The sequence below is a fragment of the Acinetobacter sp. VT 511 genome (assembly GCF_001077515.1).
GTDB lineage: Bacteria > Pseudomonadota > Gammaproteobacteria > Pseudomonadales > Moraxellaceae > Acinetobacter > Acinetobacter schindleri.
This window is the reverse complement of the sequence record NZ_LFRE01000048.1, coordinates 57,672-115,342: the sequence shown is the minus strand read 5'-3', so window position 1 is coordinate 115,342 and position 57,671 is coordinate 57,672. Positions and strand designations below refer to the sequence as shown.

Here is a 57,671-nt window from a genome sequence, read left to right as displayed (position 1 = left end):
GGAGGAGCGCGGTTACTTCAAGCCGTCTGAAAAAGGCGAGTCTTTCTGTATCATGATTCCGCCACCAAACGTCACCGGTAGCTTGCACATGGGTCATGGTTTTAACAATGCCATCATGGATGCGTTGACGCGCTACAACCGTATGTCGGGTAAAAATACTTTATGGCAACCGGGTACTGACCACGCAGGTATTGCAACGCAAATGGTGGTAGAGCGTCAGTTGGGTGCGCAAGGCATCAGCCGTCATGACCTAGGGCGTGAAAAGTTCATCGAAAAAGTATGGGAATGGAAAGAACAATCTGGCGGTAACATTACCCGTCAAATCCGTCGCCTAGGTTCTTCAGTTGACTGGTCACGTGAACGCTTCACCATGGATGAAGGTCTATCTAACGCAGTGAAAGAAGTGTTCGTTAAACTGCATGAAGAAGGTCTGATTTACCGTGGTAAACGTCTGGTGAACTGGGATCCTAAACTTCAAACTGCGCTTTCTGATTTAGAAGTTGAGTCTGATAAAGAAGAAGCAGGTTCACTTTGGCACTTCAAATATTTCTTTGAAGACAAGTCACTTCGTACGCACGATGGTAAAGATCATATCGTTGTGGCAACGACTCGTCCTGAAACTTTGCTCGGTGATACGGCGGTTGCGGTTGCGCTTGATGATGAACGTTATGCACACTTGGTCGGACAAAACATCATTCTGCCAATCACAGGTCGTGCTGTTCCAATCGTTAAAGATGAATATGTCGACAAAGAATTCGGTACAGGCTGTGTAAAAATCACTCCTGCGCATGACTTTAACGACTATGAAGTAGGTAAACGTTGCGAATTGCCAATCATCAACATCTTCAACAAAAATGCTGAAGTGTTGGCTGAGTTTGAATACATCGCCAAAGCCGGGGAGCAAATCTCTAAAACTATTCCTGCGCCTAGCGAATACGTTGGCTTAGAACGTTTTGAAGCACGTAAAAAGTTAGTTGAACAAGCAGAAGCTGAAGGCTGGTTAGACCAGATCCAACCATATACGCTTAAACCACCTCGCGGTGACCGTTCTGGCGTAATCGTTGAGCCGTTATTGACAGACCAATGGTATGTGAAGATCGCGCCACTTGCGAAACCTGCCATTGAAGCGGTTCAAGACGGTCGTATCAAGTTTGTACCTGAGCAATACAGCAACATGTACATGGCTTGGATGAACAACATTCAAGACTGGTGTATCTCACGTCAATTGTGGTGGGGGCACCGTATCCCTGCTTGGTACGATGCGGACGGCAATGTATACGTTGGTCGTGACGAAACTGAAGTACGTGCGAAAAATAACATTCCTGCCGATGTTCAATTGAACCAAGACGAAGACGTGTTAGATACATGGTTCTCATCAGGTCTTTGGACATTCTCAACTTTAGGTTGGACAGGTGACGAAGCGAAAGATAAAGAAAACTATTTCTTAAATACCTTCCACCCGACTGATGTATTGGTGACAGGTTTTGACATCATCTTCTTCTGGGTTGCTCGTATGATCATGCTTACGATGCACTTCATGAAAAATGAAGATGGTACGCCACAAGTACCGTTCAAAACTGTGTATGTACATGGTTTGGTACGTGATGGTGAAGGTCAGAAGATGTCTAAATCGAAGGGTAACGTGCTTGACCCATTAGACCTGATTGACGGTGTGGATCTTGAAACACTGGTACAAAAACGTACCACAGGTTTGATGAATCCAAAACAAGCGGCGAAGATTGAAAAATCAACCCGTAAGGAATTCCCTGAAGGGATTCAATCTTACGGTACTGATGCGGTTCGTTTCACATTCTGTGCGCTTGCCAACACTGGTCGTGACATTAAGTTCGACATGAAACGTGTTGAAGGCTACCGTAACTTTGCCAACAAAATTTGGAACGCAACGCGTTTCGTGATGATGAATGTCGAAGGTCAAACGATTGGTTCAGAAGCACGTCAAGACCTTTGGGAATTGCCTGAACAATGGATCGTAAGCCGTCTGCAAAAAGCGGAACAAGCGGTGCAAACAGCATTTGCAACCTACCGTTTAGACTTGGCTGCGCAAGCGATTTACGAGTTCATTTGGAATGAATACTGTGACTGGTATGTTGAATTAACCAAACCGGTTCTGAACGATGAAAATGTGTCTGAAGAGCGTAAAGCTGAAGTACGTCGTGTTCTTCTTTCTGTGATGGAAGCATCGTTACGTTTGGCACATCCGTTAATGCCGTACCTTACAGAAGAAATCTGGCAAACACTTGCACCTAAACTCGGCATCACTGGCGAAACCATTATGTTGGCGCCATACCCTGTTGCTGAGCAAGCGTTGATTAATGACCAGGCTGAAGCAGATATGCAATGGCTACAAGGTTTGATTGGTGCGGTACGTAACATCCGTGGTGAGATGGGTCTAGGTAATGCGCGTTTGTTGCCTGTTCTTCTGCAAAATACAACTGATGCGGAAAAAGCGCAAATCGCACGTATTGAACCATTGTTTAAAGCATTGGCAAAAGTTGAAAGTATTACCTTCTTGGCTGATGCTGAACAACCGCCATTGTCTTCATCAAGTGTTGTTGGTCATGTTTCTGTATTCGTTCCAATGAAGGGTTTAATTGACCCTAAAGCGGAATTGGGTCGTCTACAAAAAGACTTAGACAAGGTTCAAAAACAGCATGACCAGATTGCAACTAAACTTTCTAATGAAGGTTTTGTGGCGAAAGCACCTGCTGCTGTGGTTGAAGGCGAGAAAGTAAAACTTGCTGAGTTTGCTGACCAATTAGCGAAGATTAAAGCGAATATGGAGCAGATTGCGGCGCTTTAATGCTGTAGTTTGATTTTAAAAATCCCCTCTTAGTGAGGGGATTTTGATATAATACAATTTATAAGATTTTACTATTCTATTGGTACGTAAATATAATCTCTAAATATTACACTACCACTAGTATCCTTTACTTCACACTTAATATAGTGTAAACCTTTGAAATTACAATCTCGTTGGAACTCTCCAACTTTAAAAAAAGTTGAAATACTTTGAGCTTGTCCAACATCAATATCATTATCGTCTATTTCTTCTTGAAGATACGTTTTTAAAATCTCTTCATCATTAAATCCTGAATGATTTTTCTTATAGAAAATAACTTTATATCTCTGAAGCAATCTAATATTTTCACCACTTAATATAGCTTTAATCTTTGAATCTTTTCTAATTACTCTAGAATTAGAATAATAATTTTCAATATTTCCGTTAGGACTTGTCACTTCTGCTTTTAATTTAAAATTATTATTAGGTATTACTTTTTCATCAGCATTAACATTTACTGATATCATTTGTTTTAAATCAAGTGGCAATGGCAATCCTAATATATATTTATGTGTTTTTAACGATCTCATAATATAATTCAAATCAGTACCGTCAGCCTTCTTATAATTAGGATAAATAAACTCTTTTTCAATAGTTTCTCCATTCCTAATTACTGTTTTAATCTTACAGAAATCGTTCGGAAAGTTAAAAAACTCTAATAATCCTTGTCCCATCATAATTTGATTTTTGCTAGCTAAACTCTGTAATTTAGCCGCAAGATCAACAGGTAATCCAGTAGGGGAAATCTCTCCAATTTGACCAAAGCCGTAGTTACCCCATAAAACTTCATCATCATTACCGAAATTACAACCAACTCGAAAACCGAAATCTAGAACATTAAAATCACTTTTTTGTTCTTGAAGCCATGGCTTAATTGTATGCTCTAATACTACTGTAAGCATTGCAGCAGCATTCAAGCAGTCCAAAATCGATTGAGGTCTATCAATCTCTGATGACCCAAAAAAACCTAATACTGCATCACCCATAATTCGATGTACGCACCCATCAAAGGCATGAATAACTTCAATACAACTCTTAATTACAGCATTCTTAAACTTATATATAAATTCTAGATCATCAGGGTATTTCAATGACAAACTTGTTGAACCTTTAATATCAACAAATATTGTTGTAATAAAGTGGTTCATCTGACCACCATGTATTAGCTCGCTAAAATCTTGATGGTCAGCAATCCCTCTTGTATTTATAGTGTTAGAACGGCCAAATGCCTCTCTAATTTGTGATTGTAACTGATATTGCTGAGGCTCGTTAATTGTCAAAACTAGCCCTTCATTACTTTCACTCAGCCTGCCTGTACTCTTATACTGTGAATCTAAGCCAATAGCTGATTCACCTTTGATAGAGTCCAGAATTAGGTCTTTCTTCTTAATCCCTTGATTTACATAGTTATCAAAATCATTTTTTGAAAATTTAAAACTCATCTTTTAGACTCTAATATTATTTAATTGATCTTAGATATACACGTTAACAACAGAATGAATATGCTTATTACAACTGCACTTATTAACCAAGGCTGAATTTTTTGATAATCATCAAATTTTTTTTCGGTAACACTCGCCATTATATAAACTTGATTAATTAGATCATCTAAATGACTCTGTTCGTCTTTTGCCTCAACTTTGTCTTTGATGCTTTGTAAATCTTTGAATTTTGCCACGTCACTATAGAAAATAGTTGAAAGTTCATCTTCGTCAATTTTCACATCACTATTACTATCACTTTTGCTTCTTTTCCTGTTTGGTTGTATTACATTCATACAATGCATATACCACTCACCGCAGCAGTATAAAAAAAACCCATATAAAACTATAGTCATACAGCCTAAAATATCCATGTTAGTAAAGGAAATTCCCCAACCAACCAGAGCAGTTATAGCAACTAAAATACTTGATAAGAATGTTATTTGGTTTGAAGCCTTCGTATTAGCAAGTTGTACATAAAGGTCATATCTCGCTAATACTTTAAAGTAAAATTCAATTTTATCCATCGCCCACCCCAACTTAGTTATCATATAAATTTGAACACATTTCAATTAAAAAAAGGTTTTAGTATTCAAAAACTTAAATAAATTTCTCACACCTTTTAATTTAGCATAATTATAAGTCAATCTCCTAAAATAATGGATATGAATTAATATTTAAAATCACATACTGACGTCGAAATTTAAAATTCATAAATCGCTTGGCACGGAGTATTTGCCACATGAGATTTTCAGCATCAGTGGCGGTGTGGTGCATGGATTTGGCAAAGATAAGTAGTTGGGGATCGAGTTTTTTGTTCATGGGATTTTGTTTTTATTATTTTGCGGGAGGATAACAGATTTTCATAACCTCTCCCTAACCCTCACTTGCGCTTCGTTTTAAAGCAGTGCTTTAAAACTTGCTCAGGAGAGGGAACTTTCATTTTGGATTGGATGAAATTATAAAATCACATACAGCTCCTTCTCCCCTTGGGATGAGAAGCACGGCTTCGCAAGGGGTGAGGGAAACTAAAGAACTTGATGCTCCATCAACATCTCCACCCCACTTACCTTCTTCATATACTTCAACCGTTCTTTCTCCCCTTTTAACTGCTTTTTCAGCGCTGAAGTATCTGCATCCACCTGCTTATATAAATCGGTAATTTTCACCTTGCCTATATGGCCTTTTTTATTCCAGCTCAACAATTGAATAATTTCTTCTATTTGCTCATCCAGTTTCTGGCTTTGCATATCCAAAGCCAGTTGATAAAACTTTAGCTGCTCGGAACTTAAACCCTTTTGTGAAACACCCCGATTTTGCTCAATCTGGATTTGCAATTTCAGTAAATAAAATAAATCCTGCGCCGCATAGGCCTCATTCGCGCATTGTAGTAACTCAGTCTTTTCTACTTTCTTGGCTTCATCCGGTTCACGATCCGGGTGAATGGTTGCCGCAATTTTTAAATACACTGTTTTTAAAGACTGCTCTGCCAACTTCGCCGCCTGTTCCAGTTTTTCCTGTTGACGTTTGAGCTTGGCCTGCTCTCGTGCCTGACTATACTTTTCGCTATCCCATTCTTCAAAATCTTCAGGTGCTGCCTGATCCGAAATATCGTCATCAGCAAAGAACAGCTCAACATCCTTTACGCTTTGCTTTTTATTTTTTCTGGCTTGGCTATGTTCAATATGCTGTTGATAGTAATTATAAATCTCATCAACAATTTCGGCCTGTTGTTTTGATAAAGATTGGGAGTCGGTTAAATAAGCCGCAAGATACTGGATTTTAACATCTAGCTGCGTCGCCTCGGCCTTGGAAAATTCTGCCTCATGCAAATTCTTCCATAACTGTTCCAGTTGCTGAAACAGCACTGTATGTAACTCATGATAGACCGGCATCAAGGTTTGACGGGTATATTGCTGAATCTGTTCCTGCGCCTGCTGCCACTGCTTCAGTTCAAGCTGCTGCTGTTCAATTTTATCAATCAGACGGTTCAGCTTTCTCTGCTGCGGAGTAAGATCGGCATCGGGCTGAACAGTGGTTTTCAAATCAAAAGACATGGCAAACAGGCAAAGCAAATAAATGCTATTTTATCCTTAAAACTTTTAAGTGACTGCTGATTTACTGCAAATAAAAAAAGCAGACCGCAGTCTGCTTAAGGAAGTTATCAATTAATTTTCAACAATAACTCGTCCATTTAAGGGCTGAATCGGACGATTATTCGGATGTCCCATAAGTTTGGAGAACGCTGCAATCTGTTGCGCCGAAGCCTGCTGAATATCTTTCAGAATTAGCCAGCGTACCCCTTCCGAACATGGTGGTGTCGTCAGTGACCCGCTAAAGCGATAATAATCAAGGTTTTTAGGCAGCATCTGATTCACCGGTTGCGGCTTGCTTAATACCACTTTTTCACCTTGTTTTTTCGGCAAACGATTCCACATACGTTTGAGCATCTGGCTTTCTGCACCCTGCTCGAACATCATGCCGACCACAGCAAGTTCACCTTTAGTATTGGCATGCACAAAGTGAATTTCTAGTGGATAGCTTTTGCCCTTGATCAAGTTTTCACTCGGGCTATGCAAATGAAACTGTTTCAGCACAAAGGTATCGCCGTCCAGCTGTAATTTGCCACCTTGAGCAAAATCTACCTGCACGGTATGACCTTTATTCTCGATCGCATGAATCATGGTGTTATAGCTGAACTTTAAAGGTTCCAGTTCTGCCTTTACGCTGCCTTCGATATTAATAGGTGACTGATTTACGCTATTACATGCAGCATATTTATCGCTCAGTGAACCCCACTGATGGGTATGCTTATAATCCCAGTCTGCATCCGCATATGCCGTATTCATTAGTCCAAAAGCAACTGCACATAACGTGGCCTTTTTCATCTATTCACCCACCCTTATTATCAATCATCTTGTCAAAATGCATGAATATTCATACATTATTTTCCATACGATATAATTAAGAAACTGATTTATTAATAAAATAATATCTACAATAATGATTATGATATTAAAAAATTCAGACGGGTATTATTAAAACAGAGCGGAAATTTGAAACAAGCACAAAAGATTCCATTCTCAAACTTGAATGTCGTTGGAGTTTTATAGTTTTGTTATTAATTGAAAAATATAATATTTTTAAATTGGTAATTCATGTTCATCATCGGCTAATCGATAACTGATGATACCGAGATCTTACCTGTATAAACATAATCACTAAACTTCACATCCAAGTTCATTGCTACACTCAGTTCACTTAAGGAAATATGAGCTAAGCCTATGGATTTTTTCACGATTTTTATCCATGACACTGACTGGACCTTTATTGGCGAAATTCTGCTGCGCTGCCTGGTCATGTATACCATGATCATTGTATTCTTGCGCCTGACCGGTAAACGTGGGGTACGTCAACTTTCTATTTTCGAAGTCGCAATTATCTTGGCTTTGGGTTCAATCGCAGGCGATCCTATGTTCGATGAAACACTGCCTTTGCTGCAGGCATTTATCGTCATGGCTACCATTATTATTTTATACCGTCTTACCACCTACCTGACCATGCAATATCAGTCCTTCGAAGATCTGCTCGAAGGCAAACCGCTTTATATTGTGGAAGATGGTGAAATGGTGCTTGAGCATATTTCCAAAGGCAAAATGTCGCATGATGAATTCTTTGCCGAAATGCGTCAGCAAGGTGCTGAACATTTGGGACAAATTCGTACTGGACTGCTGGAAAGCGATGGTAAATTCAGCATACTCTTTTACAGTCCCGAAGAAGTCCGTTATGGCTTGCCCTTATTTCCCAAAGCCCAAAAGGACCTCATTACGGAAGTTGAACCAGATACTTATTATGCCTGTCTGCATTGCGGCAACGTGGAGTTGCTGTCTAGTCCAGATGCAATCTGCCAGCGCTGTGAATATTGCAAATGGATCAAAGCCATCAATACCCAGCGTCAGACTTAATGTTTGAGATAATCCAGCACTTGAGCCAGATTCTGGATCTTGTGTTCTATCTGCTGTAAAGGCGTATGGAATCCTTCCATCCATAAAGTCTGCATGCCGGCATTCTGTGCACCCTGAATATCATTGACAGGATGGTCTCCAATATAAAGACAATGCTCTGGAGCTACAGCGAGCTTTTGTGCAGTATATTGAAAAATTTCAGGATTTGGCTTACTGATACCAACCAGACCTGAACTCATGATTTCATCAAAATAATGAGCAAAACCCAGCCCGTTAATAATATTCATGCGGGTGTCATGTCCACCATTAGAAATAATCGCCAGCTTATAATCTGCGGCTTTAAGTGATTGCAATAAGTTTTCTGCTTGCGGCATGGCGACGGCGAACTGGCCAAAATTCTGGAACCAGAAATCACTCAATTCTTCTAATGCTGGCTGAGATTGCCAGGACAATTCTTGCAGAAGCGCAAAAGCAACTGAGCCACCAATTGTGGAATGGGTCAGCAGTTCTTTTTTTGGATAGCCACCATTATCAATACGGCGTACGATCTCGATAATTTTTGCGATATCGGCTAGATTTAGCATCTGACTATATTGCTCTGCCAGATAGTGACTATAAGCCTGCACACTCAAATCACGATGTGTCAGTGTATTATCCAGGTCAAATAAAACAGCTCGTACAGTCATAATAGTTACATCAAACTTTTGTGTTTACTTTAACAGCTCAAACCCTGCTGCTAATGGGTTTAAACTCATAAGCTATACAAAATTCCATATAAAAAGGCGATGTAAAAACATCGCCTTTTTTCAGCATACAAAGTCTAAATTAGAATTTGTATTCGAAACCTGTACCTAACAGGAACTGATTATCTTCATCAGAACCTTGTTCAATCGTCAGGTAGCCTGCTGTACCGTACACTTTTACTTGTTTAGAGAAAGCATAGTCAACACCAGCAAGAATTTGCTTAGCTTCAAAGTCAGAAGTAGCATCATCAAACGTTACATCGCTATAGCTGTACTGCCCCTTCACTGTCCAATTTTTAGCATTTGGAAGGTTATATTCCGCACCAATTAACCATGCTTGCGCATCGTCAATATTTGCTGCTACCAAAGCGTTTGCTGGAGTTGGACTTGCATCAGCATTTTCAATATCAGAAGTTTGATATAATGCGCGTAGTGATAGCCCATTATCCAAATTAATACGACCAATTGCACGAATTGTATTTGCTTCTGCTAAAACATTACGACTTGCTGTAACATCTTGACCTCGTCGTGCATCCGTATTATCAGCATTTAAGAAACCACGACTTAAGAAACGAGATGGGATCGCTTTATCATAGCCCAGGCCAGCAACGAACATTTTGTCGCTATAAACAACTGAAGAAGACCAAGAATCACCTAGGCCACGACCAGCAACAGTTGAACCACCTTTAGTTGACTCAATAGTGTCATTACCTTCACCTGTAGCAAGCTGTAATTTACCTTCAAGTTTACCTTCACCTAACTGGAAAGCTGGTGTTTCATAAACAAGTACATTATCAATACGGTTTTCACCAGCCATGATACCTGCGACATCGGCATTGTTAGCTACATAGTTATTAAATGTATCTACTACAGATGAAAGTTGCTTTACTGGTGTATCAATTTTACCTAATTTTACTGTACCCAGCTTTTCATCTTTAAGACCAATTAAAAGATTACGTGGTACGAATGTGTCAGAGCTTCCACCATTGTCTACATAAAAAGTAAACTCGGCTTGGTAAAGTGCACTTAGGCGGTCAGTTAACTTCTCATCACCCTTTAAACCAAGGAATGAGTTATTTGAATTTAGGTCGGTAATATGACGATCTTCTACGCCATTTTTATTATCTGCCTGTACATGGTCAACAGAAAGGTCAATTTCACCATAGAAAGTTGGTGCTGCAAAAGTTGTCCCCGCCAATAGGCTCAATGCAATTGCTGTCGCTAACTTGGTTTTCATTTCAATAATCCTTTGGTTTATTTTGTAACAAATCATACACAACGTCTTTATATTACAAAATTATTAAAAATTTATTTATATATTCTTTTTAGTACTTTAGGCTAATATTCAATCAAACATTTGATTTAGATAATTTTTCAATCAATTTTACGGGATTTTATCCAACCGCTTATCGGGATTAAGCACAATATTGCAATAAAAACGATGCCATACAGATAATCCTGATAACCCAATCTATCTCCTAATATTCCACTTATGCTATAAAGCCCGCCACTTACCGTCGCCATGATCGCTACTTGAAACGTAAAGTCCGTTCCCGCCAGATGTTTACGGCTGTATTGCATAACTAAAGTCAGCATCACGACTAATAACATGGCAGAAATCATATCTTCAGCCGCATTAATCAAGTAAATCACCATGGGTGTAACTGACTGTTTGGCTTCGTATTGCATTGCCAGCCAGGCATACGCCATTAGGGTAATAATTTTGATAATTGAGAAAGCCATCAAAGTTCGGGCACGGGAAAATATTTTCAGGCACCAGCCCGCAAGTCCTGCACCAATCAGTGCCGCAAATGCACCGAGCATAGTCACGTAAATCCCGATCTGGCTAAAACTCAGTCCCATATCTATCATTAACGGTTTTAATAGAGGTCCAGACAGGCCATCCGCAATTTTAAAAGTCACCAGAATCGCCAGCCACCAGCGTAAAGTAGGCTGTTGGAGAAAATATTGAAAATAGGTTTTTAACTGGAATTTATTTTGCTGGGTTTTGGCAATCGCGTTTAGGTTTTCATGTTGCGGCTCTTTAAATAAAAGTATGGGTAAAGTATTCAGAAAGACCAGAGCTGCTAAAATCAGGAACGTCGTTTGCCATTGCAGGATATCCAAAAGCCATAGGATGGCACCCCCACCGACAATAAACCCCAGACGTGAACCCATCACCTGAAAGGTATTGCCCCAGTGTTGCTGGTCATTTCTCAGAATATTGACCGCGAGTCCATCCGTAGCAATATCCTGTGTCGCCCCAATGCCATTCATAAATAGCAGTGCCACAAAAAAAGCTAGCAGATAAACTGGCTGATTTAATGCCTCAATTGGTATAAAGGCCAGGATGATGAGTACGATGACAGACAATAACTGTGCGGGAATAATCCAGCTACGATAATGGCCTTTTGTAGAACCATAACGATCGACTAGAGGTGCCCAAAAGACTTTGATTGACCAAGGCAGCATCAGCAGGCCAAATCCACCAATATGCGTCAAAGATACACCTTGAGCACGCAAAATTACTGGAAGTGCATGCGTCATAAATCCTACCGGCAAGCCTTGCGCCCAGTATAAGGAAAATAGCAAAACATAGAGGTTGCGCATGGCCGGCATTAAAAGTCCTTGGCTGATCAAACATTCCAGAAAACATCATCTGGCATGGATATTTTGCCAGTGAAAAAATTACCATGAAGGAATAATATAATAAAAAACAAAGAATATTGTCGTAATTCAAGAGTCTTATAAGATGGCAAATACTTCCTTTCCTGACCTGCCTGCTTTAGTCCCTGGGCGTGGCAGTAAATTCAGCCGGACATTTTATAAAAAGCTTTTTCTTGCTCAAGGCTGGAAAATGGAAGGTGAATTTCCAAATCTGCCAAAAGCAGTTGCCATCATTTCTCCGCATACCTCTAATATTGATGCCTGGTTGGGCTTTAATGCTCTGCTCGGTCTCGGCATTCAGATCACGATTTTTGGCAAGGACAGTTTATTCCGTACACCACTGAAACCGATTCTGGAATGGATTGGTGTGGTTCCGGTGGTACGTGATACTCCTCAAGGACATACCCGACAGATTGTTGATATCATTAACAAGACTGATCGGATCTGGATAGGCATGGCACCTGAAGGTTCGCGTAAGGCACCGGAAAAAATCCGTAGCGGTTTTTATCATATTGCCAAAGCTGCCAATCTGCCGATTGTGATGTTTTCTTTTGACTATGACATTAAAACCATTCATATCCTGGGCGTATACCATTTAACCGGTGATTATGAATATGATCTGGAGCAGATCTATGCCCATTATGAAGGCAAGATCTCGGCAAAAAACCCGGACTGGATTGCCAAGCCTTTACAAAAACTGGTGAAAAAACGCTAGGCAAAATGTCTTTTTTTTGCTCTGATAACCATAATTTGCTTATTTAATCCTCTATTTTTAGAATGAAATTAATTCGTTATGCAATGATTGGCTGTTTGGGCCTGAGCCTTGCAGCCTGCGACAGAAGCCCATCGAAACCTGTTGTTACCCCGACGCTTAAAGCCCGTGAACCTGTCATTGCCCTTGCCTTGGGTGGTGGCGGAGCGAAAGGTTTTGCCCATATCGGCGTGATTAAAGTCCTTGAATCACATGGAATCAAACCCAAAATCGTGACTGGAACCAGTGCCGGCAGTTTTGTCGGCAGTCTGTATGCCAGCGGTAAAACTCCATATCAGCTGCAACAAATTGCGCTTAATTTTAAAGAGGCGGATATTCGTGATCTGACTTTAAACCGTCAGGGCATTATCGCCGGTCAAAAGCTACAGGATTATGTAAATAAGAACGTGGCCAATAAACCCATTGAACAGTTCCCGATCCGTTTTGCTGCGGTAGCTACCCGCCTGGATAATGGCCGTAAGGCTGACTTTATCAAAGGCAATGCTGGCCAGGCGGTACGTGCCTCTTGCAGTATTCCAAATGTCTTTGTGCCAGCGGTGATTGGGGGTAACAAATATGTCGATGGTGGATTAGTCAGTCCAATTCCAGTGAAAACAGCCAAAGATATGGGAGCGGATATTGTCATTGCAGTTGATATCTCAGCGCGTCCGGATGCCAACAAAGCCATGAACATGTTTGGCCTACTGGATCAGACCATTAATATCATGGGTCAGCAAAGTATTAATGAAGAACTGGCTCAGGCTAACGTGGTCATTCAGCCGAAGGTCGGACATATTGGTACACTGGATCTGAAATCGAGTAATGAAACGATTCTGGAAGGTGAAAAGGCGGCCCAGTTAAAAATCCGGGCCATTGAAAAGGCCATCAGCGATTTCAGCAAGTCCCCAGCTGCATTACAACCGCCACGCAAGGCCAGGTTCTAAATCGGGATTGCAGGTATTCATCCGCTGCTGCATCTGCTACATTGAAGTGAAGATAAAAATCATGATGAATATTTAATTTTGAATTACATAGGTTAATTTATGCAATTTGTTCTTGAACCGTGGCACTGGTTTGTACTTGGCATTATCCTGATTCTGTCAGAGTTAATTCTGCCAGCATTTGCTGCACTCTGGTTTGGTATTGGGGCCATTATGGTGGGTATTCTGTACTGGATGTTCCCGATGATGGGACTGACCACGCAGCTACTGACGTGGATCGTTCTCTCTGTGCTGTGTACCCTGGCCTGGTTCAAGTTTATTAAACCGCTGTCTACAGACAAGACCAAAGCCGGACTGTCACGTGAAGCAACTATTGGTCAGGTGGGGATGGTGATTCAAACCAATCTGGATCACGGTCAAGTCAAAGTCCGCTTTCCACTCCCTGTCCTCGGTTCAGATGAATGGGAATGTCGTACCCTTAGTCCGGTACAAGTTGGCGACCGGGTTCGTGTGGTCGATATTCTCGGTAATGACCTGGTGGTACAACCACATAGCAATAATTAAGAAAAGGAAAAGGTGAAAAAGACATGAGTATAAGTTCTATTATTGTATTGGCCCTGCTGGTCTTTGTGGCCGTCACCATCTTTAAAGGTGTACGAATTGTTCCTCAAGGCTATAAGTGGATTGTACAGCGTCTGGGTAAATACCATTCTACCCTGAATCCTGGCCTGAACTTCGTGATTCCTTATATCGATGAAGTTGCTTATAAGGTGACGACCAAAGATATTGTGCTGGATATTCCTTCTCAGGAAGTGATTACCCGAGATAATGCAGTCTTGCTGATGAATGCTGTAGCTTATATTAATCTGACTACACCTGAAAAAGCCGTATACGGGATTGAAAACTATTCTTGGGCGATTCAGAACCTGGTTCAGACTTCATTGCGTTCGATTGTCGGTGAAATGGATCTGGATGATGCCTTGTCATCTCGTGATCATATTAAGGCACGTTTGAAAGCCAGTATTTCGGATGATATTTCAGATTGGGGGATTACCCTGAAAACCGTAGAAATCCAGGACATCAAACCATCGCATACCATGCAGGCAGCGATGGAAGAACAGGCAGCGGCTGAACGTCAACGTCGTGCCACAGTAACTAAAGCCGATGGTGAAAAACAGGCAGCCATTCTGGAAGCAGATGGTCGTCTTGAAGCCTCACGTCGTGATGCGGAAGCACAAGTGGTATTGGCTGAATCTTCACAGCGTGCTATTGATATGGTGACTCAGGCGATTGGTGATAAAGAAATTCCTGTGGCTTACTTACTTGGCGAGCAATATGTAAAAGCCATGCAGGATATGGCGAAATCTCCAAATGCCAAGACTGTGGTCTTGCCAGCAGATATTATGAATACCATTCGTGGCGTTATGGGTCGCAACAATTAACTGTTAAGAAATATGAATCAAATAGGCAGTCGAATGACTGCCTATTTTCATTTAAATCAAGAAAATCTCAGCAAAGATTGTGAAATTATGGTTAAATTTCGCGTTTATTTTTGAAATCTTCTGGATTTAATGTTGCATGGCTTTCGGATTAAAGACCATAACATTTGCCATAATCCTTATTTCGATCTACTGTCCAACTTAAAAATGGATACCGTATGAGCTCCCTAAATCCAACCTTAATCACCTTTCTATTTTATATTGTTGCCATGATCGTGATTGGCCTGATGGCTTATCGCGCGACAACAAACTTTTCCGACTACATCTTAGGGGGCCGACGTTTAGGTAGTTTTGTCACTGCACTTTCTGCTGGTGCTTCCGATATGAGTGGCTGGCTGCTGATGGGTTTGCCCGGGGCAATTTATCTTTCAGGTCTGTCTGAAATGTGGATTGCAATTGGTCTGATCATCGGTGCCTGGCTAAACTGGCTCCTGGTCGCTGGACGTTTACGTGTACATACTGAAGTACAGCACAATGCCTTGACCTTGCCAGATTATTTCTCGAACCGCTTTAACGACCAGAAAAAAGTTCTGCGTGTGGTTTCTGCATTCGTGATCCTGATTTTCTTCGCAATTTACTGCGCTTCAGGCATGGTTGCAGGTGCACGTCTGTTTGAAAGCATGTTTGAACTGCCATACAGTACTGCCCTCTGGATTAGCGCGATTGCGACGATCAGTTATGTATTCATTGGTGGCTTCCTGGCTGTCAGCTGGACTGACACGATTCAGGCGGGTCTGATGATCTTTGCTTTGTTGCTGACACCAATTGTGGCTATTTTATCTTTCTCCGATATGTCACAAATCACTTTGGCACTTGAAGCGGCTCGTCCACAAGCCATGAATATCATGGGTGATCTGAGCTTTGTTGCAATTATTTCCTTACTGGCTTGGGGTCTGGGTTATTTTGGTCAACCGCATATTCTGGTGCGTTTCATGGCAGCAGATTCGGTGAAATCGATCCCGAATGCACGTCGTATTGGCATGACATGGATGACACTATGTCTGGGTGGTGCGGTCGCAGCCGGTTTCTTTGGTATTGCTTACTTCCAGGCACATCCAGAACTGGCAAGTGTGGTCAATGCCAATCCTGAAACCGTATTTATAGAGCTGACTAAAATTCTGTTCAATCCATGGATTGCCGGTGTGGTTCTGGCTGCAATTCTGGCTGCGGTAATGAGTACACTCAGCTGTCAGTTACTGGTCTGCTCAAGTACCCTGACTGAAGATTTCTATAAGTCTTTCCTGCGTAAAAATGCCTCGCAAAAAGAACTGGTTTGGGTCGGCCGTTTGATGGTACTGCTGATTGCCTTGCTGGCGATCTGGATGGCGGGTAATCCAGAATCTAAAGTGCTTGGTCTGGTGGCTTATGCTTGGGCTGGTTTTGGTGCTGCATTTGGTCCACTGATTATCCTGTCACTGTTCTGGAAACGCATGACCCTGAATGGTGCCTTGGCCGGTATGATTGTGGGTGCAACTGTTGTGATCCTATGGAAAAATCTGTTTGCTGCGACTGGACTGTATGAAATCATTCCAGGTTTTATCTGTTCAATGATCACTATTATTGTGGTGAGCTTGATCGGCAAAGCGCCGACAGAAGAAATTACTGACCGTTTTGAACAGGCAGAACGTCTGTACAATGAAAGCCAATAAAATGAGCTGAAATAAAAAAAGAGGACTGAATGTCCTCTTTTTTATGCACTACATCCCTATGAAAATTAACTTTTGCGATGTAACAAAAACTGTGTAATCTGAGTCAATTCTTCAGCCTGACCTTCGAAGTGAGCCAAAGCATTTAAGGCTTGATCATGCAACTGCTTAGCATACTGTTTTGCCTGCTCGAGTCCCATAAGCGCAGGATAAGTCGATTTCTCTACCTGTTCATCCTTGCCTGCCGTTTTTCCTAATACTTCAGTATCAGAAATGATATCCAGAATATCGTCCTGTACCTGGAAAGCCAGACCAATGGCCTGCCCAAATTCACGCAGTTTCGGAATCGCCAGATCCGTACCTTCAAAAATCGTCACCGCTGCCATCATAATCGCGGCGCTAATCAGTGCACCGGTCTTATTACGGTGAATGGTTTCTAATGCTTCCTGGTCAATTCGTTTTCCTTCAGACTGCAGATCTAAAACCTGACCATTGACCATCTTGGAAGATGCTGTAGCCAGAATCTGCATTTGCTTTAATACAATTGCTGGCTCAACTGCAGGGTCCTGATCAAACAGACGGCTGCCTAAAATTTCAAAAGCCATGGATTGCAGAATATCGCCAGCAAGCAATGCGGTATCTTCACCAAAGGCAACATGGCAAGTTGGTTGTCCACGACGCAGCAAATCATTGTCCATACAAGGCAGATCATCATGAGCTAGTGAATAGCAATGAATGAACTCGATTGCGACTGCAGCACGACGCACAGCAGCAGTATTCTGATTCGGTTTAAGCGCGGCTGTGGCATAACACAAGGCTGGACGTACACGTTTTCCACCCAGCATCACTGCATGGTGTACAGCCGATTTCAGCGGCTCAGGAATGGCAAAAGCATCTAATGCTGTCAATAGGTCCTGTTGAATACGATGTTGTGCTTGAGTTAATGCATGGGTTGACAGCTCAGTTGTAGATGACACATTCGCCTCAGATTGGTTGTTCAATATATTTTCGATGACAAGAATAAAGAACTTGCCGCTTTATTCCTGCATTGTACCTCTAAATATCCTGAATTATCAGCTTGAAATCGTCTGCTGATTTTGCTCTATCAAGAGTCAAGAGCATTTTTAATGAGAAGAAGCTATCTAGAATGTTAAAGGTGCTGCCCTGAATATAAAAACCATTGCGCGGACAATGGTTTTTATATGGCTAAAACTCAAGGCATCAGTTGTGTTCTTTTATCACATCTGCAGGCACAAGTACCCAGCCTTCCATCAAGACACGCGCACTACGGCTCATGATGGCTTTCTTCACTTTCCATTCACCATTTTCCTGAGTAGCTTGTGCGCCAACGCGCAAAGTCCCTGATGGATGACCAAATCGCACCGCTTCACGCTCATCCCCACCTGCTGCCAGATTTACCAATGTTCCTGGAATCGCAGCTGCAGTGCCAATCGAAACCGCGACGGTTCCCATCATGGCATGATGCAGCTTACCCATCGATAAGGCACGTACCAATACATCGGTATCTAATTCGGTGATCGCTTTACCCCCTGAAGACACATAAGCTTTAGATTGTGACACAAAAGCAATTTTCGGCGTATGCTGACGTTGAGCTGCTTCAGTAATATCTGAAATCAGCCCCATTTTTAATGCGCCATAAGCACGAATGGTTTCAAATTTAGCGAGCGCTACCGGATCACTATTAATATCTTCCTGTAGCTCTGTGCCCTGATAGCCCAGGTCTTCAGCTTTCAGGAAAATTGTCGGAATACCCGCATTGATCAAAGTTGCTTCAAAGGTACCGTATTCTGGAACAACCAGCTGATCAACTAAATGACCTGTCGGAAACATGGCTCCACCCTCGGCATCATCATCGGCAGGGTCCAGAAATTCGATCTGAACTTCAGCCGCTGGGAAGGTGACACCATCCAGCTCAAAATCACCCAGTTCCTGTACCTGCCCCTTCACAATTGGCACATGGGCAATAATGGTTTTCTGAATATTGACCTGCCAGATCCGTACTGTGCAGATGCCGTTTTCCGGAATACGAGAGGAATCCACTAGACCATTGCTAATCGCAAATGAACCTACACCTGCTGTCAGGTTGCCGCAGTTACCACTCCAGTCGACAAAAGGTCGGTCAATTGCAACCTGTCCAAACAGATAATCTACGTCATGATCAGGTTGCTGGCTTTTAGACAGAATGACCGTTTTGCTGGTACTGGAACTGGCTCCCCCCATCCCATCAATCTGCTTGCCATAAGGATCTGGGCTACCAATCACACGTAAGAGTATCTGGTCTCTGATTTTGCCCGGCTGTTGTGCTGCAGGTGGAAGATCTTCCAGCTTGAAAAATACACCTTTACTGGTACCGCCACGCATATAGGTAGCTGGAATCTTAATTTGCGGGGCAAAACTCATCGTTATTATCTTCCTTTGTCTGATCTTTATTTTGTAAATGCAATGTAACTGAGGTTGAATTTGAGTATAGTATATTTATATCGTGATAAATTGACTGCAAGACCTTTGTATAAAAAAACAACATATACAACGGCTGTCTTTTTAATATTCGATGAGGAATATCAGATTCAATAAAATTAATATATTGATTCATTTATCTTTTATTTAATTTATTTTTATAATAATTTTTTATTAATCTGATAATAATTTTTCATTCAAGGCTTCTACTAGGCTTCTTTTGACTGATCAATTACAATCTTTCAACTTATTTTTACATTGTCGGGCTGAATACTTTGAATAACGAGTCTTCACAACTTCAGCGTGGCTTAAAGAACCGTCATATTCAGTTGATCGCCATGGGCGGTGCAATTGGCACAGGCTTATTCTTAGGTTCCGCACAGGTGATCCAATCCGCTGGTCCTTCGATTATTCTGGGCTATGCCATTGGTGGCTTAATTGCTTTCCTTATTATGCGTCAATTGGGTGAAATGATTGTTCATGAACCTGTTGCAGGTTCTTTCAGCCATTTTGCTTATAAATATTGGGGTAAATTCCCTGGCTTCCTCGCGGGCTGGAACTACTGGATCCTGTATATCCTGGTCGCAATGACCGAGCTTACCGCTGTCGCAAAATATATTAACTACTGGTGGCCACATATTCCTGCCTGGGCATCGGTGCTGTTTTTCTTCATTGTGATTACCCTGGTCAACCTCGGCAATGTGAAATTCTACGGTGAATCAGAGTTCTGGCTTTCAATCATTAAAGTGACTGCGGTCATCTCGATGATTGTTTTTGGTTTATACCTGATCCTGACTGCAGATGCTTCATCTACTGCATCTTTTAGCAATTTATGGACCGCAGGTGGCTTCTTCCCGAATGGCTTTGAAGGTTTATTCTTCATGCTAGCCTTCCTCATGTTCGCCTTTGGCGGGATTGAACTGATTGGTATGGCAGCGGCAGAAGCAGAGAATCCGGAAAAGACCATTCCTAAAGCGATTAACCAGGTTGTTTTCCGTATTCTGATTTTCTATGTCGGTGCGTTGACCATCTTGTTATCATTAGTGCCTTGGAATCAGTTGGAACTCGGCGGTCTGGATAAAAGTCCATTCGTAATGATCTTCAGTCAGCTTGGTATTGACTGGGCAGCCCACCTGTTAAACTTTATTATTCTAACTGCAGCACTGTCTGTATATAACAGTGGTATGTATGCGAATAGCCGCATGCTTTACGGTCTGGCCAAACAAGGCAATGCACCGAAGCTCTTCCTGAAAGTAAATAAACAAGGTACGCCAATTCCTGCAGTACTCTTCTCTGCTGCTTTGATTTTTGGCTGCGTACTGTTGAACTACTTTGTACCAGAAGATGCTTTAAGCCATCTGATCTATGTGGTGGTAGGTGCCTTGGTCTTGAACTGGGCAATGATTTCACTGACACATTTCAAGTTTATTCAGGCAATGAAAAAAGTTGGAGAAAAAACCAAATTTCCAGCACTTTGGTCTCCAGCAAGTAACGTACTTGTATTAGGCTTTATTGCGACTATTCTTTACATTATGTGGACTCAGGGCTTCCAGGAATCTGTATACATGCTTCCGATTTGGGTCGTGATCATGTTTATCCTGTTTAAACTGCTCAAGACCAAAAATTAATTAAAAAGTTTTAATTGACTATTTTTTAAAGTTATTGCTTCGGCAATAACTTTTTTTTTCGTCTTTTTTGGAGTAGATTAGGGATCGTTTTGCGCCCTTAGCTTAACTGGATAGAGCAGTTGCCTCCTAAGCGACCGACGTGGGTTCGAGTCCCGCAGGGCGCACATATTTCAAATATGTGAACTAATTAACAAAAAATTTAAGCAATAATTCAATAAATCTATATTTTTTTCATTTTTTTTACTATCTCTCTATTTCTAATTAAATTTTTAAATTTCAAAAACTTATATCCTTACATTACTTTTCAATTAGTATTTTTACTCTAATTTGATGTTTTTTTGAACTACTCATTCAAACTAGAGCATTTACTCTTTTTTATATTGTGTTATTTTTGTCACATGGAGTAACAAATCAGCCATTGAAGGCATAGGAATGACTCCAAAAACAATACCAAGCTAATACCGAAAAAACGTTTTAAATACCCAAATTTGTACCTCAAGGGAAGATGAATAATGAAATTAAAAGCGCTTAGTACAGCAATGATTTTAGCAGCATTACCTATGTCAGGCGCATTTGCTGCAGCTATCGACCGTTCTGGTCAATCTATCGCAGCATTTTTACAGCCAGGTAACTATTTTGAAGCAGGGATTTCTGTTTTAGATCCATCAGTATCTGGTAAAGTTCAAAATAATTGGACACCAGGTGGAACGGCTGCACCTTTAGCTCCTGCTTACCGCGGCACTTCAGTGGGTGAGATGGCTGATGACTACTATTTTCCAAGTGCAGCCTTAAAGCTTCAGTTAACTGATAATTTTTCATTTGGTTTGATTTACGATCAACCATTTGGTGCAAAAGCAACCTACTCTACTGATACTTATCTAAATCCTTTAGGTGGTGGTGTTTTCCATAACGGAACAGAAGGCACAGAAGTAGAAGTTAAATCAGAAAATATTACTATGCTCGTAGGTTATCAACCTACTGAAAATTTTAATATTTATGGTGGTGCTGTATACCAGACAGTTGAAGGTAATGTTCAACTACGTGGTTTAGCATATGGTAGCACAACTGCCTTAGGTCAATACAATGCTAACATGGACGATGATAGTGCTGTAGGTTGGTTAGCAGGTATTGCTTACCAGATTCCTGAAATTGCTCTAAAAGCATCACTAACTTATCGTTCTGAAATTGATCATGATTTGAAAACAAATGAGTATGGTCGTAGTGATATTTTAGCTTTAGTAACGCAAAACCCTGCTGCTGCACTTTATAATGTAAATACAAATACTGAAATTTCTACTCCTCAATCTGTAAATCTTGATTTCCAGACAGGTGTAATGGCTGACACGGTTGCCTTTGCTAATCTTCGTTGGGTGAACTGGAAAGAATTCTCTATTCGTCCACAACAGTTTGAACAAGTTTCAAGAGCTTTAGGCGCAGCTGGTGCTACTCCTAACAATCCAAATGGCTTTGATATCGTTTCTTATACTGATGACCAAATCTCTGCTACTGTTGGTCTAGGCCGTAAATTTTCTGAGCAGTGGGCAGGTAATGTTTCTGTAGGCTGGGATTCAGGTTCTGGTAATCCAGTGTCTACTTTAGGTCCAACTGAAGGTTATTGGAATCTTGGTTTAGGCCTACAATTTAGTCCTGCATCAAACTACTTCATTGCTGGTGGTGTTAAATACTTCTGGTTAGGCGATGCAAAAGCTCAAGCGGCGTCCGATTTTGGTTCTAATTCATATGTAGCTGACTTTGAAGATAACGATGCTTGGGGTTATGGTCTAAAAATTGGTTACCGTTTTTAATTCAGTCAATTTAATAAAAAAACCGCCTTCGGGTGGTTTTTTTATTGCTATGAATTTATTTTTATACACTTGTAAACTATTTGATGATTTAAACATCACTTAACTTTTAAATTATTTACGTGTCATTTTAGCCAATTCATCACACTAAAATATTATTTAATTCACATATTTAACATCGTATTTTTAGTACAAAAACTCTAACTTCTTCTATTTTAATTACTACTCAGTTCAAATCTTCATCGAAGCTGAGCATTTACTCTTTTTAATTTTATGTTACTTTTCCACAACTTTTTTATTATCTTTATGAAACATTCAAGGACGAGCCATGAAGCTTAAGCCGATTTCTACTGCAATATTACTTGCAACTCTTCCAACTACAGCAGTTTTTGCAGGTGGTTTAGACCGTTCAGGTCAATCCATTCAAGCTTTTTTACAGCCAGGTAACTATGCTGAAGCTGGTATTTCAGTATTAGATCCTGATGTAAAAGGAACATCTATCCAAGCCTTAGGAAATGAAAAAATTAGCGATATGGCTGAAGATTATTACTTCATCAATACTGCGATCAAAGTACAAGCAACAGATAAAATCTCATTAGGTCTGATCTACGATCAACCCTTTGGAGCAGATGCCCAATATGATGCTTCTTCTCTCTCATTCGGCAGCAATGGTGAAAGCACTTCAGTAGAAGTTAAAACCCAAAATTTAACTGCTTTAATTGGTTATCAACCTACTGAAAACTGGAATTTTTATGCTGGTCCAGTCTGGCAAACTGTTGAAGCTGATATTAAATTACGTGGCAACGCTTATGGAGCACCTCCAGTTACATTAAGCGGTTATAATATTAAAATCGACCAAGAAGAAGCTTATGGTTGGCTTGCTGGTTTTGCATATCAAATTCCTGCAATTGCCTTAAAGGCTGCTGTAACTTATCGTTCAGAAATTTCTCACAATGCTAAAGCACATGAAGAAACAAGTTTAGGAAATATTGGATTAGCTCACCTATCAAATAGAGTAAGTTCGGTAGAGGCTATAACCCCTCAATCCGTTAATTTAGACTTTCAAACAGGTATTGCTAAGGATACTTTAGCTTTTGCAAATATTCGTTGGGTGCATTGGGATCAATTTGCTGTAACCCCTTCATTATTAGCCGAAGCTTCGAGCTTGAAAGGTAATAAACAAAATCTTATCGATTACTCTGACGACCAATGGTCTGCAAATATCGGTGTCGGTCATAAGTTTAATGACAAATGGTCAGCATCTACTTCAGTAGGCTGGGATTCAGGTGCAGGTAACCCTGTGACAACACTTGGCCCAACTGAAGGTTATTGGAGTTTAGGTCTAGGTGCTCAATATAGCCCTGCTGCAAATTACTTTATCCAGGCTGGTGTAAAACACCTTTGGTTAGGTGATGCGACTGCACAGACAGGAGGAAATCCAGTAGGTGAATTTGAAGATAATAATGCATGGGCATATGGCATGAAGATCGGTTACCGCTTCTAATTCAGACTATATCCTCAAAATAAAAAAGGCGCCTCAAGCGCCTTTTTTATTTCATTCAGCTTTTAACACTTAAGCTGGAATATTACGGATTGAAGCATTACGGATGGCTTCTTTCAACGCTGCATAACCATGAATCGGTGGGAATTGCGGGAATTCAGCAATCACATTTTCCGGTGCATCAAACAGGAAACCGTGATCCGCTTCACCCAGCATGGTGGTATCGTTATATGAGTCACCTGCAGCAATCACACGGAAGTTCAGGCCGTGTAATGCTTTCACCGCTTGACGTTTTTGATCTGGCTGACGCAGTTTGTACGCGGTGATCATGCCTTTTTCATCAGTTTCAAGCTTATGACAGAAAATTGTTGGCCAGCCCAACTGCTTCATTAAAGGATGTGCAAACTCATAGAAAGTATCAGATAAAATAATCAGTTGGAAATGAGTGCTTACCCATTCTACAAACTCTTTGGCGCCTTCAAATGGCCCCATATCTGCAATCACTTCCTGAATATCATTCAGACCCAAGCCATGCTCTTTCAAAATATTCAGACGTTGTGTCATCAACACATCATAGTCAGGAATATCACGAGTCGTTGCTTCAAGCGCTTTAATGCCTGTTTTCTTTGCAAAATTAATCCAAATTTCAGGGACCAATACACCTTCAAGATCCAGACATACGACTTCCATGAATATTCCCCTCAGTTATCATCTAAAAAATTTTCCATATCATAGCTGAAGATTCATATTTTGCATTATTCTTTTTTAAATCTATTTTTTTCATAAGTATTTATTTTTTAGTGATAAGCCTACTAATTCTCTTCTATTAAAATACATGTGAAATTAATTAATATAGGCAGAGTCATTCCAAGCCTATATCGCCAGGATTCTCATGACCACTATTCCTACTATTGATATTGTGGATGCGCTTGCATCTGAATATGCTGATAAATCTCCAAGTGAAATTTTGGCACTTGCCCTGAATCAACCAGGTGAAATTGCCATTTCATTTTCTGGTGCAGAAGATGTTGTACTGATTGACATGGCTTCCCACCTCGGTAAACCTTTCCGTGTCTTTAGTCTAGATACAGGCCGCTTGCACGCTGAAACCTATCAATTTATCGAACAAGTTCGAAAACACTATAATATTGATATTGAAATCTGTTTTCCTGAACGTGAAGCCATTGAAAATTTGACTACTCGTAAAGGGATGTTCAGTTTCTATCAAGATGGTCATCAGGAATGTTGTGGCATCCGTAAGGTTCAACCATTACGAAAAAAACTTGCAACACTTGATGGCTGGATTACCGGTCAGCGTAAAGACCAGAGCCCGGGTACACGGAATGAAATTCCTGTGGTTCAGGCAGATCCAGGTTTTTCAGGTCCCGGTAAACAGCTGATTAAATACAATCCACTTGCCAACTGGTCGAGTGCCGATGTATGGAGTTATATCCGTATGATGGAAATTCCATATAACCCATTGCACGAGAAAGGATTTATTTCTATTGGCTGTGAACCATGTACTCGTCCCGTTTTACCGAACCAGCATGAACGTGAAGGTCGCTGGTGGTGGGAAGAAGCAACACATAAAGAATGCGGCTTACATGCAGGCAACCTGAAAAAGTAAAATTAAATCAGACTGTGTATATTTGTAAGAGGCTATCCTGAATCAGGATAGCCTTTTTAACTACGATTCTTACATTTGGTGACAAGATTTAAAGTCTCCTCTTTTACCATTCATCAGGAAAGATCCTGAGGATTATCAAAGAATTTATAAAATGTTACTGAATAGATTTATTTGCAAAAAAATGTGAAATTGAACTCAATACCATTCTTTTAATGATGCATAATTATTCAGTTATACTCCCACCAGACCTAAAAAATGTATTTTCAGCAGTAACTTTAAAAACTAAAATTTTCACATTTCAAAAACTTAGGAAGATATAAACCTCCATGTCAATTATTACTTTTTAACTTAACAGATTAAGATTAAGCAGTTCATTTCTACGTTAAAACAGCTATACTTTCTTTACTAAAGCAATAATTCTAACAAGGCTTTTCAGATAGAGAACAGCCATATAGAGTGCAGTGAGGCAATCCACGCTATGCGTCCATTACATCCAATTGATCTTATTTTTTTATCTTTAGAGAAACGGCAGCAACCTATGCATGTAGGTGGTCTTTTTTTATTTCAGATTCCCGATAATGCACCGGCAACTTTTATTCAGGAATTGGTGCGTGATATCCGTACTTCCAAATCTATTCCAATCCCACCTTTCAATAATTATTTAAATGGCTTGTTCTGGGACGAAGATCAACAGTTCGATCTGGATCATCATTTCCGGCATATTGCCCTGCCAAAACCGGGTCGCATCCGTGAATTACTCACCTATATTTCACAGGAACATAGTGCTCTGATTGACCGTGCCAAACCACTCTGGACCTGTCATATCATTGAAGGAATAGAAGGTAATCGTTTCGCGATGTACTTTAAAATTCACCATGCTATGGTCGATGGCATTGCAGGTATGCGTCTGGTCGAGAAATCACTGTCTCATGATCCACATGGAAAAAGTATTGTGCCACCATGGTGTGTAGAAGGACCACGTGCCAAGCGCCTGAAAGCACCAAAAGTTAGCCGCATTAAAGGCGTTTTATCTACGCTGAAAGGACAGCTGGAATCTACTCCGCGTGTCATCTATGAGCTGTCGCAAACTGTATTAAAAGACATGGGACGTAATCCTGATTATGTCTCCAGTTTCCAGGCCCCTTCATCCATTCTAAATCAACGTGTCAGTGCATCTCGCCGATTTGCTGCGCAATCCTTTGAATTTGAGCGTCTTCGTCGTATTTCTAAAGCCTTGGGTGTAACCATTAACGATATCGTGCTGGCAATCTGTTCTGGTGCCTTACGTGAATATTTAATCAGCCAAGATGCTCTACCAAAGAAACCGTTGATTGCCATGGTACCGGCTTCTGTACGTTCTGATGACTCTGATGTATCAAACCGTATTACCATGATTCTGGCGAATCTGGGTACACATAAGGAAGATCCTTTAGAACGCCTCAAGATCGTACGTCGTAGCGTACTGAATGCCAAAGAACGTTTTAAGCGTATGAATGCCAATCAGATTCTGAACTATAGTGCTTTTGTTTATGGCGCTGCAGGTTTAAATATTGCATCAGGTCTGATGCCAAAACGCCAGGCATTTAATCTGGTGATTTCCAATGTTCCAGGTCCACAAGAACCGCTGTACTGGAATGGAGCCCGTCTGGAAGCTCTCTACCCTGCCTCTATCGTGCTCGATGGTCAGGCACTCAATATCACCATGACCAGTTATTTAGACAAACTTGAAGTAGGTCTGACCGCCTGCCGTAATTCCTTGCCTAAAATGCAGAATCTGCTTACTCATCTTGAGGACGAAATCCAGCGTTTTGAACGGATTGTCGATGGTGGCAAAACCCCAAAGCTCGCAGCAGTAAGTTAGACTGCGATGAAGACTAAAACCAAGACTAAGTTTTTATGCAAAAATAAGTATGAACATTTTTGCCAATAATTTCATGCAATAATAAAGGGGCATATGGTGCCCCTTTATTTTTATTTGATTATTTTTTATTCAAATCATTCAAGCAATATTCAAATTTTAACTTTTCACAGTACGACATTGTTTTAATAGCTGATGGCAGACCGTACGAATCATAGATGAAGTAATCTGAACTTCATTGCCGCGTTCGTCCACAATGTATCCCGCGTGGACAGTTTTCGGTTCAAGCACGTGTTTTAGACCCTTATTAATAACTGCTTTACTTATACTCATGACACACCTCATTTTTTGCTAAGCCAAAATATTGGGAGATTGGCTTTGGCTACTGGATGTGTCTAGTATTCAGAATTCACCTGCGCTTGTAAAATTCCAGTTGTAACAAGGGTTTTACGATATTCTGTTACAATTTCAGCTGAGAATGATATCGTATTGCTCTTGCGTATATAAATTCTCAACTTGGAACTTAATCACGCGATCAATAAAGTGTTCCAGATCCGCCACAGCTGGGGCTTCTGCAGTCAGCAGTCGATCAATCACTGACGGATGTGCCACTACAGTAAATCCACTTTGTGATTGATAAGCGCGTGCGTAACGTAAAATTTCACGGAATATTTCGTAACACACTGATTCTGCTGTTTTGACATATCCACGTCCCTGACAGGTTAGACAGGATTCACATAACAGGTGTTCTAGAGATTCACGGGTACGTTTACGCGTCATCTCGACCAGACCCAGTTCAGATACCTGGGTAATCTTGGTTTTGGCATGATCACGTTCCAGCATTTTTTCAAACTGGTTCATTACCTCGTCACGATGCTGTGCTTCCTGCATGTCAATGAAATCAATAATAATGATCCCACCCAGATTACGCAGTCTCAACTGACGTGCAATCACCTCAGTTGCTTCCATATTGGTTTTGAAGACGGTATCTTCCAGTGAACGACCGCCGACATAGGAACCGGTATTGACATCAATGGTGGTCATAGCCTCAGTCTGATCAATCATCAGATAGCCACCAGATTTCAGTGCCACACGGGTTTGTAGAGCCTTCTGGATATCATCTTCAACATTATATAAGTCAAAAATCGGTCGCTCGCCTGGATAGTGCAGCAAACGATCATTCATGCTTGGCACAAATTCTTTAACAAACTCTTTCAGTTTGCCGTGGATTTCACGTGAATCGACATAGATTTTGGCAGTGTTTTCATTGGCCAGATCACGAATCACACGCTGTGGCAGCGGCAGTTCTTCAAAGATCAGTGATGGAACAGCAATGCTCTTCTGTTTGCGCTGAATGTAGTCCCAAAGCTTGGCCAGATAAGCCATGTCCTGGGCAATTTCAGCTTCATCAATGCCTTCTGCCGCAGTACGGACAATCACCGAACCGGGCAGTTTATGCTGGGCCTGAATCCGTTCAATAATCGAACGTAAACGATTACGTTCTTCTTCAGATTCAATTCGTTGCGATACGCCAATATGATTGCCATAAGGCATCAAAACCAGATAACGTGAAGGAATGGAGAGATCAGTTGAAAGACGTGCGCCTTTGGTTCCGAGCATGTCTTTCATCACCTGCACCGTCAGAATCTGACCTGGCTGCAGTAATTCAAATACATTCGGTGTCGGCTGCTGACGCGGCCAGACCATATCATTGATATGCAAAAAAGCAGTACGTGACAGACCAATATCGACAAAAGCAGCCTGCATCCCTGGCAGGACACGGACTACTTTGCCTTTATATACGTTCCCCACCAGACCGCGCTTCGCGGTACGCTCGATGAACAGTTCGTTCACCGTGCCGTTTTCGATTAACGCCACACGACATTCCATCGGTGTGAAGTTAATCAATAACTCGTCAGACATAACAACACTCAAAACATTATAAGAATTCTTTTTTCAGCAGTTAATTTAGTGCCTTAACCGTCTGTAGTAACTGTACCGTTTCATATAGGGGCAAACCGACTACATTAGAGTAGCTCCCCTGAATCGCGGGGATATAACGTGCTGCAATGCCTTGAATGGCATAACCGCCTGCCTTGCCTACCGGTTCACCAGTCGCCCAATAACTTTCCATATCAGGGGTGGTGAGTGATTGAAATTCAACCTGGGTCCGTACCACTATACTGTATTTTTCATTTTTTGTGCGTACGCAGACACCGCTAAATACATCATGTTTACGACCTGATATTTTAGCCCACATGGCAAAGGCATGCTGTTTGGATTCAGGCTTACCCAGAATCTCGTTATCAACCCCCAAACTGGTGTCCGCGGCAATAATAATTGCATCTGGATAATGCTCGGCCACGGCATCCGCTTTGACACGTGCCAAACGCTCAACATAAGCCGCAACTGACTCATTGGGCAATACGGATTCGTCAATATCAGGACTGTAAATCTCGAACTCCAGTCCCAACTGTTGCAGCAGTTCACGGCGTCGAGGTGAACTGGAGGCCAGAATCAGATGCGCCATTTTCTGAGCAGATAATATAGAACAGGCCATACCATAACGCTAGTCAGTATCGGTAGCCAGTGACGTGGAATCGAGAACTGCACGCCGCTAATGATTTGAGCAAAGAAGGTCAGCATCAGATGGGCAACGAGTGCCAATGTAGCAATAATCCAGAGATTGCTAAAAGTCAGGATGCGGCGCTCACGGGTCAGGAAGCGCGCCATAAAGGCAATAATAATAAAACTCAGCGCATTCAGACCTAAAGGTGCATCTAATAGCAGGTCTAACAAGATTCCGGTACTGAACGCAAACCAGATCCCACACCAGGTCGGCTGGCAGAGCACCCAGAACAGCATCACCATCAGCATAAACTGCGGACGCCAGCCAGAGAGCGAATAAGATAAAGGATAGACCACCAGAACCGAGGCCAAAATTACTGAAATAATAATCGGGAACAATGGATCCCGATGGGTTCTGGACTGCATTTTAGCGATCGACATGTGGCTGCTCCATCGCTAATGAATCAGAGAACAGTACCACCACATGATGACCACCAGCCAACTGTGCTGCCGGAATCACATCAATCTGGGCAAATTCACCTGAATTATGACGTTGTACTTTAGAGACGTTGCCAACCAGATAACCTGCCGGGAAATGCTGTCCCAAACCTGAGCTATAAACTTTTTCACCGACTTTGATGTTGGCACTGGTCGGTACATATTCCATTTTCAGACGCCCAAGATCACCCGTCCCCGAGACGATGGCACGCATGCCGGTGTGTTCCAGACGTACTGAAAGTGAATGTTCTTTATCTGAGAGCAGCATGACACGGCTACTATGCGGATAGACACTAATGATCTGTCCCATGATCCCCTTGTCATCCAGCACAGTCTGTCCTATCCGTAGGTGGCTGTTAGAACCCCGGTTAATCACGATGATATGACGCAGCGGATCGGCATCAGTACCAATCACTTCTGCAATTTCCATACGTCCATCAATAATTAAAGGCGTGTCCAGCAACCCGCGTAGACGGGTATTTTCAGCAGACAGTTCAGAAATTTTCTGTAAGCGTACCTGCGCCTGTAATAGCTCAGCCTGCATCGCGGTATTTTCACGACGCAGTTGTGCTTCAGACTTGGTTTGTTGATTCAGCCATTCTCGCGACAATACAGGATAGCTGGCCACGGCATATATCGGATTATATGCCGCATTCAGTACATCCCTTGCAGGTTGAACCAGATGAGGCATGCGCCAATCAAAGAAAAGCACCACCAGACAGGTCACCAACGCAATGATGAATGAGCGAAAAGATGGCGGTTGTCGAGAAAACAGATGTGTTTGCACCCGCCGTGTCCTGTTCTTAGCCTACGAATAACATGTCATGATTTGGGTTATCGAAGAATTCGAGAACCTTACCGCCACCACGTGTTACACATGACAGCGGATCTTCTGCAACCACGACAGGAAGACCAGTTTCTTTGGCAAGAAGCTTGTCCAGGTTACGTAGTAATGCACCACCACCCGTCAATACGATCCCGCGCTCAGCGATATCTGAAGACAGTTCAGGAGGGGTTTGTTCCAGTGCAGATTTCACAGCAGACACGATATATTGCAATGGGTCAGAAATTGCCTGAGTCACTTCATCAGAAGTCACCGTAATTGCACGCGGTACACCTTCAGCCAGATTACGACCACGAACTTCAATTTCCAGTGGTTTTGCACCTTCATCCGGAAGCGCCATACCGACTTCTTTTTTAATAATTTCAGCAGTTGTTTCACCAATTACGCAACCATGTGCCTTACGTACGTAGTTGATGATCTGTTCGTCAAATACATCACCGCCAATACGCAGCGAGTCTGCATATACACAGCCCTGTAATGAAATGACTGCAATCTCAGTTGTACCGCCGCCCACATCAACAACCATCGAACCACACGCCTGCTCAACCGGCATGCCTGCACCAATTGCAGCAGCCATCGGTTCTTCAATCAGACGTACTTCACGTGCACCCGCATTATAAACTGCTTCACGGATCGCACGGCGTTCAACCAGTGTCGATTTACATGGAACACACACCACTACACGTGGTGCAGGCGGGAATAAACGTTTTTCGTGAACCTTGCCGATAAACTGATTCAACATAGTTTCAGTGACTTCAAAGTCTGCAATCACGCCATCTTTCATCGGGCGGATTGCTGAAATATTTGCCGGGGTACGACCAAGCATTTGTTTCGCGTCAAGACCTACGGCAGCAACAATTTTTTGTGAACCACTATGACGGATTGCTACAACCGTCGGTTCATTTAATATAATGCCTCGTCCTGGCGCATAAATAAGTGTATTTGCAGTACCTAAATCAATGGCTAGATCTGGCGAAAACAAGCCTATTAGTCGTTTTAGAATCACGGGGACGTTCTCAATTAAACTTTATATGGACGCAAGGTGGCAACTTTAACTAAATGTGATGCTTTGGACAAGTCAATCGCTTATCATAACGCATGATAATTTGATTTTTTTTTAATACTGATTAGGTAATGTTATGTCTACATCGGATGCACAGCATTCTGCAGATTTAAATGCAGAAACAGTTTCAGCTATTGCGAACCTTGCACGATTATCTCTGAATGATACGCAATCTGCTGAATATGCTCAAAGTTTAAATAAAATTTTAGGCATGATGGAAACGCTGAAAGGTATCAATACTGACGGTGTTGAACCATTAAAAAGCCCTTTCGACCATCCTCAGCCATTACGTGAAGATGTAGTGAGTGAAAGTAATCACCGTGATGAATATCAGGCAGTTGCACCAGCGGTACAGGATGGCTTGTACTTGGTTCCTCGCGTAATTGAGTAATTACTATCCAGTTCAATCTTTTTATTAAATTAAACGTAAAGAATTATTTCTCATGACAGATTTACACCGCCTATCAATTCGTGAACTTACCGAAGGTTTGGCCAATGCTAAATTTTCATCACGCGAATTGACTGAACATTACTTAAAACGCATCGAAAAAGTGGATGCTCAAGTGAAGTCATACGTGACTGTGACTGCTGAGCAAGCACTGGCACAAGCCGATGCTGCTGACGCACTGCGTCGTGCTGGTAGCGCAAATGTGCTGACTGGTGTACCAATTGCACATAAAGACATCTTCTGTACCCAAGGCATTAAAACGACTGCTGGTTCTAAAATGCTGGACAATTTTATCTCTCCTTACGACGCAACCGTTGTAGCGAAAGGTAAAGCTGCGGGCCTGGTGACACTTGGTAAAGTGAACATGGACGAATTCGCCATGGGTTCAACTTCCGAATCATCTTACTTTGGCGCGACCAAAAACCCTTGGGCACTGGATCATGTTCCGGGTGGTTCTTCAGGCGGTTCTGCTGCGGTTGTAGCGGCTGATCTGGCACCATTTGCAACCGGTACTGATACTGGTGGTTCGATCCGTCAGCCAGCCTCTTTCTGTGGTCTGACTGGTCTGAAACCGACTTATGGCCGTGTATCGCGTTTCGGTATGATTGCCTATGCTTCATCACTGGACCAAGGTGGTCCAATGGCACGTTCTGCGGAAGACTGTGCTTACCTGATGAATGTGATGGCAGGCCACGATGCTAAAGACTCTACTTCAATGGAAAAAGAAGTGGATGATTATGTAGCAAACCTGAACGGCACATCTGTGAAAGGCCTACGTATTGGTATTCCAAAACAGTACTTCAATGTTGACGGTCTTGCCGCTGATGTAAAAGCACGCGTTGAAGAATCCTTAAAAAAACTGGAAGAAATGGGCGCTATTCTGGTTGAGATTGATCTCAACATGACGGAAGCTTACGTTCCAACGTATTACCTGATTGCACCTGCCGAAGCATCCTCAAACCTGTCTCGTTATGACGGTGTGCGTTATGGCTACCGTTGTGAAGAGCCTAAAGATCTTCTTGACCTGTATAAACGTTCCCGTTCAGAAGGTTTCGGTGCTGAAGTTCAGCGTCGTATCCTGATTGGTACCTATGCCCTGTCTGCTGGTTATTACGATGCTTATTATGTAAAAGCACAGAAAGTACGTCGTTTAATTCAACAAGACTTCCTAAAAGCTTTTGAATCTGTCGATGTCATCGCTGCCCCATCTGCGCCAACGACTGCCTATAAAATTGGTGCGGATTTAACGCCGGTTGAAATGTATCTGGGCGATATTTATACGCTTGCAGTGAACCTGGCAGGTCTTCCTGCGATTAACGCGCCTGTTGGTTTTGACCATAACAACTTGCCGGTTGGCTTACAGCTGATTGGTAACTACTGGTCAGAATCTCAACTGTTGTCTGTGATACACCAGTATCAACAAGCAACAGATTGGCATACAAAACGCGCTGCAATTGCTGAGGAGAATGCATAATGGCGAAGAACAACGCTAAACCTAAATCAAACCTGATTGATGGTTGGGAAGTCGTTATTGGTATCGAGATTCACACTCAGCTTGCGACTAAATCTAAAATCTTCTCAGGTTCATCGACTGAATTTGGTAATGATCCTAACACTCAGGCCAGCCTTGTAGATTTGGCGATGCCGGGCGTACTGCCAGTATTAAACAAAGAAGTAGTTGATCTTGCAATTCGCTTTGGTTTGGGGATTGATGCTTACATTGACCAAGCTTCTGTATTTGCACGTAAAAACTATTTCTACCCTGACTCACCTAAAGGCTACCAAATTAGCCAAATGGATAACCCGATTGTGGGTTTGGGTCATATCGATATCCAGCTTGAAGATGGCACAACCAAACGTATTGGCGTGACACGTGCACACCTTGAGGAAGATGCAGGTAAATCGATTCATGACCAGTTTGAAGGCATGTCAGGCATCGATTTAAACCGTGCAGGTACACCTTTACTTGAAATCGTATCTGAACCAGATATGCGTTCGGTTGAAGAAGCGGTTGCCTACATCAAAGCGATTCATACTTTAGTGCGTTGGTTAGGGATCTCTGACGGTAACATGGCAGAAGGTTCGTTCCGTGCCGACTGTAACGTGTCTTTACGTCGCCCAGGTCAACCGTTCGGCACACGCTGTGAATTGAAAAATCTGAACTCATTCCGTTTCATTGAGCAAGCCATCAATGTTGAAATTGAACGTCAAATGGAAATTCTGGAATGGGATGGTACGATTGACCAGGAAACCCGTCTGTTCGACCCAGTGAAGATGGAAACCCGTTCAATGCGTTCTAAAGAAGAAGCGAACGATTACCGCTACTTCCCTGATCCAGACTTGTTGCCTGTAGTCATTCCAAACGAACAAATCGAAGCGATTAAGGCGACCATGCCTGAGCTGCCTGCTGCACGCCGTGCGCGTTTCGTGGCTGACTTTGGTGTAACTGAATACGATGCGCACGTGCTTACACTGACACGTGAAATGTCAGAGTTCTACGAAGAGGTGGTGAAAGCTGCTGGTGGCGCTGCACAAGGTAAAATTGCGGCAAACTGGGTGATGGGTGAATTCTCTGGTGCGCTAAACAAAGCAGGCTTGGAATTGGTGGATTCTCCTGTATCTGCTGAGAAACTTGGCGGTATGATCGCACGTATTGTGGACAACACGATTAACGGTAAGATCGCGAAGCAAGTATTCGGCTTTATGTGGGACGAAGGTAAATCTGCGGACGAGATTATTGCGGAAAAAGGCTTGAAACAGGAAACTGATACAGGCGCAATTGAAGCGATTATTAAGGACGTGCTTGCTGCGAACGAGAAGATGGTTGAAGAATATAAATCTGGTAAAGAGAAAGCGTTCAACGGTCTGGTTGGTCAAGTAATGAAAGCAGCAAAAGGTAAAGCCAACCCTGCTCAAGTGAATGAATTGATGAAGAAATTGATTGGTTAATTTATTCGCTAATTAATTGATTTCATGTTATAAAAACCTCGCTTAATGCGGGGTTTTTTATGGCTTACTTTAATCTCTTACAATGTTATTCAGAATATGAAATAGATACTTTAGATAATGAACTAATTTCTATTACCTATAGCACAAGTCGTTTTGTGGAACACACTGATGAGGCAGTTCGTCAAAAATTTAAAGATTTAACTAATGAATCATTTTTAATCTTGCGCAATTTCCCTTGTATCATTTGTTTTGAAAACTTTAAAGATTTTATTGCAATAGCTGAATTACAAGATGTTAAATTAAATGAAAAAAACAAAACTATTACAGCGATTTTAAAGTTAATATCAGAAAAAGTTGAAATCAACCCATACATTGAGGAAACAAATAATTTTTTAAAAATTTGTAATTTAGATGAATTAGAAAAAGCATTAAATTTTGATGGTTGGGAAAAAACGCGAACACATTGGGCAATTAAAAATTCTAACTTATTTGAAAAATTAGCGCCTCTTGATATCTTTTCAAATTTAGAAGAGATAAAAGAAACTTTTCCAAATCAAAATATTGACCTACTAAATCCACCTCAAATTATTGGTCATATAAATACATCAATTGAAACTAGTTTTAGCATAGAAGCTGAAATTATCTATACTCCTCCATATATCAATAGTATTTCTACTTATATAGAAAAAATTAAAGATATAAATGAATTCATTATTAACAAAAAAGAAAATCGTGAAGTATTTTATAGAGGTCATGGAAAATTTTCGCACCAACTATTACCCTCACTTTTACGTGAAGATCCCAATGGCAAAGGAAAAGTCTATTTAGAAGGTGAACATTTGTTATTTCGTGAGTTACTCACAATGGAACCTAATTCCTTCAGTAATGACATCAGTGGTTTTGACATCCTTACACGAATGCAACATTATGGGATGCCAACTAGAATGCTCGATATATCTAGTAATCCATTGACTGCACTCTACTTTGCCTGTGAAAATTTAAAACATAATGAAGATGGTGAAGTTGTATTAATTTCTGTCAAAAAGAACGATATATGTTTTTATGACTCTGACAAAATTTCCTGCTTAACAAATTTAGCAAAACTCACTGCTAATCAAAAAGATCAATTATCCCAATATATTATTAATTGCCAAAAAAATGACCCAAACAAAGTTCTTTTAAATGATTCTGACCTTAATGAAAAAGTTTATGAACAATACTTACACTGTATATTAAATGAAAAACCCTACTTCAAACCTAAAGTTGAAATCAAAGATCTTAAAAACACTTTCTGTGTAAAAGGGCGTTTAAACCAAGAAAGGATTATTGCTCAATCAGGATCTTTTCTCATCTTTGGTTTAGATGCGGAAGCTATCCCTGAAAGTGGTAATGATGACTTCAATGTATATAGAATCAGAATAAATAAAGATGATAAAAAGCCAATATTAGATGAACTAGATTTACTCAATATCAATCAAAGAACGGTTTATCCAAGTATTGAAAACTCAGCCAAATATATCAAAAACAGATTAGAAAATTTCAAAATATGACCATCAAAAAAGTATCTTCTATCGTCAAACTCGAAGACTTAAGTCGTATCCAACTCTCCAAGTCCTTTTTTAAGTGTGACTAGCCCCCTCATCCCCCGCCTTCTCCCACTGGGAGAAGGAGCTTTCATTAACAATTAAATGCCGTCATGAATTTAATATTGGATATTCCCTCTCCTGAGCAAGTTTTAAAGCACTGCTTTAAAACGAAGTACAAGTAAGGGTTAGGGAGAGATATTTCTAAAAAAGAAGCACAAGCGAGGATTAGGTAAAGGATTAATATTTATGCTATAAAATCAAAAAAATCTAAGAAAAATAAAAATGACACCCGAACTTTTGCTCTTCCTTATCCAAATTGCCATTGGCATATTTGCACTGGTCATTACCATTTTGCTATTGATTCCAAAATGCCGTAAATGGCTATCTAGAATGCAGCCCGAACCTCGCAGAAAACAGCGAGGATCAGGATTACCCGATGGTATCGAGTTTATTTTCTATCCCATTTACGGGCTAATTAGAATTGTTATTGCCATATTCAAGTAAGTCTTACAGACACGTTAATTCCCTCTGATCGAACCCAACTTATTCCAAATATCTGGCGTTAAAAACGTGGTTACCAGCTTATTCAAATCTACATAACGCAATATACCTTTAAGCTGATTGTTGATTTCAGGATTCTTTAAAATTTCCTCACCTGTACTACGTCCGAGTCCCTGAAAACTATTCCCCACAGCCTCCAGACCTTCTGCCTGAATCACTGCTTTGGTCTGTGCTGAACATTGCTCCACTAAAATACGCTGCAATACCGTCGCCAGATTCTTATCCAGTGCTTCCTTTTGAGTCGCGGTCACATTGCTAAAAGCCTTTAAGTCAGGGTGTGCAGACAAGGCCACAAAGGTCCATTGCATCACCGTAGTTTTATCGGCAGTTGTAGTAGACCTCTCCAGACAATTACTGAGTTGATCGACCGTTGGGCCTGCATTTGCTATTTGCACTACTCCCAACAAGGCAGTTGCCATCAGCGCAGAACGAACGATTTGGGAAAATCTGTGGCTTACAAGGGAAACATAGCGAGACATAAGCAAACTCCGATGAACAGTTTGCCCTTTGTACCACAAAGCATAACAGTTCATCTGTTATTGCATTGCAAAATCAATCTGATTTTTAGCAAAGTACTTGGCGCGTTGATTACGCTAGGCATTCACCCAGTTTCAAAATAAAAATGCCACGTTTCTAAAGCGTGGCATTCTTATCGATTAAAGTCAGATTTTTTTAATTGAGCTGTTTCAACATATTCTTTGCACCCGCATGATTATATTGCGATGCCAGTCCGTTCAGGACGCGTTGAGCCTGTCCTTTGGCATTTGGAAAACGGCTGCTATACGTCGAAATACTGGTCAGACAACGCGCCACCAACATACCGGATTCAGTATAAACCCGCGTTCCTTCTGTGCCTTGCTGCTTGCCATAGTTATAAGCACGCTGGGCATTATTACAGGCATTATTCAGGTTTCTACCATTATTAATGTCACGCCGGGCAGTCACATACAGCTTCATTTGCTGCTGTTGTGGGGTTTCGTTCACGCTCGCACGTGGAGTGGCCACTGTCACCGGCTTAGGCTCTTTCTTCTCGACTTCGGCTTTGGCGAGTTCTTTGCGCTCAAGCTCTTTACGATCGTGGTCTTTCTGTTCTGCTGTTGGTTTTGCTGCTACAGACGTTTTGGCAGTAGCCGTTGCCTTCACCACATTGACCTGTTTCTTGGCTGTCTTCGCAGTGCTCGCAGCCGCCTGATAAAAATTATGTGCTTCAGCTGTTTTCATTAGTCGGGTCAGCAACCGAACGTTACGGGTCTTGCTATTATTTTCTGCCTGACGTTCCGCAACAGGTTCAATCGACACAATCCAGCTTTCCGCAAGATCACCCATCGTACATTTATAGGCACCGATTCCCTGTACAACACCTCGATTTGCAGCGAGACGTGTACGCTGGGCAGGATCATTCACCAGACCAAATTTGCTCTTATATAGCAGGGATAACTTACCCCCCTGTTCATGGCAATATTGCGTCATGACTGAACGTGGATACATGGCCTGAGTGGTATTATGGCGCTGTTGTTGATCCCATAGATAGACATAGTCTTTCGCCTTGCCATCTGGCTGATTGATGCCCCGTTTCACAATCAGTTCCTGGGGACTGTGAAAAGGATGTAATATATTTTTCTTTGCGCCTTGCATGCTATTACATGCTGCCAAGCTCATTGTTATTGTTATCAATAAAAATACTTTCAGTTTCACCGTAGATATCTCAACCCAAAGCATTCACATAAAATAATGCAAAACTGTGCAAACAACAAATACAAGCATCTGATTAATAGAATTATTTTCAAATTTAAAAATATCAAAAATGATAACTATGAGACATTTTAATGGTTATTTTTGAAATTATTTGCATTAACTTTCATGTGGTGCAGTATTATTTTTGAGATAAAACCTACTCAAGAAAAAAGACCAAAGAAGGAAGTACGTACTTCTTTGGTCACTCATCTGGCAGGCTGGATCGAGCTTTTATACTTGTATAGCAAACCACTCTCCACCATCCGCATTCAGTTTATGAGCATTAAAATACTTAATTTTCATCAACGTACATTTATTATTTTTATACGTCAGCGGGGTTGAAAATTAAGTACCAAACACGTTTGGCCCTTAGGATTCTAGTCAAGCGAATATTCACTGAATATCCCCAAATTGGGAGGTTTTACAAATATTTTGCCTATAATTGACCGTTCATCGGATACTCCGGCCAATCCTGAGTTGATATAAAAAAGACCCGCCATAAGGCTGGTCTTTTTAAAATATCAAACACTATTTTTTAATGAATATGAGATTCAAACGCTTTCAGACGCTTGTAGATCGACATTAACTCGATAATCTTTGGCCAAGACAAAATCAGGTACTGGAATGATTCACGGACCTTATTAAACACATTCAGGATCTGCATCATCAGACCCAAAGTAATTGCTCCCGCTGCAATACTCGGAAATAGCACAAACAGGCCATAGATATTGTCGAGCTGCAAATACCAGATCCGTACCATATTGAAATAGGCATAGTGGAAATACAGGCGGAAATAATTCCAGCGCACCCGGCTAAACAGCTCTTTTAGTGTCAGTGGCTGGGCACGTTCGGCATGATCTTCCCCATATACCAGTTCTTTACGGTAAGCCGCTTCGACTTTCTGGTTATTAAACTCCAGTCCTGGCAGTTTCATACCAACGACCATCAATACCACTGTACCAAAGACCGCCCAGCCCAAGGATGCCCAGACCAGCGCGTGACTAATCTCACCCACAATCGGTAAGGTCTTGACGTGACTTGAAAGCTTGTACAGAACTGGCAAAAAAGCCATCAACAACATAAACGATTCAATAAAGGAAACGCCAAGTTCTTCAGTACTGCGAGCAAAGCGCATGGTATCTTCCTGAATACGCTGTGAAGCCCCCTCAATATGCCGCAGCTTTTCCCAGTAAGCCGTATAGTAATCATTCATTGCTGTCCGCCAGCGGAACACATAATGACTGACAAAGAACATGTTAAATACTGCCAGGGTGACATAGATCATCGCGATATAGATAAAGACCAATGCGCCCTGATAAAGCAAAGTTACGTCCCCACCCCCACTGGTCAGCATCTTCTGGATCTGGTCATAGAACGGACTGTACCATTCATTCAGCACAACATTGACCTGAACCCCAAACCAGATATTGAACAGGATAAAGGCCGAACCCCACACCGACCAGCGCTGCCAGGGATGACGCGCTACCACATACCAGAATCCTGCAAAAAGCGCAGTTGCAGTCAGGAACCAGAGATAGAACCACAGGAATTTCTGTGACCAGAAACGGCTGATATCAATCGCCATCGTCGCTTCATGGTAGCCTTCGCTAAAACCCACATAACTGCCCCAGCTTGAACCTCCACTATGCCAGATCGCGAGGTTGATAAAGAACCACACCACCACGCTGAGAAAAAACCAGACGGGTTTTGGAAAGAAAGACTTAAACATGTCCTTTGCATGCTCCTTATTTTTAGTAGACCTCAGGTCAATCAATCATGATGAAATCTGCAGCAGTGTAAAACAATTCATAACAGGTTTTTCAACCTGATCAAAAAAATATCTGCCTGAAAACTGCTTATTTTTATCAATCTATTTATAAGCATGAATCATTATGTATGTAGTGAACTGAATACTTATGTGACGAATCCTGTGATCCATCCCTTGTTGGTTTTAACATCAGTTAACAAGCCTGTACAGAACAGATATGATATATGGTTATTTTCCATCCTACACTACAGCGATATGCACTATTGAAAGGGTTCATTCCAATTTCTCATTTTGCAAAAACTATTAAATAACAAAGAAAAATTATGCTATCCTTGAATGAATAGTAAACATAATAACCGCGGGAAGTTAACTCATGGAAAGCTCTGTAATTGAACTACTGAAGCCAATCACCTTGGAAAAAGAAAACTGCACGCCAATTATTTATGAAGAAGGTACAGTGCTGAAAGTAGTTATGCAAACACCAACCAGTCTATTGGTCACTACAGACAACCAGTTTAACTTTACTGTTGCACTAAAAGATGAAAATACAATCTGGAGAGAATTGTAATTCTGCTGATTCAAAGTTTGGTCTGGGTGGTTGTATGTTTTACTTCTTCTCCTGAATACAGATCAACACCTGCCTGACAGTATTATTATTTTAATCCTAAAGCTGAAAACAGATAAAAAAACCTCCCATCACATTGGGAGGTTTTTTATTGTCTTAAGAAAAATGTACAATCTTGAGACCTACTACACAATCAATATGCCAGCTTTAGCAGGAAGCGGAAAAAGCCTGCAATGAGAGCCATTGTGACAAAGCCTGCAAGCCATAACACAATAAACCAACCTGCCCGATTCAGTTTCATCCTGTTTCCTCCACAAGCCTAATGATAGCCATCATCACCTACCCGTACCTTATCCCGGAACACCCAATAAGACAGACCGGTATAAAACAGGATAATTGGGATGAGGATCAATGCACCAATCAAGGAAAACAGCTGACTGCTTTGCGGTGCGGCGGCTTCCCAAAGAGTAACACTTGGCGGAATGATATAAGGCCAAAGGCTAATGAGAAAACCGGTATAAGCCAGGATCACCAGCGCCAAGGTATAGATGAATGGTGCAAATTCCTGACGGCGTTTACAGGCACGCAGCGCCATAAAGGTAAATAATACAACCAGTATCGGCACCGGACTAAAATAGAAAATCTGTGGTTGACTAAACCAGCGCTCGGCAATCTGTTGATGTGCCAGTGGCGTATACAGACTAACTGCTCCAAAGACCAGTAATAACACAATAATAAGTTTTGGCATCAGCTGGAACATCTTGTCCTGTAACTCGTGGTCGGTTTTAAAGATCAGCCAGCCACAACCTAGAGTTGCATACAGGATTACCACACCTACTCCGGTAAACAGCGAAAATGGAGTCAACCAGTCCAGTCCACCACCACTATAAATGCCATTCGTGGTTTTAATGCCCTGAATATAAGCGCCAAGAATTACGCCTTGCAAGAAAGAGGTCAGAAGCGAACCGCCAATAAAAGCGATGTCCCACCAATGCCTGCCACGATGTGCCTTAAAGCGAAATTCAAAGGCAACTCCTCGGAAAATCAGTGAGATGACCATCAGGATAATCGGCATATATAGTGCGGAGAGCACGGTTGAATAGACCAGTGGAAAGGCTGCAAACAGACCTGCTCCACCGAGTACCATCCAGGTTTCATTGCCATCCCAAACCGGTGCCACGGTATTCATCATCACATCGCGTTCATGCTGATCCTTAAAGAAGGGAAACAGAATGCCTATACCTAGGTCAAAGCCATCCAGTACCACATACATCAGTACACCGAGCGCGATGATCGCAATCCAGATCAATGACAGGTCAATCATTTGTTATTCTCCTGATCACGTTGAGCACGGTCATCCTCTTCATTTTGCTCAAAGATACTCATTGGACGTTTAGACGCACGGATGACTTCACCCTCAGTATGCGGACGGGCATGGATAAATTCTGGTCCCTTATGCATCATTTTTAGCATGTAATAGATGCCGACACCAAATACGACACAATAGACCACTACAAAGATAATCAGAGTAAGTCCAACCTGTTCAGCTGATACAGGTGAGAGTGCATCACGAGTGCGCATGACCCCATAGACCACCCATGGCTGACGGCCCACTTCCGTAGTAAACCAGCCTGCCAGTAAAGCAATAAATCCGGAAGGCCCCATGAAAAAGGCGAACCGGTGCAACCAGCGGGCTTCATAGAAACGACCCGTTTTACGCAGGATCAGACCTGCCAGCGCCATCAAAAGCATCAGCATCCCTAGACCGACCATGATGCGGAAGCTCCAGAACACCACCAGCGAGTTTGGGCGGTCTTCAGGCGCAAAATCTTTTAGACCCTGCACTTCACCGTCCATACTATGGGTCAGAATCAGGCTGCCCAAGTTTGGTATGCCGATAGCATATTTGGTTTCTTCGGCTTCCATATCCGGAATACCAAACAGATAAAGCGGCATGCCTTCACCACGGTTAGTTTCCCAGTGTCCTTCAATCGCAGCAATCTTGGCTGGCTGATATTCACGGGTATTTAAACCATGAAAATCTCCCACAATTACCTGTAGGGGTGCCAGCACCAGAATCATCCACATCGCCATGGAAAAAGACTTTTTGACCAATGCATCGCGGCGCCCTTTAAGTAGATGCCAAGCAGCTGTAGCCGCTACTAGCAGTGCCGAAACCAGAAAGGCAGCAATCCCCATATGCAATAGACGATACGGAAAAGACGGGTTAAACACGATAGCAAACCAGTCCTGTGGCATGATGATGCCATTTTCAATAATAAAACCCTGCGGGGTCTGCATCCAGCTATTAGAGGACAGGATCCAGAACATGGAAATACAGGTACCCAGGGCAACCATTACCGTAGCAAAAAAATGGGTTTTCGGACCGACCCGATCCCAGCCAAAGAGCATGATACCGAGGAAACCGGCTTCCAGGAAAAAAGCTGTCAAGACTTCATAAGCCAGCAGTGGTCCAGTGACACTTCCAGCCACTCTGGAAAATTCACTCCAGTTGGTGCCGAACTGATAACTCATGACCACACCAGAGACCACCCCCATACCGAAGGCTAATGCAAAAATTTTGATCCAGAATTTAAACAGATCCCGGTAAACTGGATCTTGGGTTTTGAGCCAGCGCCATTCCAGAACGGCCAGAAAGCTGGCCAAACCGATGGAAATCGCAGGGAAAATAATATGAAAGGAGACAGTAAAGGCAAATTGGATACGTGCCAGTTCCAGCGCAGTTAAACCTAAATCCATGTCATCACCTTATTGTAGAAATTGTTGGTGAGAGAAATTCAGCTTAAACAGCTGAAATGGCTTCATTATTTTGTAGTTTAGGCCGTATACGATTTTCATAATGTTGCAAATCTGTAGGACTTTAATATCTGCATCCTGCCCTTTTTCCAGGCTGAGTGGCTTTGCTCCGCCATGGGTCAGCCATGCGAAATTTGTGATGTTCATGTTATTTCACTCTTTAAAACGTTTTAGATAGCGGCAAGGTCGTGCCTTACCGGACTTGGCGTATTAAAGCGTGACAGGAGGTGCCCTGCCTTGCGGTAGTAAATACAGCCGTTGCAGGGAAAAATAGACATGTCGGTAAGCCGATTTATAGAAAGTCAGCTTGACCTGAATCCGATCAATGACCTCATCAATACCAAAATTAAACGGCAGCACAATGTCACCATATACGGTACAGTACTGGCATTGATGGTTATGTTCATTATGATCATGATGATGGCCAGATTCGGCCCCTAGATGGTCAATCAACGCATGATAGCTTGCGTGTACATGCTGATGCTGCTTCGGTGAGAGAAGATTATGTGTAATAGAGAGACAGACCGGGGCAATATGGTATTGCTCCGGTAATAGCGGCTGTAAATATACAGCAAACTGTAATAGCAGCGTTGCACATGCCAACAGTAACCCACTACGTTTCAGCAAAACATTCTCTCGAATTGACCGAAGTGAAGAAATATTGAGGCTGAGCTTAGATCAAAATCCAAGCATTATACTCAACTTTAATATTACAACCTTATAATATATATATTTATTATGAAAGCCTTATTTTCATTCTTAATTTTTATAAATTTTTGAATATAAGAAATTAATTTTCATGTTCCAGAGCTTATTCATTTCAGGAAAAGTACAACCGCATACTTTGAACAGGAATGCGCCGAGCCACAAAAATAATATCTAAATTGAGAATCTCATCTTATTACAGTAGCAGGATCAGACAGAGAGCTACGCTTCAACTTAAAATACTTTCCGGCAGAAAAAGGTTTAGCTGAATGATCACCCTGTCCGGATCAGGCAGGATTTTGTTGCAGTACGCTATAAATTTCACATTCTCGACAGCCCAAGTCCGGTCAACATAAACTGTTCCGGATGAATTTTCTTTATTGCATAGCGCCATACTACCAGGCTAAAACAGAGATTCAGCTTTCCTGAAATACCGGAATATCCAGCCACTGTGCATTTGGAAAATCCTTTTGCAAACATTGCTGCAGATACTGAATAGTATCCTGTGCAATGACTTCATCCTGAGCATCATCGGCATGGTTAAATGCCAGCGCATACAGCTCAATCTTACGCTGTTTGAGCAGTTCCAGACTGAGCAGAGTGTGATTGATACTGCCAAGACGACCTGAGGTTACCAGAATGACAGGAAGCTGCTGTGCGGCAATATAGTCTACGGTGAGCAGGTCTTCTGTCAGTGGCACCATCAGACCACCTGCTCCTTCCAGCAGAACACGGTCAAACTGTGCGGCCAGTTGCTGTGTGGCCTGTTCAATTTTTTGAAAGTCTACTGGACGCTGGTCCAAACGTGCTGCCAGATGGGGTGATGCCGGATAGCTATAAATTTCCGGCATAGTCAGCTTTTGCTGATCTTCTGGCAGCAAGCCACAGCCCATGATCTTGCGATGCTGTTCGATATCTTCAGACAGATCAGTGTTGCCAGTCTGGATCAACTTCTGGGTAATAGTACGAATGCCCTGCGCATTCCAGATTTTGGCCAGAAAACCGGTGGCATAGGTCTTGCCAATACCGGTATCTATACCGCTGACAAAATAGATGTTTGCGTTCATGGGTGCTTCCGTGCAATGAGATAAATCGGGTGATAGGTCAAAGGATACTTCTGGCTATCTGATAGCTGGAATTGTTGATATTGCTCATAAAAAAGCTGTAAGGAAGATTTGCTCCAGCGGAAACCATCTGCCGTTGCTTGTACGCCGGTGGCCTTGATATGTTTCAGTACCTCGCGAGGATGTTCAAACTCCAGAATCAGGCGCTGTTCCTCCTGCATCAGGACCTCATAACCACAAGATTCCAGCAGTTCAACCATTTGTGGAAGTGAGCGATATTTCAGCCCCTGTCCAGTCAATACTTTAATTTCTTTTAAATTGTCCTGTGCATAGCTGGCAAAGCAGAACCAGCCAGACGGATTTAAAGCCTGATGAATTTTCACAAATAAAGCGTCCAGATGCTGCACCCATTGCAAGGCAGAACAGGACACCACCAGATCCAGCGATTGTAGAAGTGGCAAAGTTTCGATATTGCCAATTCCCCAGTAAATCCGGCCATCTTCCTCAAAATGCTGTTTAACTTCTGGATAAAGGTCATTTAAAAACAACTGGTCGAAACTGTAATGCTGCATCAACTGGCGGGTAAACAGGCCTGAACCACAGCCAATTTCCAAGATACGCTGTAAATTTACCGCAATATGCGCTTGCATATACTGGACCAGTTCCATTGCTACCCGACGCTGGGCAATAGCATGCTCTTCATAGCTGGACTGTGCCTGAGCAAAGCGCTGCGCGACCTGATCAGTTTTCATCGTGGCAACTCCTGCAGAGCATCCTGCAACTGTTGCAACTGTGCCGGACTGACCTGCTGATGTAAACAGATTCGCAATCTGGAAGTGTTTTTCGGTACAGTCGGTGGACGTACTGGCAGGACATAAAAACCCTTTTGCTGTACATATTCTGCTGCAGCGACGGTTTTGGCTGCATCGCCAATAATTACCGGTACAATTTGAGAACTGGATGGACAAGCATAACCCAAGGCCTGAATGCCCTGATGACAGCAACTAGCCAGACTGGCAAGCTGTTGGCGCTCTTCCTGCATTTCTTGCATTTTCTGGAAAATAAAATGCGTCCAGGCCATACAGATTGGGGGCTGTGCAGTACTAAAAATTAGCGGACGCATGCTGTTGATCAGATATTCACGAATAAGCGGATGACAGACCAGATAGCCACCGACTGAAGCCAGTGCCTTGCCAAAAGTCCCGACCAGCAGGTCAATCTGGTCTATGACCTGATACTGCTCGGCACAACCCAACCCGCGTTCACCACGCACACCAATAGCATGGGCTTCATCCACATACAGCATGACCTTATCAAACTGCTGTTTGAGTGCCACCAATGCACCGAGATCCGTTTCATCACCATCCATACTAAAAATGGATTCAGTGACGACAATGATGCGCTGAATATTATCATCTGCCTGATACTTTACTAAAAGCTGTTGTAGATGTTCCAGATCATTGTGCCGGTAGCGTACATAGCTGGCATTGGATAAACGGATACCATCAATGATGCTGGCATGTACCAGCTTGTCGGCAATAATAATGGTCTTGCTATCCGCCAATGCTGGCAGAATCCCGATATTCATATGATAGCCGCTGTTAAACAACAGCACCGAACGATCAAAAGCCTGCGTCATGCTGGTCTCCAGCTGTTCATAGGCCGGGAAATTCCCAGTCAGTAGTCGTGAGGAGCTGGCACTCATCTGTCGTTCAGCAAGCGATGTCAGGTCAAAAAATTCTTCCCGCAGCTGCAGATCGGCCGCCAGACCAAGATAGTCATTGGATGCCAGATTCAGCATCTCAATCCCATTCAACTGAAGATAAGGCTGGCTGGAAATCCCCTGTTTAAACTGGCGATACTGGCCCTGCTGTTTCAAATCATCCAGCTGCTGCTGAAAATATTCCAGATGCTTCATGCTGTTGCTCCCATTGCCTGAATCATCTCGCACATATGCACCAGTAAAGTTTTAAGTTGTTCAGCAGAAATCACAAATGGTGGCATCACATAGACCAACCGACCAAAGGGACGAATCCATACGCCACGGCGTACACATTCTGCCTGGAAGCTAGCCAGATCAACAGATTGCTGTAACTCCACGACTCCAATCGCGCCAAGTACGCGGATATCCGCAACCTGTGGCAAGGCATTTAATGGCTGTAAATAGTCTTTTAATACTTGTTCAATCTGTTGCACTTTTGCCTGCCAGTCCTGTGACAATAAAAGCTGGGTGCTTTTGAGTGCTACTGCACAGGCCAGTGGATTCGCCATAAAGGTCGGGCCATGCATAAATACGCCTGCTTCACCACTGGAAATGGTTTCTGCGACATGCGCAGTTGTCAGTGTGGCTGACAAGGTCATATAACCACCAGTCAACGCCTTGCCCAGACACATAATATCTGGGCTAATACCTGCATGTTCACAGGCAAATAGTTTGCCACTCCGGCCAAAACCAGTCGCGATTTCATCCAGAATTAACAGGATATTGTAACGATCACACAGCTGACGTACCTGGCGCAGGTATTCCGGATGATACAGGCGCATGCCACCTGCTCCCTGCACAATCGGTTCAATGATCATGGCTGCAATCTGTTCATGCTTTTCTGCTAACAATTGTTCCAGTGGCTGGATATCATCAACTTGCCATTCACCATCAAAACGGCTTTGTGGTGCCGGAACAAAATAACGGTTCGGCAGACTAGAACCAAAAATCTGGTGCATACCCGTGACCGGATCGCAGACTGACATGGCATTCCAGGTATCGCCATGATAGCCAGAACGAGTGGTCACAAAATTGCTTTTCTGTGCCTGACCACGGGCATGCCAGTATTGCACCGCCATTTTCAAAGCCACTTCCACAGCAACCGAACCGGAATCGGCATAGAAAATCCGATCCAGTGGCTCTGGAGTAATCTCAATCAGCAATTTAGCCAGATCAATCGCTGGCTGATGGGTCAGGCCACCAAACATGACATGTGACATGGATTGCAACTGGGTCTGCACCGCCTGATTCAGCTCTGGATGGTTATAACCATGGATCGTGCACCACCAGGACGACATCCCATCAATCAGCTGCGTACCATCTTCCAGTTCAATTACAGCACCATGTGCCGCCCTCACCTTGTAACAAGGCAAAGGATGACTCATGGAAGTATAGGGATGCCAGATATGCTGCTGATCAAAAGAATCGTGCACGGAAAATAACCTAAACAATAGCGCTGTCCTGATCTTAACGGTTTAATTCTGAAATGAACATCCAGTGGATATTCAGAGACTTTTTGATTAACGAAGTTCTGGTAAAAATTGCAAGATTGGCTCAATGACCAAACTGGTATCGAACAGGATAGCATCGTGCGCAGCTGAAATTTTTACCAAGTTCAGATGATCTGCATTGAAATGTGCAATATTTTGTATAACTTTGTAGGGAACTAACATATCGTTCTCAGAATTTATAAATAGCATCTTGCCAGGATAGCTTTTTAAGATATCTACCAAATTTAATTGCTCTAAAAGATAAAGATGAGCCTGCTGATAGGATAAATCAATATTTACCGACTGCTCTTGTAAATGTTTTGCCCGTTCTCGTGGTGCTACTGAACCCAAAGTGACCAGTGCAGAGAAGCGTTTTAGAGCCTGTTGAGGTTGTAACATCACCGCATGTTTAAATTGTTCATACTGCACTTTGGGCATAGCATGAAGCCAGTTTTCTTGTGCCACAAAGCAAGGGTTTGACATACAGGCAATTACGGGCTTGGTGACTTGTATCTGCTGATAGATTGCATTAGCCAATAACAATGCTAACTGCCCGCCAAGTGACCAGCCAATCAGTACATCTTTATCAGCTGCAGCCTGTACCTTTTCTGCCAGTACTGCTGCATTATTCGGGTCAAAGATATCCCAGACTTCGATCTGATGCTGTGGTGTTAACTGCTGTTCTAGCTGCTGTACAAATTCATTCAGTACCTGAGTCCCCAGTCCCCAGCCGCTGATGAGCAGAATTTTCATCAATCCTGTTCCCTATTTTTTGTCATCTATTCAATAAAAAAGGGATCAATCTCTTCCGGAATGATCCCTGATATACAGCTGCAAAATTTAAGCAGGCTGCATGGCATCCATAGCAAGCTCGCGGCCGGTTTTCTTCGGTGCTTCCGCTTTTAGCCCCAGTTTGGCAAACAGGGCTTTGTCCTTGCCTTCACCACTATTCGGTGCAGTCAGTAATTTATCACCTGAGAACAGTGAGTTAGCACCTGCCATGAATGCCAGGGCCTGATCGGAATCAGATAGAGATTCACGGCCTGCAGACAGACGGATATAGCTTTTTGGCATGATGATACGAGCTACGGCAATCGTCCGGATCCAGTCAATCACATCCAGTTTTTCTACATCAGCGAGCGGTGTTCCTTCGATTGGCACCAGCATATTAATTGGCACCGATTCTGGGTGAATTGGCATGGTCGCCAGTTCAAACAATAATCCCACACGGTCCTGTTTACCTTCACCTAACCCGACAATCCCGCCACTACATACATTAATTCCAGCTGAACGGACATGGTCTAAAGTATTTAAGCGATCGTCAAAAGTTCGGGTGCTAATGACATTCGCGTAATATTCACGCGAAGTGTCGAGGTTATGATTGTAATAATCCAGTCCAGCATCTTTTAAACGTTCTGCCTGAGAGGCATTCAACATACCTAAGGTCATGCAGGTTTCCATACCCAGCTTTTTTACTTCCTGGATCAATTCCAGCACATAAGGCATATCGCGCTCATGCGGATTCCGCCATGCTGCGCCCATACAGAAACGGGTCGATCCTGATTCTTTCGCCTGTTTTGCTTCAGCAATCGCTTTTTGTACCTCTACCCTTTTTTCAATTTCCAGATCTGTATCGTAATGGGCAGACTGGGAGCAGTATTTACAGTCTTCCGGACAACGACCGGTTTTAATAGAGAGCAAGGTGCTGACCTGTACGGTATTGGCATCAAAATGCTCACGATGAATTTGCTGTGCCTGAAATAGCAGATCCATCAGTGGTTGATCATAAAGTGCCTGAATCTCGTCACGCGTCCAGTCATTGCGAATCATAGTCTCAACATCAATGTTAAAAAGGAATGCAGAAATAATACGCGGTTTTTTAAAAAATGGTTTAGCCTTTTCTATCAAAATTTGAAGGAATGACGCTAATTTATAAGCTGAGCTTTTCAATCAATTACAATTTTATGCTGCAAGATTTTATGATTTAAGCTGCTTTAATCCTTATTATTTATATATAAAACTTATAAATAAAATTCTCAATTTCTGTCTTCCAAAGATTAATAATGAATTTGCAAGTTACTCACTATCAAGCTCCTAAAAGCCAGTAAAACCAAGCTTATGGCTGAAAATTTAGAGCCCTTGGCTTTAAAAACCCAAGGGCTTTTTTATAAAGGTATTGTTTAACTCAAGCTGAAAATTCATTAAAGTTTAGATCTGATTCGGTACAAAGAAAAAGCGCGAGATTTTTAAAATTTAGCTCAATCTATGTCTATTCATAAAGTGACTTGCTTCATCGGAAACATCAGATATATAAGCTGTATCAGTCCACGTAACTTAACCACGAACCGCTGCCTGAATTATTGCTACATCAATTTTCTTCATTTTAAGCATGGCATCAAATGCTCTTTTTGCTACTACTGGATCTGGACTGTAAGATGCTTCAAGTAAAGCCATAGGGATAATCTGCCAAGAAATTCCCCATTTATCCTTACACCAGCCGCATTCACTTTCTTGCCCACTATTGTTCACAATCGCATTCCAGTATCGGTCCGTTTCTTCCTGATCTTGTGTGGCCACTTGAAAGGAAAAAGCTTCATTATGCTTAAATTCTGGCCCACCATTTAAACCAATACATGGAATACCCAATACCGTAAAATTGACTGTAATGACATCTCCCTTTTTTCCTGACGGATAATCTCCAGGGGCAAGGACTATTGCCCCTACTGACGAGTCTGGAAAGGTTTGCGCATAAAACCGTGCAGCCTCTTCAGCATCGTGATCGTACCAAAGGCAGATGGTATTTTTTGCAATATTCATGATCTCACCTCTGCGTAGAGATTAAGAGATGACGCATTTGTTTAGCCCTGCTTTACGCTTTTGAGTGGCTAAACAAATTTATTTGTGCGTTCTATATTCGACCTAAGCTGGCAAAAGGCCAGTTTCTTTATTGTGTTTTTATTCTTCGAATTGTAATAACAGGTACTTCTTGATCTGCTGCAGATTTTATAAAGTGCTTTGTAGCTGTTCTAAGCCACTAAAATGTTTATAAAGTTGTCGAGGTCCAAGTCGACCATATGCCTTGCTTTTTCATTTGCGCTGATTAAAGACCGCTACTTTGAAAATACCTTAATCGGTCGGAAACCCCATTTCTATCGTCAATGCGGTGGCCGAGGTAATTGGTGTTTTCCTACTGTATAAAGGCTGCCAGTATCTATCGTGAAAGTATAAAAGTGGAAAAACTGACAGATTAAATTCCTTTCAAGCAGTAAGACCTTTAACCATTTAAGGGGCCTTTTCTTTCTTTGTGGAAAATCAATTTAAAACCAAGTTCTGCATATTTCAATTTTTCAGGTTCTTTTCCTAAAAACCTGAGCTCAGCAAGCCTTGCAAAATAGCTCGTTTAAGACGACTTAGCCTTACAAAAAGCTACATTTACTGTGCATTAATTTCCTGGAATTATCCAAAAAATATTTTTTATGAATAACATTAATTTATGTTATAAATTACCCCATTATTTTACTTTATTATTTATTACGTAATTAAATTACGTATTGAATAATATCTTATATCCAGTATGATGAGGTAAATTCCTTCTTTTTCTTGTGTGCATCAGGAATCGATGCAGTTCAGCAAGTCAAAGAAGTCAGGCAAACGGATTTGTCTACTCAATATAAAATGGCAGTGATACATCCGTGAGCCCTGAACAAGACAGTAAAAGATGAGCAATAGGATTGCTTCTAAAAAATGAGGATGTTGTATGAATGAATTAGCCAATCCATTAGAACTGTGTGGATTCGAATTTATTGAATTTGTATCTGAAGATGGTCAGCTGGATCCAGTTTTCCAAGCCATCGGATTCACTAAAGTGGCGAAGCATAAATCGAAAAATGTCTATTTATGGCGCCAGGGCAATATTAATATCATTCTGAATTATCAGCCTGAATCATATGCAGCATTTTTCTATAAAGAGCACGGTCCTTCTGCTTGTGCAATGGGCTTCCGTACCAAGAATGCGGCAAAAGCTTTTCAAAAGGCGATTGAAATCGGTGCAGAACCGATTTATAGCAAAATCGGCCCAATGGAGCTTAACATCCCTGCGATTAAAGGTATTGGCGGTTCTCCAATCTTCCTGGTCGATTGTGACATTTACCAAAATGATTTTATCTTCTTTGATAATGTTCCATCGCGTCCAGCCGGCACAGGCCTGAATGAAATCGATCATTTAACGCATAATGTTTATAAAGGTCGTATGCAGTACTGGGCTGATTTCTATGAAAAAATTTTCAACTTCCAGGAAATCCGCTACTTCGATATTAAAGGCGAATACACTAGCCTGACTTCTAAGGCACTAACAGCACCAGATGGTAAGATCCGTATTCCACTAAATGAAGATTCTGACAAAGGTAATGGTCAGATCGCTGAATTCTTAAATGAATTTAATGGTGAAGGCATTCAGCATATTGCCTTTATTTGTGATGACCTTCTGGAAACCTGGGACAAGCTTAAAGCCTTAGGTACCAAGTTTATGACACCGCCGCCAAGCACCTATTATGAAATGCTGGATGAGCGCTTGCCAAATCATGGTGAACCGGCAGATGAACTGCAAAAACGCGGCATTTTGCTGGATGGCAATACCAAAGACGGTAACAAACGCCTGCTGTTACAGATTTTCTCTGAAAATATGATTGGTCCGGTGTTCTTTGAGTTTATCCAGCGCAAAGACGACGATGGCTTCGGTGAGGGGAACTTTAAGGCCTTATTTGAATCCATCGAACGTGATCAGATCAAACGTGGCGTTCTGGACATCTCGAAAGCCTGATCTTTGTTTAAAATATACCGATGCCTATAGTGTCATATGTATCGGTATTACTGCCTCTGCTTCAACATATACGCTTATATAAAACTTAAGATTCTGCACCGATGACGGTATAAAAATAATAAAGTCCATCATCACTGTTCAGTACTTAATCTCACATGGATGATGAATAAAAATGCAGCATATTGAACAAGGAAACCTGAAAAAGGGTTTAAGTAACCGGCATATTCAACTTATTGCACTGGGTGGTTCCATTGGTACCGGCCTGTTTCTCGGCATCTCACAAACCATCAAGCTGGCCGGACCTTCCGTTATTCTGGGTTATGCCATTGCAGGCTTGATTGCTTTTCTAATGATGCGCCAGTTGGGTGAAATGATTGTACATGAACCTGTCAGCGGTTCTTTTAGCCATTTCGCTTATAAATACTGGGGCAAGTTTGCCGGATTTATGTCTGGCTGGAATTATTGGGTACTGAATATTCTGGTCTGTATGGCCGAATTAAGCGCTGTCGGTTTGTATGTGCATTACTGGTGGCCTGAAATCCCAACCTGGGTGTCTGCGCTCGGCTTCTTTATTTTCATTAATGTAATCAACTTACTTCACGTAAAATTATTCGGAGAAATGGAATTCTGGCTGGCGATCATTAAAGTCGGCGCCATTATTGCCATGATTGCTTTCGGCAGTTATTTACTGGCCAGTGGCAGTGGTCACAGCCAATCCAGTCTGGAAAATTTGTGGCAATTAGGTGGCTTCTTCCCGAATGGGATTATGGGTCTGATTATGGCGATGGCCATGATCATGTTTGCTTTTGGCGGTATTGAACTGGTCGGCATTGCAGCGGCAGAAACAGATAACCCGAAAAAAACCTTACCTAAAGCAGTGAACCAGATTGTTTACCGTGTTCTGTTATTTTATATCCTGAGCCTGGTGGTGATTCTATCGCTTTATCCTTGGAATATGATGGCGCAAGGCGGCAGTCCTTTCGTGCTGATTTTCGATTCGCTTGGTAGCCAGACAGTGGCCGCAGTTCTGAATTTTGTGGTTTTAACCGCAGCGATTTCGGTTTATAACAGTACTAATTACTGTACCAGCCGTATGCTGTTAGGTTTAGCCCAGCAAGGTAATGCGCCGAAGTTCTTAAGCAAGATTAATCAGCGTGGCATCCCTGTGAATGCGGTGATGGTTTCAGCGTTTTTCACCTTGATGTGCGTTTTATTAAATTATCTGGTGCCGGAAAAAGCCTTTAGCATGCTGATGATGCTGGTGGTCGCAGCCATTGTGATTAACTGGGTGGTAATTTCCTATACCCATTTAAAATTCAAGACCTCCATGAACCGCATGCAGACCAGAACAGATTTTCCAAGTGTGGCTTATCCATTCACCAACTATTTATGTATCGCATTTATGGGCGGTATTCTGCTGATTATGAGCAGTACCCCAGAAATGCGAATTGCGGTTGTTATGATCCCGGTCTGGATTGGACTTCTGATGATTGCTTATTTCTTCAAACGCAAAAAAGAAAATCAGACAGCTGTGTTAGACACGACCAAAATCAGCTCTTTACCAGAAGCGTAATACTATATTAATTAGATTAGGATAGATTCATGTTTCAACATATTGATCCCTATGCCGGTGATCCGATTCTTTCTTTAATGGAAGAATTCAACAAAGATCAACGGAGTAACAAAGTCAACTTAAGTATCGGTCTGTATTACAATGAAGATAACATTGTGCCGCAGCTAGACTCAGTTCAGAAAGCTTATACTTACCTGACCCCTGACTATCATAAAGTTCGTGTCTATTTACCGATGGATGGACTGAACAGCTTTAACCAGGCTGCACAGAAATTAATTTTTGGAACTTCTAGCCCTGCTCGCGAGCAAGGCCGTGTAGTCACAATTCAGACCTTGGGCGGTTCGGGAGCACTGAAAGTCGGCGCAGATTTTTTAAAGAAATATTTTCCAGAATCAGAAATCTGGGTCAGTCAGCCGACTTGGGAAAACCATATTGCGATCTTTAGTGGCGCTGGTATTCAAACCCATTTTTATCCTTATTATGATGCAGAAAGCAATGCCGTAAATGTTCCGGCAATGCTGGAATGTTTAAAACAGTTGCCAGCGCAGAGCATCGTGCTACTGCATCCCTGCTGTCATAACCCGACTGGTGCAGACTTAAAGCCACATGAATGGGATCAGGTCATTGAGGTATTAAAAGCTCACTCATTAATTCCCTTCCTGGATATGGCATATCAAGGTTTCGGTCAGGGTCTGGAACAGGATGCCTATGCCATTCGTGCACTCGATCAGGCTGGAATGAATTTCATTGTCAGCCATTCATTTTCCAAAATCTTCTCTTTATATGGAGAGCGTATTGGTAGCTTAAGTTTTGTCTGTGATGATTCTACCAGCGCACAAAATGTTTTAGGCCAGTTAAAAGCTACCGTGCGCCGGATTTATTCAAGTCCAGCAGCGAATGGTGCCCTGCTGGTCAGCCAAGTATTAAATAATCCTGCACTGTTTAGCCAGTGGCAGGCTGAAGTGGAAGAAATGCGCCAGCGTATTTTAAGCATGCGTGGCTTACTCAAAGAAAAATTATCCGAGGCGCTACCGGAGCTGGATTTTACTTACCTGACCCATCAGCAAGGCATGTTTAGTTATACCGGCCTCACTGCTGATCAGGTGGATCTGTTAAAACAGCATCACGGGATTTATCTGGTTCGTAGTGGCCGGATGTGTACGGCGGGCCTGAACCTAAGCAATATTGATTATGTTGCCGAGTCGATGGCAGCTGTGATTAAAATGCAAAGTGAAGCTGAACCGTTGATTGCTTAGAAATAATTAAGTTGTTAGAAGCCTTCTAATTCTAATATTGGAAGGCTTTTTTATGGATCTTGCTTTATTCTTTTTTTAAATTAAAAGCGAGTGATCATCTTGGTTTTGTGTTGCAAAAATAAAATCATTTTTAATCCTATTTAGCGATCAAAAT

The 57,671-nt window shown here is 42.0% G+C and carries 51 protein-coding genes, 1 tRNA gene and 2 pseudogenes (1 of these 54 only partly in view); 22 read left to right on the top strand and 32 right to left on the bottom strand.

Going from position 1 to position 57,671, the window contains the following annotated elements; genetic code table 11:
• On the top strand, positions 1–2,821 hold the 3' portion of the coding sequence (locus ACS72_RS04815; protein ID WP_008305001.1) for a valine--tRNA ligase. Its footprint begins 74 nt before the window's first position; 2,821 of the gene's 2,895 nt are visible here — the last part of the coding sequence; the start codon falls outside the window, past its left edge; the stop codon is at positions 2,819–2,821.
• A gap of 71 nt (positions 2,822–2,892) precedes the next feature.
• On the opposite strand, the gene ACS72_RS04810 is transcribed toward ACS72_RS04815, so the two are convergent.
• The 5 genes and pseudogenes from ACS72_RS04810 to ACS72_RS04795 form a co-directional block, all read right to left on the bottom strand.
• Positions 2,893–4,302, bottom strand: a complete 1,410-nt coding sequence (locus tag ACS72_RS04810) for an adenylate/guanylate cyclase domain-containing protein (protein ID WP_008304999.1) — start codon at positions 4,300–4,302, stop codon at positions 2,893–2,895.
• 20 nt (positions 4,303–4,322) lie between these two features.
• The gene (locus tag ACS72_RS04805; RefSeq protein ID WP_034592513.1) at positions 4,323–4,868 is read right to left on the bottom strand and encodes a hypothetical protein; all 546 of its coding nucleotides are present in this window, start codon (positions 4,866–4,868) and stop codon (positions 4,323–4,325) included.
• Between the two features lie 154 nt (positions 4,869–5,022).
• A pseudogene (locus ACS72_RS17305) lies at positions 5,023–5,163 on the bottom strand (DUF559 domain-containing protein); the annotation flags it as partial.
• Positions 5,164–5,369: 206 nt separating this feature from the next.
• Positions 5,370–6,398, bottom strand: a complete 1,029-nt coding sequence (locus tag ACS72_RS04800) for a hypothetical protein (RefSeq protein WP_048881396.1) — start codon at positions 6,396–6,398, stop codon at positions 5,370–5,372.
• A gap of 111 nt (positions 6,399–6,509) precedes the next feature.
• The gene (locus ACS72_RS04795) at positions 6,510–7,229 is read right to left on the bottom strand and encodes a carbonic anhydrase (RefSeq protein WP_048881395.1); all 720 of its coding nucleotides are present in this window, start codon (positions 7,227–7,229) and stop codon (positions 6,510–6,512) included.
• Positions 7,230–7,625: 396 nt separating this feature from the next.
• Here ACS72_RS04795 and ACS72_RS04790 point away from each other — a divergent pair, with 396 nt between their 5' ends.
• Positions 7,626–8,306 carry a DUF421 domain-containing protein gene (locus ACS72_RS04790; protein WP_048881394.1) on the top strand — a complete coding sequence of 227 codons (681 nt, stop codon included), beginning with the start codon at positions 7,626–7,628 and terminating at the stop codon, positions 8,304–8,306.
• On the opposite strand, the gene ACS72_RS04785 is transcribed toward ACS72_RS04790, so the two are convergent.
• The 3 genes from ACS72_RS04785 to ACS72_RS04775 form a co-directional block, all read right to left on the bottom strand.
• Entirely contained in the window at positions 8,303–8,992 is a 690-nt protein-coding gene (locus ACS72_RS04785) for an HAD family hydrolase (RefSeq protein ID WP_048881393.1), read from the bottom strand. The two genes, ACS72_RS04790 and ACS72_RS04785, sit on opposite strands and share 4 nt — an antisense overlap.
• 139 nt (positions 8,993–9,131) lie before the next feature.
• Positions 9,132–10,286 (bottom strand): porin, encoded by a 1,155-nt coding sequence (locus ACS72_RS04780; RefSeq protein ID WP_005221185.1) that lies wholly within the window; start codon positions 10,284–10,286, stop codon positions 9,132–9,134.
• Between the two features lie 137 nt (positions 10,287–10,423).
• Entirely contained in the window at positions 10,424–11,668 is a 1,245-nt protein-coding gene (locus ACS72_RS04775) for an MFS transporter (protein ID WP_081405825.1), read from the bottom strand.
• Between the two features lie 133 nt (positions 11,669–11,801).
• Here ACS72_RS04775 and ACS72_RS04770 point away from each other — a divergent pair, with 133 nt between their 5' ends.
• The 5 genes from ACS72_RS04770 to putP all read left to right on the top strand — a co-directional run bounded on the left by ACS72_RS04770 (position 11,802) and on the right by putP (position 16,556).
• The gene (locus ACS72_RS04770) at positions 11,802–12,431 is read left to right on the top strand and encodes a 1-acyl-sn-glycerol-3-phosphate acyltransferase (protein WP_048881392.1); all 630 of its coding nucleotides are present in this window, start codon (positions 11,802–11,804) and stop codon (positions 12,429–12,431) included.
• 62 nt (positions 12,432–12,493) lie between these two features.
• On the top strand, positions 12,494–13,411 hold the full coding sequence (locus ACS72_RS04765; protein ID WP_034592511.1) for a patatin-like phospholipase family protein: 918 nt from the start codon (positions 12,494–12,496) through the stop codon (positions 13,409–13,411).
• Positions 13,412–13,510: 99 nt separating this feature from the next.
• A complete protein-coding gene (locus ACS72_RS04760) occupies positions 13,511–13,972 on the top strand; it encodes an NfeD family protein (RefSeq protein ID WP_004810952.1) in 462 nt (153 codons plus the stop codon).
• A 23-nt stretch (positions 13,973–13,995) separates the two neighbouring features.
• Positions 13,996–14,850 (top strand): SPFH domain-containing protein, encoded by an 855-nt coding sequence (locus ACS72_RS04755; protein WP_004810953.1) that lies wholly within the window; start codon positions 13,996–13,998, stop codon positions 14,848–14,850.
• A 215-nt stretch (positions 14,851–15,065) separates the two neighbouring features.
• Positions 15,066–16,556 carry a sodium/proline symporter PutP gene (putP, locus tag ACS72_RS04750; protein ID WP_048881391.1) on the top strand — a complete coding sequence of 497 codons (1,491 nt, stop codon included), beginning with the start codon at positions 15,066–15,068 and terminating at the stop codon, positions 16,554–16,556.
• Positions 16,557–16,621: 65 nt separating this feature from the next.
• Here putP and ACS72_RS04745 read toward each other — a convergent pair whose 3' ends face one another.
• Together ACS72_RS04745 and prpF are read right to left on the bottom strand one after the other, a co-directional pair.
• A complete protein-coding gene (locus tag ACS72_RS04745; RefSeq protein WP_048881390.1) occupies positions 16,622–17,530 on the bottom strand; it encodes a polyprenyl synthetase family protein in 909 nt (302 codons plus the stop codon).
• Between the two features lie 244 nt (positions 17,531–17,774).
• Entirely contained in the window at positions 17,775–18,974 is a 1,200-nt protein-coding gene (gene prpF, locus ACS72_RS04740; RefSeq protein WP_048881389.1) for a 2-methylaconitate cis-trans isomerase PrpF, read from the bottom strand.
• Between the two features lie 332 nt (positions 18,975–19,306).
• Here prpF and ACS72_RS04735 point away from each other — a divergent pair, with 332 nt between their 5' ends.
• The 4 genes from ACS72_RS04735 (at position 19,307) to ACS72_RS04720 (ending at position 23,965) form a co-directional block, all read left to right on the top strand.
• Positions 19,307–20,659, top strand: coding sequence for an amino acid permease (locus tag ACS72_RS04735; RefSeq protein WP_048881388.1), 1,353 nt, complete (start codon positions 19,307–19,309; stop codon positions 20,657–20,659).
• Positions 20,660–20,750: 91 nt separating this feature from the next.
• Positions 20,751–20,823: transfer RNA gene (locus ACS72_RS04730), tRNA-Arg, on the top strand.
• A 348-nt stretch (positions 20,824–21,171) separates the two neighbouring features.
• Positions 21,172–22,464: an OmpP1/FadL family transporter gene (locus tag ACS72_RS04725; RefSeq protein ID WP_048881387.1), complete on the top strand. Its 1,293-nt coding sequence runs from the start codon at positions 21,172–21,174 to the stop codon at positions 22,462–22,464.
• A gap of 325 nt (positions 22,465–22,789) precedes the next feature.
• A complete protein-coding gene (locus ACS72_RS04720; protein ID WP_048881386.1) occupies positions 22,790–23,965 on the top strand; it encodes an OmpP1/FadL family transporter in 1,176 nt (391 codons plus the stop codon).
• A gap of 69 nt (positions 23,966–24,034) precedes the next feature.
• On the opposite strand, the gene thrH is transcribed toward ACS72_RS04720, so the two are convergent.
• Positions 24,035–24,652 carry a bifunctional phosphoserine phosphatase/homoserine phosphotransferase ThrH gene (gene thrH, locus ACS72_RS04715; protein WP_004810966.1) on the bottom strand — a complete coding sequence of 206 codons (618 nt, stop codon included), beginning with the start codon at positions 24,650–24,652 and terminating at the stop codon, positions 24,035–24,037.
• 202 nt (positions 24,653–24,854) lie between these two features.
• Between thrH and ACS72_RS04710 the strand changes: the two genes are divergently transcribed.
• A complete protein-coding gene (locus tag ACS72_RS04710; RefSeq protein WP_048881385.1) occupies positions 24,855–25,589 on the top strand; it encodes a phosphoadenylyl-sulfate reductase in 735 nt (244 codons plus the stop codon).
• 478 nt (positions 25,590–26,067) lie between these two features.
• Positions 26,068–27,450 (top strand): wax ester/triacylglycerol synthase family O-acyltransferase, encoded by a 1,383-nt coding sequence (locus ACS72_RS04705; RefSeq protein ID WP_048881384.1) that lies wholly within the window; start codon positions 26,068–26,070, stop codon positions 27,448–27,450.
• A gap of 156 nt (positions 27,451–27,606) precedes the next feature.
• Here ACS72_RS04705 and ACS72_RS18140 read toward each other — a convergent pair whose 3' ends face one another.
• The 6 genes from ACS72_RS18140 to ACS72_RS04680 form a co-directional block, all read right to left on the bottom strand.
• Complete coding sequence (locus ACS72_RS18140) at positions 27,607–27,780, bottom strand: PA1571 family protein (protein WP_004810972.1); 174 nt, start codon at positions 27,778–27,780, stop codon at positions 27,607–27,609.
• Between the two features lie 135 nt (positions 27,781–27,915).
• A complete protein-coding gene (gene rng / locus ACS72_RS04700) occupies positions 27,916–29,370 on the bottom strand; it encodes a ribonuclease G (RefSeq protein ID WP_048881383.1) in 1,455 nt (484 codons plus the stop codon).
• A 40-nt stretch (positions 29,371–29,410) separates the two neighbouring features.
• Positions 29,411–29,977 carry a Maf-like protein gene (locus ACS72_RS04695; protein ID WP_004810978.1) on the bottom strand — a complete coding sequence of 189 codons (567 nt, stop codon included), beginning with the start codon at positions 29,975–29,977 and terminating at the stop codon, positions 29,411–29,413.
• On the bottom strand, positions 29,965–30,456 hold the full coding sequence (mreD, locus tag ACS72_RS04690; protein ID WP_048881382.1) for a rod shape-determining protein MreD: 492 nt from the start codon (positions 30,454–30,456) through the stop codon (positions 29,965–29,967). The genes ACS72_RS04695 and mreD overlap by 13 nt, the downstream gene beginning before the upstream one ends.
• A complete protein-coding gene (mreC, locus tag ACS72_RS04685) occupies positions 30,443–31,300 on the bottom strand; it encodes a rod shape-determining protein MreC (RefSeq protein WP_048881381.1) in 858 nt (285 codons plus the stop codon). Before mreC ends, mreD begins: the two co-directional genes overlap by 14 nt.
• Positions 31,301–31,316: 16 nt before the next feature.
• The gene (locus tag ACS72_RS04680; RefSeq protein WP_048881380.1) at positions 31,317–32,363 is read right to left on the bottom strand and encodes a rod shape-determining protein; all 1,047 of its coding nucleotides are present in this window, start codon (positions 32,361–32,363) and stop codon (positions 31,317–31,319) included.
• 133 nt (positions 32,364–32,496) lie between these two features.
• Here ACS72_RS04680 and gatC point away from each other — a divergent pair, with 133 nt between their 5' ends.
• Genes gatC through ACS72_RS04660 form a run of 4 tightly spaced genes read left to right on the top strand, consistent with a single transcriptional unit; the run spans position 32,497 to position 37,367 of the window.
• A complete protein-coding gene (gene gatC / locus ACS72_RS04675) occupies positions 32,497–32,811 on the top strand; it encodes an Asp-tRNA(Asn)/Glu-tRNA(Gln) amidotransferase subunit GatC (RefSeq protein ID WP_005221175.1) in 315 nt (104 codons plus the stop codon).
• A gap of 52 nt (positions 32,812–32,863) precedes the next feature.
• Entirely contained in the window at positions 32,864–34,342 is a 1,479-nt protein-coding gene (gatA, locus tag ACS72_RS04670) for an Asp-tRNA(Asn)/Glu-tRNA(Gln) amidotransferase subunit GatA (protein WP_048881379.1), read from the top strand.
• A complete protein-coding gene (gene gatB, locus ACS72_RS04665) occupies positions 34,342–35,817 on the top strand; it encodes an Asp-tRNA(Asn)/Glu-tRNA(Gln) amidotransferase subunit GatB (RefSeq protein WP_008305658.1) in 1,476 nt (491 codons plus the stop codon). Before gatA ends, gatB begins: the two co-directional genes overlap by 1 nt.
• Positions 35,818–35,876: 59 nt before the next feature.
• Complete coding sequence (locus ACS72_RS04660; RefSeq protein WP_008305659.1) at positions 35,877–37,367, top strand: FRG domain-containing protein; 1,491 nt, start codon at positions 35,877–35,879, stop codon at positions 37,365–37,367.
• Positions 37,368–37,921: 554 nt separating this feature from the next.
• Here ACS72_RS04660 and ACS72_RS04650 read toward each other — a convergent pair.
• From ACS72_RS04650 to sbmA, 3 genes are all read right to left on the bottom strand, one after another.
• The gene (locus ACS72_RS04650; protein ID WP_034592672.1) at positions 37,922–38,443 is read right to left on the bottom strand and encodes a hypothetical protein; all 522 of its coding nucleotides are present in this window, start codon (positions 38,441–38,443) and stop codon (positions 37,922–37,924) included.
• 193 nt (positions 38,444–38,636) lie between these two features.
• Complete coding sequence (locus tag ACS72_RS04645; RefSeq protein ID WP_008305665.1) at positions 38,637–39,623, bottom strand: hypothetical protein; 987 nt, start codon at positions 39,621–39,623, stop codon at positions 38,637–38,639.
• 610 nt (positions 39,624–40,233) lie between these two features.
• Complete coding sequence (gene sbmA, locus ACS72_RS04640; RefSeq protein WP_004810997.1) at positions 40,234–41,427, bottom strand: peptide antibiotic transporter SbmA; 1,194 nt, start codon at positions 41,425–41,427, stop codon at positions 40,234–40,236.
• Positions 41,428–41,839: 412 nt separating this feature from the next.
• On the opposite strand from sbmA, the gene ACS72_RS04635 reads away from it, so the two are divergent.
• Entirely contained in the window at positions 41,840–42,034 is a 195-nt protein-coding gene (locus ACS72_RS04635) for a hypothetical protein (protein ID WP_004810999.1), read from the top strand.
• 190 nt (positions 42,035–42,224) lie between these two features.
• Here ACS72_RS04635 and ACS72_RS17930 read toward each other — a convergent pair whose 3' ends face one another.
• The 12 genes from ACS72_RS17930 to ACS72_RS04580 all read right to left on the bottom strand — a co-directional run bounded on the left by ACS72_RS17930 (position 42,225) and on the right by ACS72_RS04580 (position 52,686).
• On the bottom strand, positions 42,225–42,332 hold the full coding sequence (locus ACS72_RS17930) for a hypothetical protein (protein ID WP_017401650.1): 108 nt from the start codon (positions 42,330–42,332) through the stop codon (positions 42,225–42,227).
• 18 nt (positions 42,333–42,350) lie between these two features.
• Complete coding sequence (gene cydB / locus ACS72_RS04630) at positions 42,351–43,355, bottom strand: cytochrome d ubiquinol oxidase subunit II (protein WP_004811002.1); 1,005 nt, start codon at positions 43,353–43,355, stop codon at positions 42,351–42,353.
• Complete coding sequence (locus ACS72_RS04625; protein WP_048881378.1) at positions 43,352–44,791, bottom strand: cytochrome ubiquinol oxidase subunit I; 1,440 nt, start codon at positions 44,789–44,791, stop codon at positions 43,352–43,354. Before ACS72_RS04625 ends, cydB begins: the two co-directional genes overlap by 4 nt.
• 9 nt (positions 44,792–44,800) lie before the next feature.
• Positions 44,801–44,995 (bottom strand): hypothetical protein, encoded by a 195-nt coding sequence (locus ACS72_RS04620; RefSeq protein WP_048881377.1) that lies wholly within the window; start codon positions 44,993–44,995, stop codon positions 44,801–44,803.
• Positions 44,996–45,058: 63 nt separating this feature from the next.
• On the bottom strand, positions 45,059–45,475 hold the full coding sequence (locus tag ACS72_RS04615) for a hypothetical protein (protein WP_048881376.1): 417 nt from the start codon (positions 45,473–45,475) through the stop codon (positions 45,059–45,061).
• A gap of 494 nt (positions 45,476–45,969) precedes the next feature.
• Entirely contained in the window at positions 45,970–46,620 is a 651-nt protein-coding gene (gene bioD, locus ACS72_RS04610) for a dethiobiotin synthase (RefSeq protein WP_048881375.1), read from the bottom strand.
• Positions 46,617–47,369 carry a malonyl-ACP O-methyltransferase BioC gene (bioC, locus tag ACS72_RS04605; protein WP_048881374.1) on the bottom strand — a complete coding sequence of 251 codons (753 nt, stop codon included), beginning with the start codon at positions 47,367–47,369 and terminating at the stop codon, positions 46,617–46,619. Before bioC ends, bioD begins: the two co-directional genes overlap by 4 nt.
• Positions 47,366–48,535 (bottom strand): 8-amino-7-oxononanoate synthase, encoded by a 1,170-nt coding sequence (locus ACS72_RS04600; RefSeq protein ID WP_048881373.1) that lies wholly within the window; start codon positions 48,533–48,535, stop codon positions 47,366–47,368. Before ACS72_RS04600 ends, bioC begins: the two co-directional genes overlap by 4 nt.
• Entirely contained in the window at positions 48,532–49,812 is a 1,281-nt protein-coding gene (bioA, locus tag ACS72_RS04595) for an adenosylmethionine--8-amino-7-oxononanoate transaminase (protein ID WP_048881372.1), read from the bottom strand. The genes ACS72_RS04600 and bioA overlap by 4 nt, the downstream gene beginning before the upstream one ends.
• 87 nt (positions 49,813–49,899) lie before the next feature.
• Complete coding sequence (locus ACS72_RS04590) at positions 49,900–50,622, bottom strand: alpha/beta hydrolase (protein ID WP_048881371.1); 723 nt, start codon at positions 50,620–50,622, stop codon at positions 49,900–49,902.
• An 87-nt stretch (positions 50,623–50,709) separates the two neighbouring features.
• On the bottom strand, positions 50,710–51,699 hold the full coding sequence (gene bioB / locus ACS72_RS04585; RefSeq protein ID WP_008305604.1) for a biotin synthase BioB: 990 nt from the start codon (positions 51,697–51,699) through the stop codon (positions 50,710–50,712).
• 504 nt (positions 51,700–52,203) lie between these two features.
• Positions 52,204–52,686, bottom strand: coding sequence for a VOC family protein (locus ACS72_RS04580; RefSeq protein WP_048881370.1), 483 nt, complete (start codon positions 52,684–52,686; stop codon positions 52,204–52,206).
• Between the two features lie 276 nt (positions 52,687–52,962).
• Here ACS72_RS04580 and ACS72_RS18645 point away from each other — a divergent pair.
• The 4 genes and pseudogenes from ACS72_RS18645 to ACS72_RS04565 all read left to right on the top strand — a co-directional run.
• Positions 52,963–53,120: pseudogene (locus ACS72_RS18645) on the top strand (MFS transporter); the annotation flags it as partial.
• Positions 53,121–53,626: 506 nt separating this feature from the next.
• A complete protein-coding gene (hppD, locus tag ACS72_RS04575; RefSeq protein ID WP_048881369.1) occupies positions 53,627–54,688 on the top strand; it encodes a 4-hydroxyphenylpyruvate dioxygenase in 1,062 nt (353 codons plus the stop codon).
• Between the two features lie 172 nt (positions 54,689–54,860).
• Positions 54,861–56,261 (top strand): amino acid permease, encoded by a 1,401-nt coding sequence (locus ACS72_RS04570; RefSeq protein WP_048881368.1) that lies wholly within the window; start codon positions 54,861–54,863, stop codon positions 56,259–56,261.
• 29 nt (positions 56,262–56,290) lie between these two features.
• Positions 56,291–57,517, top strand: a complete 1,227-nt coding sequence (locus ACS72_RS04565; protein WP_048881367.1) for an amino acid aminotransferase — start codon at positions 56,291–56,293, stop codon at positions 57,515–57,517.
• Positions 57,518–57,671 lie beyond the last annotated feature (154 nt).

Coding starts and splice junctions, on each gene's coding strand:
- ACS72_RS04695 (WP_004810978.1), bottom strand. CDS start 29,977: ATGGCGCATCTGATTCTGGCCTCCAGTTCACCTCGACGCCGTGAACTG.
- ACS72_RS04765 (WP_034592511.1), top strand. CDS start 12,494: ATGAAATTAATTCGTTATGCAATGATTGGCTGTTTGGGCCTGAGCCTT.
- ACS72_RS04710 (WP_048881385.1), top strand. CDS start 24,855: ATGACCACTATTCCTACTATTGATATTGTGGATGCGCTTGCATCTGAA.
- ACS72_RS04810 (WP_008304999.1), bottom strand. CDS start 4,302: ATGAGTTTTAAATTTTCAAAAAATGATTTTGATAACTATGTAAATCAA.
- ACS72_RS04580 (WP_048881370.1), bottom strand. CDS start 52,686: ATGAATATTGCAAAAAATACCATCTGCCTTTGGTACGATCACGATGCT.
- ACS72_RS04780 (WP_005221185.1), bottom strand. CDS start 10,286: ATGAAAACCAAGTTAGCGACAGCAATTGCATTGAGCCTATTGGCGGGG.
- gatA (WP_048881379.1), top strand. CDS start 32,864: ATGACAGATTTACACCGCCTATCAATTCGTGAACTTACCGAAGGTTTG.
- ACS72_RS04795 (WP_048881395.1), bottom strand. CDS start 7,229: ATGAAAAAGGCCACGTTATGTGCAGTTGCTTTTGGACTAATGAATACG.
- ACS72_RS04790 (WP_048881394.1), top strand. CDS start 7,626: ATGGATTTTTTCACGATTTTTATCCATGACACTGACTGGACCTTTATT.
- ACS72_RS04805 (WP_034592513.1), bottom strand. CDS start 4,868: ATGGATAAAATTGAATTTTACTTTAAAGTATTAGCGAGATATGACCTT.
- hppD (WP_048881369.1), top strand. CDS start 53,627: ATGAATGAATTAGCCAATCCATTAGAACTGTGTGGATTCGAATTTATT.
- mreD (WP_048881382.1), bottom strand. CDS start 30,456: ATGTCGATCGCTAAAATGCAGTCCAGAACCCATCGGGATCCATTGTTC.
- ACS72_RS04660 (WP_008305659.1), top strand. CDS start 35,877: ATGGCTTACTTTAATCTCTTACAATGTTATTCAGAATATGAAATAGAT.
- ACS72_RS04565 (WP_048881367.1), top strand. CDS start 56,291: ATGTTTCAACATATTGATCCCTATGCCGGTGATCCGATTCTTTCTTTA.
- ACS72_RS04755 (WP_004810953.1), top strand. CDS start 13,996: ATGAGTATAAGTTCTATTATTGTATTGGCCCTGCTGGTCTTTGTGGCC.
- ACS72_RS04635 (WP_004810999.1), top strand. CDS start 41,840: ATGGAAAGCTCTGTAATTGAACTACTGAAGCCAATCACCTTGGAAAAA.
- bioC (WP_048881374.1), bottom strand. CDS start 47,369: ATGAAAACTGATCAGGTCGCGCAGCGCTTTGCTCAGGCACAGTCCAGC.
- ACS72_RS17930 (WP_017401650.1), bottom strand. CDS start 42,332: ATGAAACTGAATCGGGCAGGTTGGTTTATTGTGTTATGGCTTGCAGGC.
- thrH (WP_004810966.1), bottom strand. CDS start 24,652: ATGGAAGTCGTATGTCTGGATCTTGAAGGTGTATTGGTCCCTGAAATT.
- ACS72_RS04770 (WP_048881392.1), top strand. CDS start 11,802: ATGGCAAATACTTCCTTTCCTGACCTGCCTGCTTTAGTCCCTGGGCGT.
- rng (WP_048881383.1), bottom strand. CDS start 29,370: ATGTCTGACGAGTTATTGATTAACTTCACACCGATGGAATGTCGTGTG.
- ACS72_RS04590 (WP_048881371.1), bottom strand. CDS start 50,622: ATGAAAATTCTGCTCATCAGCGGCTGGGGACTGGGGACTCAGGTACTG.
- prpF (WP_048881389.1), bottom strand. CDS start 18,974: ATGAGTTTTGCCCCGCAAATTAAGATTCCAGCTACCTATATGCGTGGC.
- gatB (WP_008305658.1), top strand. CDS start 34,342: ATGGCGAAGAACAACGCTAAACCTAAATCAAACCTGATTGATGGTTGG.
- ACS72_RS04625 (WP_048881378.1), bottom strand. CDS start 44,791: ATGGATTTAGGTTTAACTGCGCTGGAACTGGCACGTATCCAATTTGCC.
- ACS72_RS18140 (WP_004810972.1), bottom strand. CDS start 27,780: ATGAGTATAAGTAAAGCAGTTATTAATAAGGGTCTAAAACACGTGCTT.
- ACS72_RS04760 (WP_004810952.1), top strand. CDS start 13,511: ATGCAATTTGTTCTTGAACCGTGGCACTGGTTTGTACTTGGCATTATC.
- ACS72_RS04720 (WP_048881386.1), top strand. CDS start 22,790: ATGAAGCTTAAGCCGATTTCTACTGCAATATTACTTGCAACTCTTCCA.
- ACS72_RS04785 (WP_048881393.1), bottom strand. CDS start 8,992: ATGACTGTACGAGCTGTTTTATTTGACCTGGATAATACACTGACACAT.
- ACS72_RS04800 (WP_048881396.1), bottom strand. CDS start 6,398: ATGTCTTTTGATTTGAAAACCACTGTTCAGCCCGATGCCGATCTTACT.
- ACS72_RS04775 (WP_081405825.1), bottom strand. CDS start 11,668: ATGCCGGCCATGCGCAACCTCTATGTTTTGCTATTTTCCTTATACTGG.
- bioD (WP_048881375.1), bottom strand. CDS start 46,620: ATGAACGCAAACATCTATTTTGTCAGCGGTATAGATACCGGTATTGGC.
- ACS72_RS04570 (WP_048881368.1), top strand. CDS start 54,861: ATGCAGCATATTGAACAAGGAAACCTGAAAAAGGGTTTAAGTAACCGG.
- putP (WP_048881391.1), top strand. CDS start 15,066: ATGAGCTCCCTAAATCCAACCTTAATCACCTTTCTATTTTATATTGTT.
- ACS72_RS04620 (WP_048881377.1), bottom strand. CDS start 44,995: ATGAACATCACAAATTTCGCATGGCTGACCCATGGCGGAGCAAAGCCA.
- ACS72_RS04650 (WP_034592672.1), bottom strand. CDS start 38,443: ATGTCTCGCTATGTTTCCCTTGTAAGCCACAGATTTTCCCAAATCGTT.
- ACS72_RS04645 (WP_008305665.1), bottom strand. CDS start 39,623: ATGAGCTTGGCAGCATGTAATAGCATGCAAGGCGCAAAGAAAAATATA.
- ACS72_RS04725 (WP_048881387.1), top strand. CDS start 21,172: ATGAAATTAAAAGCGCTTAGTACAGCAATGATTTTAGCAGCATTACCT.
- ACS72_RS04600 (WP_048881373.1), bottom strand. CDS start 48,535: ATGAAGCATCTGGAATATTTTCAGCAGCAGCTGGATGATTTGAAACAG.
- ACS72_RS04705 (WP_048881384.1), top strand. CDS start 26,068: ATGCGTCCATTACATCCAATTGATCTTATTTTTTTATCTTTAGAGAAA.
- sbmA (WP_004810997.1), bottom strand. CDS start 41,427: ATGTTTAAGTCTTTCTTTCCAAAACCCGTCTGGTTTTTTCTCAGCGTG.
- cydB (WP_004811002.1), bottom strand. CDS start 43,355: ATGATTGACCTGTCATTGATCTGGATTGCGATCATCGCGCTCGGTGTA.
- bioB (WP_008305604.1), bottom strand. CDS start 51,699: ATGATTCGCAATGACTGGACGCGTGACGAGATTCAGGCACTTTATGAT.
- gatC (WP_005221175.1), top strand. CDS start 32,497: ATGTCTACATCGGATGCACAGCATTCTGCAGATTTAAATGCAGAAACA.